At 45.3% G+C, this 57,671-nt stretch carries 44 protein-coding genes and 1 pseudogene (1 of these 45 running past the window's edge); 19 read left to right on the top strand and 26 right to left on the bottom strand.

What is annotated here, in order from left to right; genetic code table 11:
- The 11 genes from eboC to ACE1CM_RS37315 form a co-directional block, all read right to left on the bottom strand.
- Window positions 1–712 carry the 5' portion of a UbiA-like protein EboC gene (eboC, locus tag ACE1CM_RS37365; protein ID WP_374884003.1) on the bottom strand. Its footprint begins 206 nt before the window's first position, so only the first 712 of its 918 coding nucleotides appear in the window; the start codon lies at window positions 710–712; its stop codon lies off the left edge, out of view.
- A 167-nt stretch (window positions 713–879) separates the two neighbouring features.
- Window positions 880–1,803 carry a TatD family hydrolase gene (locus ACE1CM_RS37360; protein ID WP_374884002.1) on the bottom strand — a complete coding sequence of 308 codons (924 nt, stop codon included), beginning with the start codon at window positions 1,801–1,803 and terminating at the stop codon, window positions 880–882.
- A 2-nt stretch (window positions 1,804–1,805) separates the two neighbouring features.
- Window positions 1,806–2,543: an EboA family metabolite traffic protein gene (locus ACE1CM_RS37355; RefSeq protein WP_374884001.1), complete on the bottom strand. Its 738-nt coding sequence runs from the start codon at window positions 2,541–2,543 to the stop codon at window positions 1,806–1,808.
- 117 nt (window positions 2,544–2,660) lie between these two features.
- On the bottom strand, window positions 2,661–3,716 hold the full coding sequence (locus ACE1CM_RS37350; RefSeq protein ID WP_374884000.1) for a hypothetical protein: 1,056 nt from the start codon (window positions 3,714–3,716) through the stop codon (window positions 2,661–2,663).
- 267 nt (window positions 3,717–3,983) lie between these two features.
- On the bottom strand, window positions 3,984–5,144 hold the full coding sequence (gene scyF / locus ACE1CM_RS37345) for a scytonemin biosynthesis PEP-CTERM protein ScyF (protein ID WP_374883999.1): 1,161 nt from the start codon (window positions 5,142–5,144) through the stop codon (window positions 3,984–3,986).
- An 88-nt stretch (window positions 5,145–5,232) separates the two neighbouring features.
- On the bottom strand, window positions 5,233–6,573 hold the full coding sequence (locus ACE1CM_RS37340; RefSeq protein ID WP_374883998.1) for a ScyD/ScyE family protein: 1,341 nt from the start codon (window positions 6,571–6,573) through the stop codon (window positions 5,233–5,235).
- A 201-nt stretch (window positions 6,574–6,774) separates the two neighbouring features.
- Window positions 6,775–8,025, bottom strand: coding sequence for a ScyD/ScyE family protein (locus ACE1CM_RS37335; protein WP_374883997.1), 1,251 nt, complete (start codon window positions 8,023–8,025; stop codon window positions 6,775–6,777).
- A gap of 298 nt (window positions 8,026–8,323) precedes the next feature.
- Window positions 8,324–9,304 (bottom strand): scytonemin biosynthesis cyclase/decarboxylase ScyC, encoded by a 981-nt coding sequence (gene scyC / locus ACE1CM_RS37330; protein ID WP_374883996.1) that lies wholly within the window; start codon window positions 9,302–9,304, stop codon window positions 8,324–8,326.
- A 10-nt stretch (window positions 9,305–9,314) separates the two neighbouring features.
- Window positions 9,315–10,376: a tryptophan dehydrogenase ScyB gene (gene scyB / locus ACE1CM_RS37325; RefSeq protein WP_374883995.1), complete on the bottom strand. Its 1,062-nt coding sequence runs from the start codon at window positions 10,374–10,376 to the stop codon at window positions 9,315–9,317.
- A 95-nt stretch (window positions 10,377–10,471) separates the two neighbouring features.
- A complete protein-coding gene (scyA, locus tag ACE1CM_RS37320) occupies window positions 10,472–12,280 on the bottom strand; it encodes a scytonemin biosynthesis protein ScyA (RefSeq protein ID WP_374883994.1) in 1,809 nt (602 codons plus the stop codon).
- A 663-nt stretch (window positions 12,281–12,943) separates the two neighbouring features.
- Window positions 12,944–13,828, bottom strand: coding sequence for a response regulator (locus ACE1CM_RS37315; protein ID WP_374883993.1), 885 nt, complete (start codon window positions 13,826–13,828; stop codon window positions 12,944–12,946).
- A 753-nt stretch (window positions 13,829–14,581) separates the two neighbouring features.
- On the opposite strand from ACE1CM_RS37315, the gene ACE1CM_RS37310 reads away from it, so the two are divergent.
- From ACE1CM_RS37310 to ACE1CM_RS37255, 12 genes are all read left to right on the top strand, one after another.
- Entirely contained in the window at window positions 14,582–16,849 is a 2,268-nt protein-coding gene (locus ACE1CM_RS37310; protein ID WP_374883992.1) for an anthranilate synthase, read from the top strand.
- Window positions 16,812–17,648, top strand: a complete 837-nt coding sequence (gene trpC, locus ACE1CM_RS37305) for an indole-3-glycerol phosphate synthase TrpC (RefSeq protein ID WP_374883991.1) — start codon at window positions 16,812–16,814, stop codon at window positions 17,646–17,648. The genes ACE1CM_RS37310 and trpC overlap by 38 nt, the downstream gene beginning before the upstream one ends.
- Window positions 17,645–18,601, top strand: a complete 957-nt coding sequence (locus tag ACE1CM_RS37300) for a zinc-dependent alcohol dehydrogenase family protein (RefSeq protein WP_374883990.1) — start codon at window positions 17,645–17,647, stop codon at window positions 18,599–18,601. Before trpC ends, ACE1CM_RS37300 begins: the two co-directional genes overlap by 4 nt.
- Window positions 18,602–18,878: 277 nt before the next feature.
- Window positions 18,879–19,706, top strand: a complete 828-nt coding sequence (gene trpA, locus ACE1CM_RS37295; protein ID WP_374884094.1) for a tryptophan synthase subunit alpha — start codon at window positions 18,879–18,881, stop codon at window positions 19,704–19,706.
- 296 nt (window positions 19,707–20,002) lie between these two features.
- Window positions 20,003–21,247, top strand: coding sequence for a tryptophan synthase subunit beta (gene trpB / locus ACE1CM_RS37290; RefSeq protein WP_374883989.1), 1,245 nt, complete (start codon window positions 20,003–20,005; stop codon window positions 21,245–21,247).
- 67 nt (window positions 21,248–21,314) lie between these two features.
- Complete coding sequence (gene trpD / locus ACE1CM_RS37285; RefSeq protein WP_374883988.1) at window positions 21,315–22,394, top strand: anthranilate phosphoribosyltransferase; 1,080 nt, start codon at window positions 21,315–21,317, stop codon at window positions 22,392–22,394.
- A gap of 97 nt (window positions 22,395–22,491) precedes the next feature.
- The gene (gene aroF, locus ACE1CM_RS37280; protein WP_374883987.1) at window positions 22,492–23,553 is read left to right on the top strand and encodes a 3-deoxy-7-phosphoheptulonate synthase; all 1,062 of its coding nucleotides are present in this window, start codon (window positions 22,492–22,494) and stop codon (window positions 23,551–23,553) included.
- 143 nt (window positions 23,554–23,696) lie between these two features.
- Window positions 23,697–24,335, top strand: a complete 639-nt coding sequence (locus ACE1CM_RS37275; protein ID WP_374883986.1) for a sugar transferase — start codon at window positions 23,697–23,699, stop codon at window positions 24,333–24,335.
- Between the two features lie 9 nt (window positions 24,336–24,344).
- On the top strand, window positions 24,345–25,292 hold the full coding sequence (locus ACE1CM_RS37270) for a glycosyltransferase family 2 protein (protein ID WP_374883985.1): 948 nt from the start codon (window positions 24,345–24,347) through the stop codon (window positions 25,290–25,292).
- Between the two features lie 37 nt (window positions 25,293–25,329).
- A complete protein-coding gene (locus ACE1CM_RS37265; protein ID WP_374883984.1) occupies window positions 25,330–26,763 on the top strand; it encodes an alkaline phosphatase family protein in 1,434 nt (477 codons plus the stop codon).
- Window positions 26,732–27,202, top strand: coding sequence for a chemotaxis protein CheW (locus tag ACE1CM_RS37260; RefSeq protein ID WP_374883983.1), 471 nt, complete (start codon window positions 26,732–26,734; stop codon window positions 27,200–27,202). Before ACE1CM_RS37265 ends, ACE1CM_RS37260 begins: the two co-directional genes overlap by 32 nt.
- 52 nt (window positions 27,203–27,254) lie before the next feature.
- The gene (locus tag ACE1CM_RS37255; protein WP_374883982.1) at window positions 27,255–27,989 is read left to right on the top strand and encodes an FkbM family methyltransferase; all 735 of its coding nucleotides are present in this window, start codon (window positions 27,255–27,257) and stop codon (window positions 27,987–27,989) included.
- Window positions 27,990–28,022: 33 nt separating this feature from the next.
- On the opposite strand, the gene ACE1CM_RS37250 is transcribed toward ACE1CM_RS37255, so the two are convergent.
- The 6 genes from ACE1CM_RS37250 to ACE1CM_RS37225 form a co-directional block, all read right to left on the bottom strand.
- The gene (locus tag ACE1CM_RS37250) at window positions 28,023–29,318 is read right to left on the bottom strand and encodes a glycosyltransferase family 4 protein (protein WP_374883981.1); all 1,296 of its coding nucleotides are present in this window, start codon (window positions 29,316–29,318) and stop codon (window positions 28,023–28,025) included.
- Window positions 29,319–29,452: 134 nt separating this feature from the next.
- Window positions 29,453–30,376, bottom strand: a complete 924-nt coding sequence (locus ACE1CM_RS37245) for a class I SAM-dependent methyltransferase (RefSeq protein ID WP_374883980.1) — start codon at window positions 30,374–30,376, stop codon at window positions 29,453–29,455.
- 167 nt (window positions 30,377–30,543) lie between these two features.
- Entirely contained in the window at window positions 30,544–30,897 is a 354-nt protein-coding gene (locus ACE1CM_RS37240) for a DUF5615 family PIN-like protein (RefSeq protein ID WP_374883979.1), read from the bottom strand.
- The gene (locus tag ACE1CM_RS37235; RefSeq protein ID WP_374883978.1) at window positions 30,894–31,091 is read right to left on the bottom strand and encodes a DUF433 domain-containing protein; all 198 of its coding nucleotides are present in this window, start codon (window positions 31,089–31,091) and stop codon (window positions 30,894–30,896) included. Before ACE1CM_RS37235 ends, ACE1CM_RS37240 begins: the two co-directional genes overlap by 4 nt.
- A 40-nt stretch (window positions 31,092–31,131) precedes the next feature.
- Entirely contained in the window at window positions 31,132–33,468 is a 2,337-nt protein-coding gene (locus tag ACE1CM_RS37230) for a protein kinase (RefSeq protein WP_374883977.1), read from the bottom strand.
- A 42-nt stretch (window positions 33,469–33,510) separates the two neighbouring features.
- Window positions 33,511–33,780, bottom strand: coding sequence for a hypothetical protein (locus ACE1CM_RS37225; protein WP_374883976.1), 270 nt, complete (start codon window positions 33,778–33,780; stop codon window positions 33,511–33,513).
- Between ACE1CM_RS37225 and ACE1CM_RS37220 the strand changes: the two genes are divergently transcribed.
- Together ACE1CM_RS37220 and ACE1CM_RS37215 are read left to right on the top strand one after the other, a co-directional pair.
- Window positions 33,774–34,355: a thioredoxin family protein gene (locus ACE1CM_RS37220; RefSeq protein WP_374883975.1), complete on the top strand. Its 582-nt coding sequence runs from the start codon at window positions 33,774–33,776 to the stop codon at window positions 34,353–34,355. The genes ACE1CM_RS37225 and ACE1CM_RS37220 overlap by 7 nt on opposite strands.
- A gap of 127 nt (window positions 34,356–34,482) precedes the next feature.
- Window positions 34,483–35,265: a hypothetical protein gene (locus ACE1CM_RS37215; RefSeq protein WP_374883974.1), complete on the top strand. Its 783-nt coding sequence runs from the start codon at window positions 34,483–34,485 to the stop codon at window positions 35,263–35,265.
- 27 nt (window positions 35,266–35,292) lie between these two features.
- Here ACE1CM_RS37215 and ACE1CM_RS37210 read toward each other — a convergent pair whose 3' ends face one another.
- Window positions 35,293–35,685, bottom strand: coding sequence for a hypothetical protein (locus ACE1CM_RS37210; protein ID WP_374883973.1), 393 nt, complete (start codon window positions 35,683–35,685; stop codon window positions 35,293–35,295).
- Between the two features lie 458 nt (window positions 35,686–36,143).
- Here ACE1CM_RS37210 and ACE1CM_RS37205 point away from each other — a divergent pair, with 458 nt between their 5' ends.
- The gene (locus tag ACE1CM_RS37205; protein ID WP_374883972.1) at window positions 36,144–37,571 is read left to right on the top strand and encodes an amino acid permease; all 1,428 of its coding nucleotides are present in this window, start codon (window positions 36,144–36,146) and stop codon (window positions 37,569–37,571) included.
- Window positions 37,572–37,747: 176 nt separating this feature from the next.
- Here ACE1CM_RS37205 and ACE1CM_RS37200 read toward each other — a convergent pair whose 3' ends face one another.
- The 3 genes from ACE1CM_RS37200 to ACE1CM_RS37190 form a co-directional block, all read right to left on the bottom strand.
- Entirely contained in the window at window positions 37,748–38,743 is a 996-nt protein-coding gene (locus tag ACE1CM_RS37200; RefSeq protein WP_374883971.1) for a cyanophycin synthetase, read from the bottom strand.
- A gap of 196 nt (window positions 38,744–38,939) precedes the next feature.
- The gene (locus ACE1CM_RS37195) at window positions 38,940–42,398 is read right to left on the bottom strand and encodes a GAF domain-containing protein (RefSeq protein ID WP_374883970.1); all 3,459 of its coding nucleotides are present in this window, start codon (window positions 42,396–42,398) and stop codon (window positions 38,940–38,942) included.
- A gap of 67 nt (window positions 42,399–42,465) precedes the next feature.
- A complete protein-coding gene (locus tag ACE1CM_RS37190) occupies window positions 42,466–44,325 on the bottom strand; it encodes an AAA-like domain-containing protein (protein WP_374883969.1) in 1,860 nt (619 codons plus the stop codon).
- Window positions 44,326–44,806: 481 nt separating this feature from the next.
- Between ACE1CM_RS37190 and ACE1CM_RS37185 the strand changes: the two genes are divergently transcribed.
- Entirely contained in the window at window positions 44,807–45,637 is an 831-nt protein-coding gene (locus ACE1CM_RS37185) for an Npun_R2479 family HD domain-containing metalloprotein (RefSeq protein ID WP_374883968.1), read from the top strand.
- Between the two features lie 167 nt (window positions 45,638–45,804).
- Here ACE1CM_RS37185 and recR read toward each other — a convergent pair whose 3' ends face one another.
- Window positions 45,805–46,470 (bottom strand): recombination mediator RecR, encoded by a 666-nt coding sequence (gene recR / locus ACE1CM_RS37180; protein ID WP_374883967.1) that lies wholly within the window; start codon window positions 46,468–46,470, stop codon window positions 45,805–45,807.
- 369 nt (window positions 46,471–46,839) lie between these two features.
- Here recR and ACE1CM_RS37175 point away from each other — a divergent pair, with 369 nt between their 5' ends.
- A complete protein-coding gene (locus tag ACE1CM_RS37175; protein ID WP_374883966.1) occupies window positions 46,840–47,352 on the top strand; it encodes a hypothetical protein in 513 nt (170 codons plus the stop codon).
- A gap of 68 nt (window positions 47,353–47,420) precedes the next feature.
- On the opposite strand, the gene ACE1CM_RS37170 is transcribed toward ACE1CM_RS37175, so the two are convergent.
- Complete coding sequence (locus ACE1CM_RS37170; protein ID WP_374883965.1) at window positions 47,421–48,935, bottom strand: MBOAT family O-acyltransferase; 1,515 nt, start codon at window positions 48,933–48,935, stop codon at window positions 47,421–47,423.
- A gap of 99 nt (window positions 48,936–49,034) precedes the next feature.
- The gene (locus tag ACE1CM_RS37165) at window positions 49,035–52,112 is read right to left on the bottom strand and encodes a DUF1574 domain-containing protein (protein WP_374883964.1); all 3,078 of its coding nucleotides are present in this window, start codon (window positions 52,110–52,112) and stop codon (window positions 49,035–49,037) included.
- A 315-nt stretch (window positions 52,113–52,427) separates the two neighbouring features.
- On the opposite strand from ACE1CM_RS37165, the gene ACE1CM_RS37160 reads away from it, so the two are divergent.
- Window positions 52,428–52,655, top strand: a complete 228-nt coding sequence (locus ACE1CM_RS37160) for a hypothetical protein (RefSeq protein WP_226574960.1) — start codon at window positions 52,428–52,430, stop codon at window positions 52,653–52,655.
- Window positions 52,656–52,859: 204 nt separating this feature from the next.
- The gene (ppc, locus tag ACE1CM_RS37155; protein WP_374883963.1) at window positions 52,860–55,961 is read left to right on the top strand and encodes a phosphoenolpyruvate carboxylase; all 3,102 of its coding nucleotides are present in this window, start codon (window positions 52,860–52,862) and stop codon (window positions 55,959–55,961) included.
- 165 nt (window positions 55,962–56,126) lie between these two features.
- On the opposite strand, the gene ACE1CM_RS37150 is transcribed toward ppc, so the two are convergent.
- Together ACE1CM_RS37150 and ACE1CM_RS37145 are read right to left on the bottom strand one after the other, a co-directional pair.
- Entirely contained in the window at window positions 56,127–56,510 is a 384-nt protein-coding gene (locus tag ACE1CM_RS37150) for a hypothetical protein (RefSeq protein ID WP_374883962.1), read from the bottom strand.
- Between the two features lie 418 nt (window positions 56,511–56,928).
- A pseudogene (locus ACE1CM_RS37145) lies at window positions 56,929–57,671 on the bottom strand (hypothetical protein); the annotation flags it as partial.

Raw genomic sequence — 57,671 nt, 5'->3', positions numbered from 1 at the left:
CAAATAAAATAACGAACGGCAAAGCCACAATAATTTCATATTTTTCTAGCATCCCCAGCGCCAAAATTCCGCCTATGACTGCGCCAATCAGCAGCAGCGATAGCACTCCCGTACTTGTTTTTCCTCCATGTACTTCTCCCCTACTAATCGCAGTAATAGCAGCAATGTAGGCAATAGGAATTAAAGCCAGAAACCAACGTTCCTGTACCATTACAGGTACGGCACTAACGCCGATTAATAAGTTACCACCGCGACAAATGCCCATGTTAATCGGGCCAAAAATTGGATGGTGCTTGCACAAGGAATCGTATAACAAAGCAGCCAAAGCAACGCTAGCAGCTAAAATGCCGCTTAACAACGAAACTTGCAAAGCTGCTACTACACCAATAACTAACAGCAAACTTCCAAGCTTGATGGCATTTTGGCGAGATGCTCGACCGCTGGGAATGGGTCTTTCCGGTCGCTCTTTTGCATCGAGTTCGGCATCAAATACATCGTTAAAAACAACGCCGCCTCCGTAAAGACCCGTGGTCGCTAATAATAACCAAGCAAGTGTCGCTAAATTGGCAGAATTTGCCTGTCCTTCTACCACTTGATTCAGGGAAACGACCGCCCCCGAAGCTGCAAAGCCAATTAAAATATCTGCCCAAGCAGTAACGATATTGGCTGGTCGCATTAGCTGTAGATAAGGCCACAAACGGTTGAGATTCATTGTAAGTCTCCTTTTTTGCTAATTGCTAATTGCTTGCTAATTGCTTGCTAATTGCTCTTAAATTTAGGGTGTGTTAGATGAGAGTACGGCACCAACAAGGGTAGCTGATTGCTAATTTTTCTTTGCCATTAGCCATTAGCTATTAGCAATTAGCCATTAGCCATTAGCTATTCAATCAATGCAAAATCGCGGGTAGATTCTACCAGTGGCGACTGTCCTCGTAACACAGAATTTCCGTTATAAAGCTGGCGCTGGTCAACAGGATTTATTTCTAACCAGTCGGATTCTTTCATTTGACCGCTTTGGCTATATGCTGTTAGAGCATTTTCGTAACAAACGGCTTGCACCTGTGCTTTTGGAATGCCCATTTCTAACATCAACTGGGCGGTTTTAGGCACGGCTAGAGGGTCGCTGATTCCCCAATCTGCACTGCTGTCAACGATAATGCGCTCGCACCCATATTGCCGTACAATCTCCACCATCCTGGCATTCCCCATTTTTGTCTGAGGATAAATCGTAAAAGCCGCCCAAAAACCTCGATTTAATACCTCTTCAACTGTTTCCTCATTGTTATGGTCGATAATAACGCGCGACGGATCTAAACCATGTTCGATACACACATCCATGCTGCGCGATGTCCCCGCCTTTTTGTTGCGATGTGGGGTATGAATTAACACCAAAGTATCTAATTCTTTGGCTAATTCAAGCTGTAAGCGGAAATATTTATCCTCGATTGGTGTCATATCGTCGTAGCCAATTTCACCAATCGCCACCACCCCTTCTTTACAAGCATAAAGCGGCAGTAATTCCATCACTTCTTCTGCCAATGCCTCATTATTGGCTTCTTTGGGATTTAACCCAATCGTGCAATAGTGTTGGATGCCAAATTGACTGGATCGAAACCTTTCCCACCCGACAATGCTGCTAAAGTAATCTTTGAAACTTCCAGCATTTGTGCGAAGTTGCCCTAACCAAAAAGATGGCTCAATCACCGCAACAATGCCATACTCTCTCATGACCAAGTAATCGTAAGTCGTGCGAGAGGTCATGTGAATGTGAGGATCGATAAATTTCATGTTGTTGCTAAACATGGTTAATTCCTGATTTCTAAGAAGTCGGGGATCTCGGTTAATATTTCGGCATCCGCAAGTTGCTCCACAGCCTGCCAAAGTTCGGGAGAAACTGAGCGTTTCGCCGCCAAACGTTCGCGGACATAATCGATTAGCATTCGCGCTAATTCTGGATTGGCACGGCGATCAAAACCTTGAATTAAATACAGAGGACTGCCAACAAACAAAGCTTTTAGTATCATTTGATTCCAAGCAATGTTGTCAAAATAATCGGCAGGATAAGGGTTGTGCAATGCCACAGCATTGAAAACGCTGGTCATATTGCTTCGCACGCCTTCCGCTGCTCTTTTGCGCAGCTGTTCTGGATAGGGTAATAAGGGTAAACTTTGATACAGAGCGACCAACTCGCCTACGTCAGCATGGGAGAAGATTTGATCGAGCGATCGCAAATATTTCTGCATATCCTCCTGTGGCAAAGCAAGTACCAGCAAAGTGCGAGCCGCTTGATCGACGCTCCAATCACCGGGATACCAATCCCTTCGCATTCTATCTGCTGCTTGCAAATCCGAGTGTGTTAGTTCAAGCTTTTCTTTGCCCGTATAACGAGGTACTGCACTAAAAGCCGCAAAGAAAACACGCACATTGGCATCAGCAGAAATTTGCTTTTGTTTCTCACTCAGCCAAGCGAAACCTTCCTGAGTTACTTGCTGGGAAAGCCAGCTATTTAGAAGTTCGGAAATTCCATGAATTGAAGTAAGCATATTGGTAATTGCTAATTGCTAATTGCTAATTGCTAATTGCTAATGGCAGGCAAGCTTGTTTGTTAACTGCGCTGTGGTCAGAAAACTTTTTTACTATTAGCCATTAGCCATTAGCCATTAGCTATTACCCATTACCAACCTTTTTTTGCATCTCGACCACAGCAAAGAACCAAGTCCTAAAACCACCAGCGATACTGCTGACGTAGGTTCTGGGATATCCTTGGGTTCCGATCCAGGTGGATAGCTGCCTTTATTAGCAGAGTCTTTGGAAAGGATGAGTCGGTTATAAGTCTGCATCTGCTCTGGGCTAAAATTACCCGTCAAAGCAACAAAATCTTTACCCATTTCCCCCATAACAGAGTCAACCAAGTTATGAATATTATTCACGATTTTGGGCGCAAAAATCTCTGGACTGCTGTTGATTATATCCTCAGCAGTGATAATTGGATTGTTAGCACCAAGTACCCAGTTGCCATTGCCAAAAACTGAGTTGTTGTCGGTGAATATCCAGTTGCCATTCCCAATCACTTGGTTGTTCTTACCAAAGTGCCAATTACCATTGCCAATGGTGGCATTGTTAGTTCCGAGAAGCCAATTACCATTACCGATGGTGGCATTATTAGTGCTGAGATCCTGGTTGTCTTTACCGATAGTTGCGTTGTTAGCATTTAAAGAGTTACTACCGCCGCCAGTCAAAGGATTCCCACCACTATTTCCCGATGTATTTCCGCCACCAGTAAAGGGATTTCCCCCAGTATTTCCGGAAGTATTTCCGCCACCTGCAAAGGGATTTCCGCCGCTATTTCCGGAAGTATTCCCACTACCAGAAGGGTTAGTTGGATTAACGCCACCTGCAAAAATATTCCAGAAATTGTCACCGGCGAAAGGATTGCCACCATATGGCGAATCGCCACCGCCACCCATCATGGGGGAGCCACCACCGCCACCGAAGGGATTGCTACCACCTGATGAAGAACCCAGGTTACCAAAAATATCTTCTGGGCCATCAACTCCAGGAAGATCGAACAAACGACCAAAAGGCGATTGACGCAGCTGGCTAGTTAAATCGTTACTGTTATTACCACTGCCCCCGCCCATACCAGCAACAGAATTACCGCCGCTGTTGTTACTCTCGGTAACCACGTTGTTAGCACTAGATTCATTAGTTGCCATCAGTAAATAGCCTCCTATTTTGAGTACAAAAATTCAACACAAACTTAAGTTTGCAACCGTCGTGTTTTTCTTTGGTTTTTTAATCCTTTGCTGTGGAAACCGGAGGCAGAGCCTCCCTAACTGGTTCCCAGGCTCAGCCTGGGAACTAGATTGTCGAGGCTCTGCCTCGCTTAATCTTGGAAACAAGAGGCAGCAGCCCACCTTACTGGTTCCCAGGCTCAGCCTGGGAACTAGATTGTCGAGGCTCTGCCTCGCTTAACAAAGGTGTTATTTGACAAGCTGCTGATGTTTCTTTTTCAACTTGCCAGCAGTCACGCCAATTCCTAACAGCATTAACCCGAATACTGAAGCAGGTTCAGGTACTGAAGCTCTGTCTACTTTTAATACCTGAACCCGACCTTGAAAGAAATCGCCCACGTAAATCTTATCCTTGTCGTAATGCAACCCAGCCGTCCAATTAAACTTGCCAGGAGTGAGATCCATTGGACTGCCATAAGGAGTGGTTCCACCCAAAGAAATAGGCACAGGAGGTGGAACAATTTCGCCAGCCGAATTACGGGTAGGTTCGCCAAAAATAGTCAGGAGTTTACCGTCTTTATCGAATACTTGGACGCGGCTGTTTTGAGAGTCTGCTACATAGATATTCTCAAACTCATCCACATCGATACCGATGGGTTCTTTAAACTGTCCGGGAGCGTTGCCAGTCGTGCCAAAAGCAAACAGTGGGTTCGCTTGTGCATCTAATACCTGAACGCGACCATTGTACTGGTCGTTGATATAAATTCTGCCCGTATTTTCCGAGATAATCAAACCCCCTGGGCCAGAAAATTGTCCCAGAGCGTTGCCAGGACTGCCAATTGTTCTGATTTGTTCGCCGTCGGGGTTGAATACTCTGACAAAATCGCCGCTAAAATCAGTCACATACAAATTGCCAGCCGCATCAAAATCCATTCCCCCTGGCCCGAAGAATGGACGACCTTCAAGCTGCCCATTAAAACGACCAAAGGATTTAATATAGTTGCCGTTAGGCTCAAACACATTAATGCGGCTGTTGAACACATCCCCCACATACAAATTGCCATTAATGGGGTTGAATCTGAGGTCGGCTGGCTCGTCAAATTGTCCAGGCCCTTGTCCAGTGCTGCCAATTGCTCTCAGATAATTACCTTCGCTATCGAAAACATCAACCCGGTCAATTCGGCGACCATTACTGATAAAAATATGCCCGGTTGAATCTTGGACGCCGATGCCTTGAGGAACCGCCAATGTTCCGGGAACGCCGGGAAAATCGCCGTTTTGAAAAGTAGCTGGTCTACCAATATCGCGTTCGTATTCCAAAGTTAAAGCAAAGGCTGGAAGGGTGGTTGTAGTTACAGCCACAGCTCCGGCAATGGCAACAATAGCTGACCAATTCTTTAGTAAATCCACGAGCTTCACTCCTATAGTTAATGGGTAATGGGTAATCGGTAATCGGTAATGGGAAAGCATTAACCAATGACCGATTACCGATTAGCAATTAGCAATTAGCTAACTCTTTGCGCTTGCTTTTCAGCTTGGAGGCTACACCTAAAGCACCGAGCGCGAACAAACCAAATATAGAAGCTGGTTCGGGTACTTTAGTTCTCTCAAGTTTGACGACTTCTCCTAATGTTCCAACGCCGCGTTTTGTGATGAATATTTGATTGTCAGGACTGACAGCAATGCCTGTAGAGGATTCGAGTCCTTGACCAGCAGCAACTAAAGTTGTCCGAGTTCCATCAGGAGCAAGTTGGATTAAAGAACCTGGTAGAAAACGTAAATCTTCACCCTTCCACTCTGACTGATCGGTGAATTGTAAGACCAACAAATTGCCGCTTTGATCAAAGGTTAGATCGGTGATGCCGGTAAACCCTTGCGCGAAAACTTCTGGCTCGTCATTTGGCCCCAATTTGAATACACGTGCTGCACCTTCTGGATAGGGAAAACCTGTATATTCGCCAAAATATATATTGCCATCAGGGCCAAGAGTTATGCCCGTCGGTACTGATTGAAGCAGTATCTCTGCTGGAGGAATTTCTGGTACTACTCCAGGGGGCAATCCTGGTGCGGGAGGTGGGAATATTGGGTTTTTTACGAGTTGCTTGGGTACTGGAATTGCTTTGACATCACTGCCATCAAGTTTGACACCGTAGATGCTGTTTCCACCGCCATCAGCGACATAGGCGGTATCACCTTTAATTGCGATCGCATAAGGATTGGTAATCACATCTCCGCCATCAGGGTTGTTGAGGAGTTCGTATTTACCAAAGTCAAAAATAGTTGAAAGTGCCCCGGTATTCAAATCGGCTTTATACAGTTTTGCCAAGTCAGGAGTATTTAATACTTTATCGGGTGCAACTGGAGGCGCAATAATATATTGCTCTGGTGGTAATGGAACACCAAGAGAAAGGGCATTTAATTCTGTATCCCGGTTGCCTGGAAAACCAGCATATCCAACTAAAAGATAAGCATTGCCTTGGGAATCAAAACTTACTGCTTGGGGGCCTGCTCCCTGTTGCTGAGAAGGTTGTAATGCCAGGGATTGGAAACCATCAAATATACGATTTGTGGTTCCGTCTGGTTTAATTACGGTGACCGAACCTGTATTACCAGCACAGATTGGCTGACCTGCTGTAGAAGGCGATGGCTGACAATTTCCATTTCCTCCTAAACCTGTTTCTCCAACATAAATATTACCATCAGGCCCAAAAGTGATACCTCGTGCATTATTAAGTCCTTCGGCAATTTTGGTTAATGTTACAGCTTCTGCTGCTTGGTTTCCAGAAACAACGGCAATAGAAAATGCGAACATTGTCAAAGCAAAGGATTTGAGTTTCATAGCTTTCGATATCGATCGTTGATAAGAATGAGAACACTTTATAAGTAGGTTGGGTTTCACCCCCGTAAGCCCAACATACAATCTGGAATTAATTGGCCTTTTCGCAAGCGATTACAGCGGATTGCTTTTCGAGTGAAGTAAAGCCTTTTGGCTTCGTTTGTATAGCGGCAGCATTAATGCTGCCGCTATACAAACGAAGGTCTACCTCATGGGCCTGCAATCCGCTATAACGCCCAAAATGCCCAGGGTTAATATGCTTAGAACTGAGGTAGGTTCGGGGACGGATTTGGGATTTTCTATTCTGAGGATTTGTCCTTGTCCTGGGCGATCGCTTCGATTGGTCACGTAGATTGCACCATCGGGGCCAATTGTCAAGCTGCTGGGGGATTCTAGTCCGTTCCCACTAAGAACGGTGGTGCGAGTCCCATTGGGCGCTATTTTGATGACGGAACCATCAAAATTTCCTTTCCAAGCTGAGCGATCTGCGTACTGCAATGCATACAAATTGCCTTGCGGATCGAAGGTTAAATTTGTCAGTTGGGTAAAGCCATCTGCGTAAATTGTTGGTCGATCATCTGCGCCAACTCGATAGATTTTTGCCCCACCTTCTGGAAAGGGAAAGCCCGTAAATACGCTGACATAATAAGCACCATCGGGGCCTTTTGCTACACCTGTAGGTGTTGCTTGAACGGGAAAGCCAGAGGGTGGCGCATTGCCAAAATTACCGGGTGATGGAACTTGCGTGGGATCGAAAGGTTGGGCGTTAGAAGGCGGGAAAATGGGATTGGTTAATATTTGTTGGGGCAGGACTGCGATCGCTTGCAAATCGCTCCCATCCGTACCGACGCCCAGCAAGTCGTTTGCACCCGCATCGACTGCGATCGCTCGCTTTCCATCGATTAAAAAAGCCAAGGGATTGCTACCTATATCCCCTCGATCGGGATTGTTCGCCAGTTCGTAATTCGCTAAATCGGCAATACTTGTCCAGGAATTTGTCTCAAAGTCGGGAGCGATAATTTTTCCCAATTCAGCGTTACCGAATGCGGCATCTCGTAAGGCTGGATTCGCTCCATACCCAATCAAAACATAAGGTTTACCATTGGCATCAAATTTTATATCATTAGGACCAGCAGCTCCTGTTCCATCGGCTAATGCTAAGGAAGGAAGTCCGGTAAGAATGCGCTTGGTTTTACCATTTTCTATTTTTGTCACTGCACCCGTTGTGCCGTAACATAAATTGCCTTGATTGGTGGGTGATGGAATGCAATTTCCTTGTCCGCCCAATCCTGCTTCTGTAATGTAAAGATTACCGTTAGAATCAAAGGTTAAACCTCGTGCATTATTTAGGTTATCGGCAAGTATTTGGAGCGATGCCGCAATGGCTGCTTTTGAGTTGAGAACGGTGGCAATCAAAAAAGTTAGAAATGTCAGAGTAAATAGCTTGAGTTTCATGGGATATAGTGGCAGGCGGGACGCCTACCCCACAAGAGTTTTTTTGCTTTGTGGGGTGGGCATTTTGCCCGCCCCCGAATTTACTCCCTTCTCGCCAGAAGAATTTGTATTGAATGAACCGCGAAGACGCGAAGAACACGAAGGAAGAGGAAAGAAGAAGTGAAGATAATTTTCTGGTGGAGTAGGAGTAATACCGAGTTGCAATCTAAGGTGAAAGGGAACGAACCGCAGAGGCGCAGAGGACACGGAGGTAAGAGAAGGAGGAGGTTAGAGTTTTGAATGCAACTTGGTATTATGGTTATTTGCCGTTAGCAACTGCTACTAATTCTTGAGTTTGTTGGGGCATATAACTCATGCCACGGGCGAAGGTTTCTGTATTGCCTGCTTTGGCTTCAACTAAACGCTTGACGTTCATGCTTTCGGCTCCAAAGTCTTCCATTTGAAGTTTGCCGTGGCGGTAAGCTTTGCCTACTTTCCAGAAGGTAATTCGATGTTGGATAAATCCCCTGGCTGATGGATCGCCAAAGGCATATGAACAGGGAATTAGAATGGCAGGACAGCGCTGATAAAATTTGTATTCGGGGTAAAAGTAATCTTGTTCGAGCAGATAGTAATTGTTCAGGTTATGCAGCCGGAAAGTTACTTTTACCTTTTGGTTGTATTCGTCGCGAAATTCACCATACTGGGATGAAATCTCGCCATCTGGACGTAAAAGGTGCGCCCATTCATCGATGTTTTGCAGGTTGCTGATATATTCGACGCCTAATTCCAGCGGGGCGTCGATGTACATGGTGTCAGTTGCGATCGCATAACGTCCTTCTGCTGCTCTAGTCCGCCCTGCTTGCCGTTCCAATATCGCTTTTAGCGAACGACATTCGGAAGTATGCACGGTATGAATTCCCTGCATAATCATGGGCGTCCGTCGCTTTGGATCGACAAAACTCAGCCAGTGGAAATAAACGCCCTCTTCTTCGCTTCCCGGTTCTATATAACTGGGAGGAAACAACAGCACCGGGTAAACTTGAAAGTATTTTTTGTACTCAAAACCGCAGTGCCATTCTATCCCATAAAACAGCGGGTTTTCAATCTTTCTCACGTGATAGTAAAGATTTCTTTGATAACCCGATGCCGTGCCAATCCAGGTATTTTCGTCTACCTGTTCTATCATGCGACTGAACAGCGTCCAATCATCTAAGTTTTTCAAACTGCACAGGTAATCAAAGGCTTTCTCAGGCGAAGTAGCGATATAAGCCGATGTGGCAAATGTATTGTCTTCCATTGTTAGTTCCTCACGCAGTTTTAGCCAACATTTTTTGATTTTTTGCTTTCATAATGCGTTCTTCAGCTAATCGTTTAGAAGCATCATGAGTGGTGATGTGTTCCCGCTTCGCTTTGAAAAAAATCTCAAACAGCGTATCGTAAATTCTACTGACGCGATTGATGATTTCTTCGTCATTTGCTCCAATCATTTCGCCGTAAACATTGATTAAACCGCCAGCGTTGATGACATAATCTGGGCAATAAAGGATTTCCTTTGATTCCATAATTGTGGTGTGTAACACCTCGTCTTCTAGCTGGTTATTGGCACAACCTGCGATAATTGGAGCTTTGAGCAACATCAGGGTTGTGCAGTTAATTACGCCTCCTAAAGCACAGGGCGCAAAAACATCTACGTCTAGGGAGTAAATTTCTTCAGGTTGTACAATTGTTGCTCCATAAAGTTCTTTAATTTCCTCTGTTCTTTCCCGGCTTAAGTCGGTGACGAAAATTTCTGCCCCGGCTTGATGCAAAAGTTGACAAAGGTTTTTTCCGACGTTTCCAGCGCCTTGAACTGCTACTCTAATTTGGTTCAATTCTTTGTGGGGTAAGCGAAACCCTACGGCGGCTTTGATGCCGAGAAAAACTCCTAAAGCGGTGGTAACGGCTGGACCTCCAGCTTGTTCGGATACGCCGACAACGTGACGGGTTACCCGGCGAATTGTGCGGACGTCTTCGGGGCAAAGATTTACATCTTGTCCGGTGATGAAACGTCCGTTGAGGCTATCGACAAAACGCCCGTAAGCTTCTAGCATTTCGTCGGTTTTATGTTCGGGTTTGGCGATAATGACTGCTTTTCCGCCACCCACGGGAATGCCCGCACAAGCTGCTTTGTAAGTCATGCCGCGACTGAGGCGCAGGGCGTCTTTTAAAGCTTCTTCTTCGCTGGCATAAGGCCATAAGCGCGTTGCACCCATTGCCGAGCCTAATCCGGCGTCGTGAATGGCAATTATTGCCTTGAGATTTGTCTTGTTGTCATGGCAAAAAAGTACTTGCTCATGACCCATTTTTTCAGTTGATTCAAACAGGTTCACGTAACACTCCGTTTTGGTAATTTCAGATTGAAGATTTTAGATTTCAGATTTAAAATCAAATCTAAAATCTCAAATCTCAAATCTAAAATCCTCAATTACCCTTCTACTAATGGGAATGAAATTTGTTTGGCTGGATTGGATTTGACGCCTTGTGCAACTAGCAGACTCTTGTTGCGTCCTTGGGAGGGGGCGGGACAATTGGGGTCGATGATCACATCGATGACGAAGGGATTAGTAGATGCGATCGCTCTCTCCAATGCCGCTTCGATCTCGGATTCGCTTTGCACTCGGATGCCGTCTGCACCCATCCCCCGCGCGATCGCGACAAAATCTGTCGGCGGTAGCAAGGCATCTGCACCTGTCATCCCTAACATTGCCATGCCTTGGTGACACATATTATACCTAGCGTCGTTCAGTACAACCCAAACCGCAGCCACTCGGTATTTCACCGCCGTGCTGATTTCGTTGTTCATCAGCATCGACCCATCGCCGACAATGGCGACGGCTTTGCCTTCGCGAGCAATTGCCGCGCCTACTACACCCGTGACGGTATGACCCATCGACCCGACGCCGGTACTAACGCGATAACGATTGGGTTGTGTAAACCGCAACATGTGCGTTGACCAAGTAAATGAATTCCCCGACTCGGCTAAGACTAAGGCATCGCTTCCTTCAACGATTATTCGTTGAATCGCATCCATCAGCACCGCAGGACGCACTAACTTGCTGACTGTATCTTTTGCGACTACCTCTATGTCTGGATTCGGTAGAGATACGGTTATCGCCGGACGTTTTGGAAATTGCTTGAGCAGCGCTTTCAAGAACGCTTTCACATCCGATTGCACGGGGAAGGTTTCGGCATGAGGGAAGGCGACTCCCGGCACTTCTGGGTCGATATCCACATGCACGAAACCGCGCGGGGGAACCATTGCTTCACTCCAAAACGAAGTTGGTTCGCCCAGTCGCGTCCCCAACACCAAGGTGCGTACCGGAGGCTGTTCGCGCAGGTACTGCATCACCGAACCATGTCCGCCGAGTCCGGTGACGCCGACGAATTGGGGGTGATTTTCGGGGAAAATGCCCTTGCCGCGGGGGGAACACATGACAGCCGCGCCCGTTCTCTCTGCCAGTTGGCGGATCTCGTCCGCAGCACCCCGCGCGCCGAAACCTACCCAAATTGCAAATCGCCCTTCAGAAAGCAACTGCACGCATTTGGCGATGGTTTCTTCGTTGGGAGTTGAACAAGTTTCGGCAACGCTTACCTCTGGTAAGGAGGTATTGAGCTTAGTTGTTTGAATTCCAGTAGGAATGCTCAAATGGGCGATAAAACCACCGGGTTGCGACAAACCAAGCGCGAGTTTGCGCGAAATTTGCGGTAATTGGTCGGCGCTTTCGACGATGGCGGCAAAATTAAACAGCGTTCCCGAGGTAAAAATTCCCGAACTGGGTAGGGTAAAGGCGCTGGTTTCTTGAATCGCCCATCTACCGCGCTGGGATGCCGACGTGCAAGCCGAGAGCAGAATAATTTTCGCCCCTTCACCCCGCGCCGCAAACAATCCCGTGAGGGAATTGGTGATGCCTGGGCCTGCGGTGGTAAAAACTGCTACCGGGCTACCACCGGCGAAGTACGCCTCGGTGGCGGCAAACGCGGCTCCTCCTTCGTGGCGAAAGTGAATTACTGCTAAGTCGCTGTTGGACATCGCACCCCACAGCGACGCCATCGCACCCCCAGGGACACCAAAGGCGTAGGCGATGCCCAAATTTTCTAACATTTTGGCGATCGCACCAGCAACCGATTCCTGTTTCTCTTCGTCAGGACTTTGGTACTCGAAGGTAGTTAAATCTAATGCCTGACGCGAGTCGGTGGTAATCGAAGCCGTTTTTTGAGTAGAGTTTTGAGTCATTGCCTTAAATACTTGTAGGTTTTTATTTCAAATTTCAGATTTCAAATTGCAGATTGAAGCGGGTAGAGCTAATTCTGAAATCTGAAATGAATCAAGCGTGCTTCGGCAACCGACGCGCGGCGTGCGCCAACAAATTTAGGACTTACGCAAAGAAACTAAGGTGATACAAAAAATCGTTGGTTTGGCAACCAGAGATCGACGGTCGAAACCGGGTTTCTGGCCTCGTCCTGCGTAAGTCCTGAAATTGTATAGATCCGTAGCACCCTGTTGCTCGAAAGTAACCATTGCTTCAACTCCTTGGTTTGGGTCAACTCACAACTTGCCGCAGATTTTTCACCCGCAAGAAAGTTGATTTCCGGGTGTTAGTGCCAAAGTGCAAGATTGAAGCAAAAATCTTAGCTTCTAGAACAATTACTCCCTTCCCGCTATAAGCTTACCTATCTTCTTCTTCTCTTCTCCTTCGCGCTCTAAAACGCTATCGCGTTTCGCTCTTGCGCATCCGCGCCGCTGCGCGAACGCTATCGCGTCTTCGCGGTTCATTAAATAGGTATTCTTCAGATAGGAAAGTAGTAAAATCCCCAGTCAGCTATGGGAAAATCGAAAGCTTGTAAAGCTAGGATTTTTAAGCTTTCCAAGTATCGACTTTCCACTTTTTAGAGTCTACTAACAGGTCAAAGGCGTTGGCAATGAATAATCTTGCGATCTCCTTGTCAATTCTTTCGCTCTTGGTTGACTTTCTCCAGGGCGATGGGTATTTCTCCAAGCTTGGGGACTTGTGCCGTGAACTTGGCGAAAATGGCGGCTGAAATGGCAGGCATCCTTATAGCCAATCGCTGTAGCAATTTGATTGATTGCCATATCAGTTTTTCGCAGCAAAGAAAGCGCCTCCGCCATGCGACGTTCGACAATCCAGCGATATAAACTGTGTCCCGTTTGCTGTCGCACCAGGTTCGTCAAGTAAGAGGGAGAATAACCAACAGCTTCGGCTACGTCGCACAGGTTAATCGATCGATGATAATTGGCTTCAATAAACTGAAAAACCTCAGCCAGTTGGGGGCAATTGGGTAAAATTGACTCGACATTATTATCTGATTCAATTGAACCTGCGGGGGCAATATCCGCCGCTGATTGGTTTTGGGTAGCTTGGTTTAAACGAGTTGCGATCGCAGCTTGCAAAGCTACATGTTTTTCCAACTGGGTAGTGACCGAAGCGATTAATTCCTCAGGCGTAAATGGCTTGGTAAGATAGTCATCTGCTCCCAAAACCATCCCTTTACGAAGGTCACTCCGGGTTACTTTGGCAGTGACAAAAATAAACGGAATAATCGCCGTATCCGGGTTTTGGCGCAGCGTAATCAGAACGCTGTAACCATCAAGATCCGGCATTAAAATATCGCAAATTACTAAATCCGGTAACTGTTCTTTTGCGAGTCTAATGCCATCAAAGCCGTTTTCAGCGGCGATAGTATAGAAACCTTTAGATTCAAGCTGTTTTAGAATCTGGTTTCTGAATGGCTTACTATCCTCTATCACCAAAATTTTTTTCACCGTCTCTCCTCTCGCTGAGTATGGTAGACAACAGGTAAGATGACTGGTATTAGTAAAAACAAGGATGCTTCACCAGTCCTCGCGCACCCGCAACCGATAGTTTTGGGTTGTTTGATTTCCTCACAATTCACAAGCCCTCACCCAAATAGGGTATTCATATTTACAAGCTAGGTACGCTCTGGTAACAGAAAGCTTGGGAATCTGCTTCATTTGCTGTCATCGCAGGGATCAACGGTGTTGTGGGTTTAATATCGCTTCCGCAATTGTAGTCATAGTTTGGATTGACCCGCAGGACGAGCCAGAAATTTTACTAAACTACTTAAACGGAATTGATATTAATAGTATTTTGTCCTCTTGCCGAGCATAAATAACCACTAAGTCAGATTAATCTTAATGTCTTAACTACACTTCTATCTCAAGACTGATTTCCTTTTTGTAATGCCGGTTACTCTGGTTATAATAACATAAATTTTTGGCGGAATATAAAATTATATGTTAAGCATAAAACTCAATAAATGCCGCTCCCAAATAAAAATAGATTCAAAAGAATTGACAAGCAGATCAAAAGATAATTCATTGCTATTGGACTTTTGGGTTTTGTAAACTCCTATGAAAGGTGCAGCGTTTCTCAAGCTAACGTCACCTTACCGATCCGCTTGATATTTTTCATCGGCTGGGTAATAAAAACTTAGTGCCGCTGACATCTCGCTTAGGTCAGATTTTTAAAGGTAAGCAGTTAGGAAGAATATTCCCATGATTTTTGAGTCCCACTCTTACATAACTTCTGGTGGTGTTCGGGTAACGCGCTCGATTGTAGAGATTTTGATGGACACTGCAATTGAAGATATTTTGTCATGCCTGAACTGGCAGCGCGGCGGGTTGCTGAAAAGCAGCTATGAATACCCAGGACGATACAAAAGATGGGCGATGGGGTTTGTTAATCCACCGCTGGAACTTTCGACGCGGGAGAATGCTTTTACCCTAACGGCACATAACGATCGCGGTAAGGTGCTTTTGCCTTATTTAGTCGAACGTTTAAGCGAGCAAGCTCAACTTCAAGACCTGAATGTGACCCAAAATGCGATCGCAGGCTATATCAAACCGACAGAGCGATCGTTTACAGAAGAAGAGCGCAGCAAGCAACCTTCTGTTTTTACGGTGATTCGTGATATTCTACATTCGTTTTACAGCATCGATGACGAACACTTAGGTTTGTACGGTGCTTTTGGCTACGACTTGGTATTTCAGTTTGAGTCAATACCTAAACAACGCGAACGCGCCGCCGATCAGCGAGATTTAGTATTGTATCTCCCCGATGAATTGGTGATAGTGGACTACTATCAACAACGAGCTTTTCGCTATCAATATGAATTTGAAACTGATTACGGTAGCACCAGCGGTTTAGACCGTGCGGGCGATTTCATTAATTACAAAGGCGAGAACTTATCCCCCACCCAGAAATCCGACCATACTCCAGGCGAGTATGCCAGCAAAGTTTTAACAGCACTAGAATACTTCAAGCGCGGCGATTTATTTGAAGTCGTTCCCAGTCAAAACTTTTTTGAAGCTTGCGAAGAAGCACCAGCGAAACTATTTCAAACGCTACAGCAAATTAACCACAGTCCCTACGGATTCATCTTTAATTTAGGTGGGGAATTTCTCATAGGCGCATCGCCAGAAATGTTTGTGCGCGTTGAAGGGAGGCGCGTAGAAACTTGCCCGATCAGCGGCACAATTGCGCGCGGACAAGATGCAATGGACGATGCGGATCGGATTCGTGAATTGCTCAATTCGCGCAAAGATGAATGCGAATTAACCATGTGTACCGATGTGGATCGCAACGATAAATCTCGGATCTGCGAACCCGGATCGGTACAAGTAATTGGGCGACGTCAAATAGAATTATACAGTCACTTAATTCATACAGTAGACCACGTTGAGGGCGTATTAAGACCGGAATTTGATGCTTTAGATGCATTTCTCAGCCATACTTGGGCAGTGACAGTAACAGGCGCACCAAAACGGGCGGCGATGCAGTTTATCGAACAGCACGAAAATAGTCCGCGGCGCTGGTATGGGGGCGCAGTAGGAAGGCTAACATTTAACGGCGATTTGAATACCGGATTAATTTTGCGGACGATACGATTAAAAGATGCGATCGCAGAAGTTAGAGTCGGCGCTACCGTGCTTTACGACTCAATTCCAGAAGCAGAAGAACGGGAAACTTTAACCAAAGCTGCCGCCCTGTTTGAAACCATTCACCGCGCCCAACAAGCAAGCTTCGCCACTTCTCCCATCGCGGTACATGAAAAGATCAAAGCTACCCCAGGACGCAACAAGCGCGTCTTATTAATTGACTATGAAGACTCGTTTGTTCATACCTTAGCTAACTATATTCGCCAGACAGGTGCGATTGTTACAACGCTGCGACACGGCTTTCCCGAATCCGTTTTCGATGAGGAAAGTCCCGACTTAGTTGTCTTATCTCCCGGTCCCGGCAGACCCAGCGATTTTCGCGTTCCAGAAACAGTGCGCGCCTGCATAAATCGCCAAATTCCTATTTTTGGAGTTTGCTTAGGTTTGCAAGGAACTGTAGAAGCATTTGGAGGTAAATTAGGCGTTCTGAGTTACCCGCAACACGGTAAATCATCGCGCGTTTTCGTCAAAGCTCCAGAGTCAGCGATGTTTGCAGGTTTACCGCCATCTTTTGAAGTTGGCAGATACCATTCATTATATGCCCTGCCCGAACATCTACCCGAAGAATTAAAAGTAACGGCAATTTCCCACGATGATGTAATTATGGGCATCGAGCATAAAACCCTGCCAATTGTTGCCGTTCAATTTCACCCCGAATCAATCATGACCTTAGCAGGAGAAGTGGGGTTGGCGATTATTAACAACGTCATCCGCACCTACGCCAAATCTGCTAATTTCCTGCCAGAAGATCGAAGCACTTTTGCATATATAAACTCAAACGGTGACTATGCTGTACTCTCGCCCAAAACCGCACCACATTCTTGAAGAAATTGTGCTGCATAAAGAAGAAGAAATCGCGGAAATGCAAACCTTATTGCCAGCTTCAGAACTGCAATTTCAAGTAGCCGATCCGCCTTTACCGCGCAACTTCTTAACCGCTTTGCAGCAAAGTCCAAGCAACCCTAGCATAATAGCAGAAGTCAAAAAAGCGTCGCCTAGTAAAGGGGTGATTCGAGCCGACTTTGACCCCGTTGCGATCGCGCAATCCTACGAGCGAGGTGGTGCTGCTTGTATCTCCGTCCTGACGGATCGAAAGTTCTTCCAAGGCAGTTTTCAAAATCTGCGGGCAATTCGTCAAAAAGTATCCGTTCCACTGCTGTGCAAAGAATTTATTATCGACCCTTACCAAATTTATTTAGCACGAGCAGCGGGCGCAGATGCGGTGTTACTAATTGCGGGTATCCTCTCCTATGGAGAACTGTTAGAATTTTCCCAAATTATCCGCGAATTGGGCATGACTGCATTAGTAGAAGTGCATACCTTGGATGAATTCGACCGAGTTTTGACCCTGCCCAACTTGCAATTAGTGGGAATTAATAACCGCAATCTGGTCAATTTCACGATGGATTTAAAAACCACCCAAAGACTGATGCAAGCGAGGCGATCGCAATGCCAAGACTTGGGGATTACAGTTGTCAGCGAATCTGGTTTGTATACACCTGCTGACCTAGCTTTGGTAGCAGAATGGGGCGCAAGGGCTGTTCTAATTGGCGAGTCCTTAGTCAAACAAACAAACCTAGAACAAGCTGTAACCAATTTATTAAATACCCAGGTCTTTGCATGAAAGCGATGGTCATTACAGCCTTCGGAGGCCCAGAAGTTTTTGCAGAACGCGAGGTCGATAAACCAATACCCGCTAAAAACGAAATTTTAGTCAAGGTTTATGCCACCTCAATTAACCCCGCCGATTGTGGGGTGCGTCAAGGAATATTTGGGCCAAGAGTCAAGTTGCCTGCTATTCTCGGCTATGACGTTTCCGGAGTTATTGAGGCCATCGGTGAAAGCGTAAAAGACTTTAAAGTAGGGGATGAAGTTTACTATGCCATACCCCTTTTGGAAGGCAACGGTGGCAACGCTGAATATCACGCAGCCCACGAATCAATTGTTGCTAAAAAACCAACAAACTTATCCCATCAAGAAGCAGCTAGCGTACCCGTAGCAGGCGGTACGGCTTGGGCTGCACTCATCGACCGAGCCAATATTAAAGTTGGCGAAACCGTGCTAATTCACGGGAGTGCAGGTGGGGTTGGTTCCTTCGCAATTCAAATAGCAAAAGCAGCAGGAACTTATGTTTATACAACCTGCGGCGGCTATGACATCGACCTAGTAAAATCCATCGGTGCAGACAGAGCAATTGACTACCGAAACGAAAACTTTGTTGACATCATTCTGAATGAAACAAATGGTGAAGGCGTTGACGTTTGTTTGACTACCGTTGGCGGTGAAATTTTAGCCAAAAGCTTGATGGTAGTGAAACAGAACGGTCAAGCCGTCACCGTAACCGGGATAGCAGGAGATTTGAATTTAGCCATTCGCAAAAATATCACGGTTCATTTTGTCCATTTAGACCGCACCCGCCCTAAACTTGATGCTTTGAGAATCCTCATAGAACGCGGTCAAATTAAACCAGTTATCGGCATGAGTTTTCCACTGAATCAAATTGCAGAAGCTCATAAAAAATTAGAGCAGGGCGGCGAAGGCGTGCGGGGCAAGATTGTTGTATTTTGTGGTAGCTAATCCTTTGGCTTGGTGTCAATATCTATATTATTGAACCGCCATAGACGCGGTAGCGAAGCGATTCGCGATAGCGAATTAGGACGCTAAGGAAGAAGAAAGAGAGAAGAGAAACTCTTTCTTCACCAAGAAGACCAAATCCGCTGCGATTACCCCTTTTATGGCTAACGACTAAAGTCGCGCCTACACAACCAAAGACCGCCTACGCGGTCTAAGCGATCGAGTGGGTATTAAACCCGGATTTGGTATTACCCATTACCCATTACCGATTACCAACAAGATGAATAGTATCTCTAAGTGCTTTGAATCTTTACGCGCTAAACGTCAGTGTGCCTTAATTCCTTTCATTACCGCTGGCGATCCTGACTTGTATACAACAGCAGAAGCTTTACGCATTTTAGACGCGAATGGTGCCGATATAATTGAATTGGGCGTTCCCTATTCAGATCCGCTTGCAGATGGCCCAGTAATTCAAGCAGCAGCAACAAAAGCTTTGCAACGAGGAACTAAATTAGAACAGGTTTTAGACCTGGTTCAAACCGTTAGCCCAAGCTTGAAAGCTCCTCTAATTTTATTCACTTATTACAACCCGATTTTGAACCAAGGCATCAAGCAATTTTTAGCCAGAATTGCCATTGCCGGAGTTAAGGGTTTAGTAGTACCTGACTTACCCGTAGAAGAAGCAGGAGAACTGTTAAAAAACGCTGCCGATTTGGGAATTGAAGTCATATTACTCGTAGCACCTACCAGTTCAAAAGAACGCATTCAAGCGATCGCTCACCTATCCTCTGGCTTTATCTACCTAGTCAGCGTCACCGGAGTAACCGGAATGCGATCGCAACTTCAAACAAGAGTAAAAGACATCCTGCAAGAAATGCGACAAATCACCAACAAACCCATTGGCGTCGGTTTTGGCATCTCTCAACCCCAACACGCGCGTCAAGTAAAAGACTGGGGTGCAGATGCAGTCATTGTCGGCAGTGCCTTCGTCAAACAATTATCACAAAATACCCCCCAACAAGGACTACAAGAAATAGAGAAACTTTGCCGCGAATTAAAAAATGCGATCGCACCCCAACAACTACTCTCACCCCTACTCACCTCTTAAAACTTATACCCTTTTCCCATCAATAGGAAACACCTCGCCGGGGCGGGTTTAATTAAATTGTTTGTTTCTATCAAAGATTATTGGTAAAACCCGCCCCTACGATATCTACATATTGATGCGTAGCGCCTTCCCACCAGAAGATTATCTTCTTCCTCTCTCTTCCTTCGCGTTCTTCGCGTCTTCGCGGTTCATTCTAGACAAATTCTCCCCGCGAGAAGAGAGTAACTAAACCTCTTTCTTCTCTTCCTCTGCGTCCTCTGCGTCTCTGCGGTTCAAAAAAAAGGAGATCTTCACCCGTGGTCAACCAAAAACAATTATTCACCCTATCCTCATCCAGCATCCCAGTCCGACCAGACAACTTAGGACGATTTGGAAAATTCGGCGGTAAATACGTTCCCGAAACATTAATGCCCGCATTAACCGAACTAGAAACCGCCTTTTACCAATATCGCAACAACCCAATATTCCAACATGAATTGCAAAACTTAATGCGAGATTATGTAGGAAGACCCAGCCCTTTATACTTCGCCGAACGCTTAACAGAACGCTATGCCAAACCCGACGGTACCGGGCCACAAATTTACCTCAAACGCGAAGACTTAAACCATACAGGCGCGCATAAAATCAACAACGCCTTAGCCCAAGTCCTACTAGCAAAACGCATGGGCAAACAGCGAATTATTGCCGAAACCGGAGCCGGACAACACGGCGTAGCGACAGCTACAGTATGCGCTCGATTTGGTTTGGAATGCGTAATTTATATGGGCGTCCACGACATGGAAAGACAAGCGCTCAATGTATTTCGGATGAAATTAATGGGAGCAAAAGTTTGTCCCGTAGAAGCAGGAACCGGAACGTTAAAAGATGCCACTTCCGAAGCAATTCGTGACTGGGTAACGAATGTAGAAACCACTCACTATATTCTAGGTTCGGTTGCGGGGCCGCATCCTTATCCGATGATGGTACGCGATTTTCACGCGGTAATTGGACAAGAAACTCGCGCGCAATGTCAGGAAAAATGGGGCGGTTTACCAGATATTTTGCTCGCTTGTGTGGGTGGTGGTTCTAATGCAATCGGACTGTTTCACGAGTTTGTTGATGAACCATCTGTGCTATTAATTGGAATTGAAGCAGCTGGAGAAGGAATTGACTCGGAAAAGCACGCAGCAACGCTAACGCGGGGACGAATTGGCGTGTTGCACGGTGCGATGAGTTACTTATTGCAAGATGAGGATGGTCAGGTAATCGAAGCGCATTCAATTAGCGCTGGATTAGATTATCCTGGTGTTGGCCCTGAGCATAGTTATTTAAAAGAAACCGAGCGTGCCGAATATTACAGCGTAACCGATCGGCAAGCTTTAGCAGCATTTCAACTGCTTTCGAGGTTAGAAGGGATAATTCCGGCACTCGAAACTGCTCATGCGATCGCATACCTAGAAACCCTTTCTCCCCAACTCACAAACAGTCCCCGAATTGTCATCAATTGTTCCGGACGCGGTGACAAAGACGTGCAAACCGTTGCCAAATTTTTGAGTTATTAGTCATTGCTAATGGCTAATTGCTAATTGCTAATTGTTGTTTGTTTTTACCCATTACTCATTACCCAGGATGATAGCTTTAACTCAAGCTGTTAATGGCCTAAAGTTAGCAGAAGATTCCGCAAATTGGCCCGATTTATTGCAACAACTGCTCGATAAGCAATCGCTTTCAGTCGCTCAATCTGCCGAGTTGATGCAAGGTTGGCTAAACGAAGCAATTCCCCCGGTTTTATCCGGCGCAATTTTAGCAGCAATTCAAGCTAAAGGAGTGTCCGCAGACGAATTAATCGGTATGGTGCAAGTATTGCGATCGCAATCTTTAATTCCATCACCAATTACCAATTCCCCATTCCCAATTCCCCTAATTGACACTTGCGGAACTGGCGGCGATTGCGCTTCAACCTTTAATATTTCCACAGCAGTTGCGTTTGTAGCCGCAGCAGCAGGAGTAAAAGTTGCGAAACACGGCAATCGTTCGGCATCTGGTAAAGCTGGATCGGCAGATGTGTTAGAAGCAGTGGGAATTAATCTTAATGCCAACCCGGAAAAGATTCAAGCAGCGGTTGATGAAGTTGGCATTACATTTCTATTTGCACCCGGTTGGCATCCAGCGTTTAAAGTGGTAGCATCTTTGCGAAAAACTCTCAAAATTCGCACCATTTTTAACATTTTAGGGCCGCTGCTCAATCCCATGCAACCAACAGGGCAAATAATCGGTGTATGCGACCCCAATCTAATCCAACCAATCGCTCAATCTTTATGTCAATTGGGTACAAGAAAAGGGATTGTATTGCACGGACGCGAGAAGTTAGACGAGGCGGGATTAGCCGATTTAACCGATTTGGCTGTCGTGGAAAATCGACAGGTTCGCTTGATGGCAATTAATCCCGAAGAACTCGGTTTGAAGGCTGCACCCACGGGGGAATTGCGGGGTGGAGATGTGGGGGAAAATGCCGCAATTCTCAAAGCAGTTTTACAAGGAAAAGGCACGCGATCGCAGCAAGATGTAGTGGCTTTAAACGCAGCTTTAGCATTGTACGTCGGCGAAGCGATTGCAGAATTGACTCAAGGGGTTTCAATTGCTAAAGACATCCTGCAAAGCGGAGTAGCTTGGAACAAATTGGCACAATTAGCGCAATTTATTAATTAGTTAATTGCTAATTGCTAATAGGTCATTGAACTGCCAATTAGCAATTAGCAATTAGCAATTAGCAATTACCCATTCACAACACGCGAGGAACGTAACCATGATTGTAGTGATTAAGAACAGCACGCCGGAACAGGAAATTAATCGCATTCGGCAAGAGTTACACGAGAATTGGCAAGTTATAACAGAAAAAAGCGTTGGACGGCATAAAATTGTCATTGGTTTGATTGGCGAGACTGCGACTCTCGATCCGTTGCAAATTCAAAATATTAGCCCTTGGATCGAGCAAGTATTAAGAGTAGAACAACCTTTCAAACGAGTTAGTCGCGAATTTCGTCACGGACAACCGAGCGAAGTTGCTGTCTCTACACCATCTGGAACTGTATACTTTGGCGAAGAACATCCATTAGTAGTAATTGCTGGCCCTTGCTCGGTGGAAAATGAAGAAATGATTGTAGAAACAGCGCGGCGAGTTAAAGCAGCAGGCGCAAAATTTCTCCGCGGTGGTGCTTATAAACCTCGCACATCTCCTTATGCGTTTCAAGGATATGGGGAAAGTGCTTTAGGGTTGTTAGAAGCAGCGAGAAAAGCGACGGGATTGGGCATTATTACAGAAGTAATGGACACGGCGGATCTGAGTAAAGTAGCCGAGGTTGCTGATATAATCCAAATCGGCGCTCGCAATATGCAAAACTTCCCTTTACTTAAAAAAGTTGGCGCGCAAGATAAGCCAATTTTTTTGAAGCGGGGAATGTCTGCAACGATTGAAGAATGGTTGATGGCGGCTGAGTATATTTTGGATGCTGGTAACCAAAATGTGATTCTTTGCGAGCGGGGAATTCGTAGTTTTGACCAGCGCTATACTCGCAATACTTTAGATTTATCAGTTGTGCCGGTTTTGCGAAATTTGACTCACTTACCAATTGCAATTGACCCCAGTCACGGCACGGGTAAAGCAGAGTATGTTCCTGCAATGGCATTTGCAGCGATCGCAGCTGGTGCAGATTCTCTCATGATCGAGGTTCATCCCAATCCGGCAAAAGCTTTATCAGATGGTCCTCAATCTTTAACTCCAGAACGATTTGACCGTCTCATGCACGAAATGGCTGTTATTGGTAAACTCAGAAATCGTTGGTCTCAACCAGAAGCTGTGCTTGTCTAATTTTGTCATCAGTTATTAGTGTTGCGGTGCGTTACGCCCTTCGCTAACGCACCCTACATTTAGATCTTTTGCGTAATTTCTGTAGTTATTTGTTTTGTCTAATGACCAATTACCAATTACCTATTACCTATTACCCATTACCTATGACCACTTTATCTATCAGGGTTGGCTCTGCTCATCCTTCAGTTAATTCAGTTTCTAAGCGTCTACTCGATATTGCAGGCAGTTTAGTCGGATTAACGATCCTGGGAGTTGTTTTCCTACCGATAGCAATTGTTATTTATTTAGATAATCCCGGCCCTATCTTGTACGCGCAAAAACGTTGCGGACTTTATGGACGCCCGTTTAAAATTCGCAAATTTCGCACAATGATAGTCAACGCCGAACAGTTACAATCCCTGGTACAAAATGAAGCAAACGGGCCGATTTTCAAGAATCGTAATGACCCCCGCGTCACGCGGGTGGGGCGTTTTTTACGCCGCACCAGTTTGGATGAACTGCCGCAATTTTGGAATGTACTGATGGGAGAAATGAGTTTAGTAGGAACTCGCCCACCCACTTTAGATGAAGTCGAACAATATAGCAACCATCATTGGCGACGCTTAGATGTTAAACCCGGAATAACTGGAGAATGGCAAGTTAGAGGTCGTTCTACGGTGAAAGATTTTGAAAAAGTAGTCGAGTTAGACTTGCGCTATCAGCGTCGGTGGAGTTTTTGGTACGACTTGGCAATTATTTGTCAAACTATATACGTGGTGATTCGAGAAGTTGGTGCTTGTTAAACGATTATCATGATCTCAATTTACATTTTGACCCACAACGAAGAACTAGATATTGCCTATACAATTGAATCGGCAATGCTATCGGATGATGTCATTGTAGTCGATTCATACAGTAGCGATCGCACTGTCGAAATCGCCCGTCGCTACCCCGTGCGAATTGTACAGCACAAGTTTGAAAGTCACGGACAGCAACGCACTTGGATGTTACAAAATGTCCCCACTAAATACTCATGGTTTTACATTTTAGAAGCCGACGAACGGATGACACAAGAGCTATTTGCTGAATGCCTCGAAGCCATCAAAACATCCAAATACGTTGGTTATTACGTTGCCGAACAAGTCTTATTTATGGGGACTTGGATTCGCCACAGCACCCAATATCCCCGTTACCAAATGCGGCTATTTTGTAAAGACAAAGTTTGGTTTACCGATTACGGTCACGCCGAACGAGAAGTTTGTTTGGGGCCTACCGGATTTCTCAAAGAAACTTATCCCCATTATACCTGTAGCAAAGGGTTTAGTCGCTGGATTGAAAAGCACAACCGCTACTCAACCGATGAAGCAATTGAAACCCTCAGTCAGTTAGAATCGGGAACAATTAATTGGCGAGACTTGTTTTTTGGTCGTTCGGAATTAGAAAGACGCCGCGCCCTCAAAAATCTGTCGCTGCGCGTTCCTTTTAGACCGTTAGTTCGCTTCTTTTATATGTATTTTTTCCTCAAAGGTTGTTTGGATGGTTCGGCTGGTTTTACTTGGTGTACTTTGCAGGCGTTTTACGAATATCTCATCGTCCTCAAGGTAAAAGAACTGAAACAAAAATACCGTGGGAAGACTACCAATCCAACCCCAAACAGAAAGACCTCTCCCCCAACCCCTCTCCTGCAAGGAGAGGGGAGAAAGACTCCCCCCTTCCCTTGCAGGGAAGGGGGGCAAGGGGGGTTAGGTCAGTATTTCTGATGCCAAAACTGAAATTAAATTAATCGGGTTTTAAACCATGAAAAATAGCGCGCTTAAATCCGACTGGCATAAAACAGTTGTTCTCAATGTTGTAGGACTAACACCCAGCCTTTTAGGGGAACATATGCCATTTTTATCCCGTTGGGCGTCTCAAGGTAAAGTTAGTTCAATTAAGCCGGTTTTACCTGCCGTAACTTGTTCTGTGCAAGCAACTTACTTGACGGGAGAATGGCCCAATCGACATGGAATTGTCGGCAATGGTTGGTATTTCCAAGACGAATGTGAAGTGAAGTTTTGGCGACAGTCTAATAAACTCGTTCAGGCTCCTAAAATTTGGGAAACTGCCAAATTAATCAATCCAAACTTTACCTGTGCTAACCTTTTTTGGTGGTACAATATGTATTCAACTGCGGATATTTCGGTGACGCCAAGACCGATGTATCCTGCCGACGGTCGCAAAATTCCCGATATTTATACTCAACCCGCCAACTTGCGATCGCAACTACAAAACCGTTTGGGTACTTTTCCTTTATTCGAGTTTTGGGGGCCAAAAACTTCCATCCGTTCAAGTGCCTGGATTGCTCAATCTGCAAAAATTGTCGAAGAACTGCATAACCCAACTTTGACGTTAATTTATATCCCCCATTTAGATTACTGCTTGCAGCGCGTCGGGACAGATCAAAAAGCAAATGCAACCGATCTAAAACAAGTCGATGAAATTTGCCAAGACTTAATTCAATTTTATTGCGCTCGCGGCGCGCAAGTCATAGTCCTTTCTGAATATGGCATCACACCCGTTAGTCGCCCAGTTTCATTAAACCGAGTATTGCGAGAATATGGATATCTAACCGTGCGAGAAGAATTAGGGCGAGAATTACTCGATGCAGGAGCAAGTATTGCTTTCGCCGTCGCCGACCATCAAATTGCTCACATTTACGTCAACGACAAAGACAAAATTTCCCTCGTGCGCCAACTGCTGGAAAACGTACCCGGTGTAGAATTAGTCCTCGGTGAAAAAGAGAAAGCAGCATACCATTTAAATCATGCTCGTGCTGGGGATTTAATAGCAGTTGCCGCATCAGATGCTTGGTTTACCTATTATTACTGGCTGGACGACAAAAAAGCACCCGACTTTGCTCGCACTGTAGATATTCATCGCAAACCAGGTTACGATCCAGCCGAGTTGTTTATCGATCCGGCTATTCGATTTCCTGCATTAAAAGTCGCTAGTTTATTACTTAAAAAACAGTTTGGATTTCGCACCTTGCTAGATATTATTCCTTTAGATGCTTCCTTAGTAAAAGGGTCGCACGGTCGGATTCCCAGTTCTCCAGATGTTAGTCCCCTACTCATTACTCATCAAACCAATTTGCTGCCAAGTTCCACTTTACAAGCAACTGATATTCGCGATATGATTTTATCCCACCTATGTTCCTACCATGCAGTTCCTCAGCTTCTCCCTAATAGATGAAAATCAATTCATGCTACCTGGGTCAAACTTGGCTGAAGTGCTAAGTTTAGACCCCAGTCAGATCGCCCCCATTCCCGATATGCACCCCAGTGTCATGGGGGTTTGTAACTGGCGAGGGCAGGTTTTATGGGTAGTATATTTAGCTCATATACTAGGGTTCGGTGGTTTATTTTCCCAAGGTTTGTCTTATCCAAAACATAGCATTATAGTCATTCGCAGTCAGGGTAAATTTTTAGGTCTAGCAGTTCATCAAATGGGATCTTCTCTCCGTTATGAAGCGTTGGAACTTCAGCCACCACCAACCATTCTAAACCCACAGATGCAGGTGCTAAGTTTGTGTTTAAAAGGCCAAATTGCCAGTCCTCAAGCTAAAAAAATGCCGGTTTTGGATGCAGATGCCATCGTCAATTTTTTAGCACAGCGAGCGCAACATTACTAGAAACCTGGTATGATGTAGAAATCGGGTTTATATCTATCCCCAGATAGATGCAATGTTCCAACGCAAAAGATTAAAACAAACCTTAAAACGCTGGCGTCGCCGCTTGTTTGAATTTTGGGGAAGCGATCGCTACTCCAAACCCGCTAAATCTAACCTGGAAAAACAGTTAGAAAAATATCTCCCCACTCAGGGATTTTTTATTGAAGTCGGCGCTAATGATGGCTTTTCCGAAAGCAATACTTATTACCTAGAACGCTTGAGAAATTGGACGGGAATTTTAATCGAACCCATTCCCGAACTTTATCGAGAATGCCTCCTAGAACGTCCCAATTCCAAGGTGTTTAACTGCGCTTTAGTATCTGCCGATTATCCACAAACTCACGTTAAAATGAGTTACGGACATCTGATGTCTTTAGTTAAAGGTTCTTTTCAATATCCCTATGTAGAAGCAGGGCATTTAACAAAGGCACAAGAGTTTTTTGGCGTTACTCCCTACGAAGTTGAAGTGCCTGCTAGAACCCTGACCTCTATTTTAGATGAATTAAAGGTAACGGAAATCGACTTTTTCTCTTTAGATGTAGAAGGTTACGAACTCAATGTTTTAAAAGGTTTAGACTTTAACAAGTACAAACCAAAATATTTATTGCTCGAGTTCTTAAATGACAAACTTAGAGAAGAGATAGAAGCTTATATACAAAATTATTATGTTTTTGTTAAGCAATTAGGCAAGTACGATTATCTCTATAAATCAAGAAACCCGGTTTGTTTAATCAACCGGGTTTCTTAACAAAATATTTGACTATACCAGGCTATCTATTTTCTATTCAAAGCTATTTCTCTCAATGTTTTCATGATAGATTTCTACAATTCTTCTTGCCTTTTTTTCCCACGTGAATTCTTTGGCTCTTTCGATAGCTTTTGCTGACATGCTTTCCCGCAACTGTTCATTTTCCAGCATGATTTCTATTTTATTCGTTAATTCCTGTGTCAGATATTCTCTCGAAAGCGGCTCTATTTTAAAACCTGTTTCTTCGGTCACGTATTCACTCAGTCCCCCATTATTTGCAACGATACATGGGAGTCCGTAAGCCATAGCTTCCAATGCGACTGCTCCACCGGATTCTCTCACAGAAGGGAAGCAAAAAATATCGGCTTGGTTATAATAATTAATGGTTTCTGCTTGACGCACCCACCCAATAAATTTCACAATATTGCCCAGATCGAGATCCTGCACTCTTTTTTCCAGTTTACTTCTTTCGGGGCCGTCACCTACTATTGTCAGGATGACTTTACTTTTAATGGCTGGTTTCAACCTACTCACGGCTTCAATCAAAATCTCAGTACATTTGAAAGCTACTAATCTGCCCACAAATAGCAAATTAAAATTACCATTTTTTGCTGTGATTTTCTTCCCTTCATTCACAAAAATTTCCGAAATCCCATTTTCGGCTAATAGCTCAAATTTATCCGCTGGAATTTGCAGGATATTTTTTAACTTATTTAAAGTAAATGTTGAACCAACTAAAATTTTGGTTGCTTGCTGATAAGTCTCTTTATAACCAGGCGTGACTAATCTAACAAAATCTATCAAAAAGCTGATATCTAAATATTTTTTGATGGCTACTTCTTCAAACCATTCCGGGAAGGGAACGCCTCCATTTACTGGTCCCAGGATAAAAGGAGTATGCTTACAGGCTTTGAATATTTTAATGGGATACCTGGTATGCACGGGGGTTATTACGTGTACTATATCGTAATCTCCTGCCTCGATTTGCCCTCTAAACTTGTCGTATACCTGGCGAATAAACTCTGCAAATATCGGGTAATTTATAGCAACATACAGAGGCCGCCTTAGTGTTTCTTTTGGGATTTTTGATGAAATGCTTGCTATCAGCTGGAAATATTTTTTATTCCAATTAGATTCTGATATATAAATAATCTTTTCACGATCTTTTGTTTTTTCCAAAGCTTCTCTATTTCTTTCATGAGTAACGAGTGTTGCATCAACCAATTGCCTAATTGCTTTAAAAAAGTTATAACCTATTAACGGCGTAGATGCCCATTCTGGATTGCATTGATCTACAATTAGCAATACTTTTAGACGTTTGCTACTCATTTTTCAGCCCTCCTTAATCTAAGAACCTTACCTTTGCATCAACAAGTGGTCTGGCTATCGCACATAATTAAACTGCCGTCTATTTTTCCAAAGCGATCGCTCATTCCCTTTCCCATTTTTAAACTTCTGACTTGCTAATCTTTTTTCAAATAAAAGCGCTGCATATCCCGCAGGTTTATTTCTAGCCTAACTTTATTTAAATGCAGCTTTTTGGATATCGATTCCAGCGATCGCTTCACAATCTGACTCTTGCTGATCACCCCCAAATTATAGAATAACCTATTTACTGTAAGCGAGCGCCCAACATAATCGACTTTTTCCACTGTAAACCCTGCCTTACTTGCCATTGTTTTTAGCGTGTCGGTGGTAAAAAAGTAGATATGTCCCTCGCAACTTAAACTTCTTTCCCTTTTTCCCAACAATTTGAACATCAACGTATCGTAACGCGGCGTTTCTAAAACGAAGGTTCCACCGGGTTTCAAGATGCGATACACTCCTTGCAGCGTCTCCAAAGGATTGGGTACGTGTTCGATTACGTGCATCATTAAAACCGTGTCTGCTGACTCATCGGGAAGTCCAGCTTTTTCTAAAATTGTTGGGATAGTTTTTAAACCCAATTCTCTTTCGGCATATTTGCACATACCTACATTGGGTTCAACTCCCAGCACATCCCACCCATCTTGTTTAAAAAAGTTTAATAAATAACCCAAACCGCTGCCAATCTCTACTAAGAGACCTTTTTGAGGATAATGTTGGCTGAGATAAGCTTTTGTTGTTTCGTAATCTCTAACCTGGAGTTCTTCTTTTTCTGTCCTCTGGAGCAATATCTTCCGGAGGTTAGAGAAGACAAAGTCTGGATCGTACTGTTCTATTATTAAGCAATCTGGATCCTGCGCTCTGGGGTTAGCATACATCAAACCGCAGCAGTTACATTTGACTATTTGATTAATTTGGGCAACCCCAGACTCAAACAAAACTGTATAATCATCGCTGCCGCAAAGATTGCACTTAACATATCTGCTAGGCGTCTCTTCGGGCTGTGCTAAATTGCTCGTCATATCCAATCCCCAGTTTTTATTGGTTTTATGGGAAAACGGTCTCAGCTAGGCACTGTGCTTCAGCGGCTTTTAAATGATGAAATTATATCTGGCTTATTTTAAAAAATCTCAAATTTAAAGAAAATTTAATAATATGGGAAAAAGCAAGTTTCTACTTCTGGGAGTCGTCAACACCCTTGATTAATTTTCCAGAGGTTGTATTGGCAGTCGGCGCAACCGATATAATCTTGACTGCATTCTGCTAAAACTTGAAGCAGTCTTGCCGAAACAAAATTCGTTGTTGTATTCTGCACTCGAAAAATAATTACGCTAGGCAAGGCATCGCCGCTAGCAGCTAATAACTCTCCAAAGTCCAAATCGAAGGTTAAAACAATTCGCCCCTCAAGTCTTGCTTTCTCTAAAATCAGAGAATCTTCTAGACGTTCCCATCCTTCTTCGATTAGGTGAACTGCCTCGTATCCATTCTGACGCAGGACTTCAACTGTTTGGGGAGAAACACCCATATAAGCTTGAAATTTCATGCTTGAATTGAGGCAAAGGGGCGAACTTCGTCGTTAGCTAAAAAAGCAGCGTACTGCAAACTAGCTTTAATATCTTCTGGTTCTAAGTAGGGATAAGCTTTTAAAATTTCCTCCACAGTCATGCCATTTGCAACTAAACTGACCACTAGAGAAACGGTGATTCGCATTCCTCGAATACAAGCTCGTCCTCCCATAATTATGTCCGAGAGCGAGAGCGAGTTCCCTTTCCCATTTTTATTGCTTCGGCGCAGGTTCAGTGGTGCCAGGTGTAGGCGAGGAAGAGTCCGGTGGTACATCTTTAGTTGGTGTTTCATCAGTTGCTGGTGTTTCGTCAGTTGGTGGTGAGGTAGGTGGTGCAGTTGGAGATGGGGTAGTTGGTTCAGTTGGTGGTGAGGTAGGTGGTTCAGTTGGTGGTGAGATAGGTGATTCGTCAACGCTAGGCGAGGGAATTGGTTCAGGTTTTGGCGGGGAAGGTGGTTGAGGTTTTGGAGGAGGTGCGGGATTTTCTGCCGTAAGATTGAGTCGATAATTAATTGGTTTAGATGCTTTAGAAACAATGACAAATTCATAAAAACCTTTTTGGGACAAATCTCCCGACCAAGAGCGTTTAGTAGAATCTTCTAAAAGCGCTTTTTGATTGCTAGTAGGGGGATAGACGGAAAATAAAGCAGTGCGGTCAGCATCTAAATTTACCCGCATTTGTTGACCGGCTGCAAGACCGGCGATGTAAGCAATGCCTTTTCCAGGTTCAAGGGTACCGCTGACTTGTTTTCCAGTTGCACCTCGGTCGAATACAATTCGTTTGAGGGCGGTTTGGGATTTGATCGCGTTAACTTTATCGTCGGCGATCGCACTCCAAACTTGACCGATCGGTTTAGCGAGGAAATCTTTCCCTTGCTGTTCTGGAAACCGATAAAAGAATTCCCCATCAACTATATCGTTGAGGGCGCGACTGGAGAGGTACAACTCGTTTACATCTGTTTTAAAGCGATCGCGGTCTGCTTGTCCGTAAGATCCCAAACGCTGACGCGCCGAGTCACTCAAAAATCTTAGTTTATCGAGTAATAAAGACGCGATCGCATCCCATCTTTCCCGCAAAGCTTCGTCCTTTGGTTCATCGCTGAGGGTGCGTCCGCGTAAATTCGGATTTCTGTCCCAAAATGCTTCATTTACCAACGAAACATAAAAGTTATAATCAATCCCCAGCTGACGGCGGATCTCGCGCAACCGTTCTTTGCGTGCTTGTTCTGCAGGCGAAAACTGCGGATCTGGTGCGGGTTCTGGATCTGGGGTTTTAGTAGGAACTGGTTTTACAGTAGGTTGGGGGCGAGATGCTATATTGCGAACGAGGCCATTTACAACCCAACCAATACCGGCAACACCAACAACTGCGATCGCGATAACAAAGATATTAGTTAATAGCAAAGATGACCAACCCCTCCCCGAATTGTTCGAGGGAGTAACAGACGGCGTTTGAATCACGGGGGGATGATTTGGTATCGATTTGTGTCCCGCTGCTACAGGTAGCGTCACACCAGTTGGTTGTTGTTGAGGCGGCGGCGTGGGGGGTAAAGCAGGTTGGGTGGGAGGTAAAGCAGCGACGGGAGGGATAGTTCCGCCTAATGCTTGCATGACTTCGCGAACGGATGGAAAGCGATCGCCCGGTCGATAACTCAGCATTTTATCCAATACGGCACTTAAATTCGGACTCAGGTTAATTTCCCGCCGCCAATTCCAACTCATCGAATTTTGGTCGATCAACTGCTGGGGTTCTTTCCCCGTCAGCAACACCAACGCCGTTGCAGCTAAAGCATATAAGTCGCTGTGGGGAGAAACCAACCCCATTTGCATTTGCTCGTTTGGCGCATAGCCAACTTTACCCAACCTCGTGGCAAAAGAGGGAACATTGTCGGGTGCAGCTTGAGTAAACTGAGATTCTGCCTCGGCGGCGACTTGCTTGACGCCACCAAAGTCGATCAATATCGGCATCGAGTCAGAATTCCGCAAAATTAGATTATCCGGCGAGATATCCCGGTGAATCACACCCATCGAGTGGATGTAATCCAAAACTGGCAGAATTTGCACCAGTAGCTGTTGTACCTCTCCTTCATTAAACCGCTGTGCTTGCCGTTTCCGCGTCTCTAACAACCCTCGATAAGTTTGCCCATCTACATAGTCTTGTACCAGGAATAAATGCCCTTCTTCTTGGAGCTTAAAGCGGAATAATTCGCGAAAACGGGGAATTTGCGGGTGTTGCAGCTTATAGAGCGTACCTGCCTCGCGCTCAAACAATTGTTCGGCTTTTTGCAGCGCGTAGGTACCCCGAACTTGGGGAGCAAATTCCTTTAATACGCAGGGTTCAGAAAATCGGTTAATATCTTCAGCTAGATAGGTGCGTCCAAAACCACCTTGCCCCAGCAGGCGCACGATGCGATAGCGATCGCCCAACAGCATCCCCGGATAAATCCCCTTGCCAGCAGGTTGGTGTTGACTCAACTTCTCACCGCACCATTGACAATAGAGATTATCGGGAGCGTTTTCGTGTCCTTTGCTGCAATAAACGCGCGTCATCGGCTTTGGCTCAATCAAACAGAAGGTATAGCCGATCTTAGATTAGCCCAAGCTGATATTAATCGGTTGGCTATCCTTGCCAGTTTTGCAACTGGAGGTGAGGGGGAAGAAGACGTGGAGACGGGGAGACGTGGAGACGCGGAGAGAGGAAGAGAAGAAAGTAGAAGTAATTACTTCCCCATCTTCATCATCTTCATCACCTTCCCCACCTTCCCCATCTTCCCCACCTTCATCATTATTCCCCGCGTCGCCGCGTCGCCGCGTCGCCGCGTCCTCTTCCCCGTCGATTAAAAGGAAAAATCCCAATGGCATTAACTGCTTCTACTATGTTGGAATTGAATACTAAAGCACCCGAATTCCAGCTACCCGATGTTGTTTCGGGCAAAACTATTTCCTTAGATACCTTTGCTGGTAAAAAAGCATTGCTGGTAATGTTCATCTGCCGCCATTGTCCGTTTGTGAAACACATCCAAACCGACCTCGCACAATTGGGGAAAGACTACAAAGAAAAAAACATCGGCATCGTCGCCATTAGCGCCAATAACGTCGAGCAATATCCAGAAGATGCACCAGAGAAACTCAAACAAATGGCAGAAGAATTAGGGTTTACCTTTCCCTTCTGCTACGACGAAACCCAAGAAACTGCTAAAGCTTACACCGCCGCTTGTACTCCCGATTTCTTCCTATTTAATGCCTCACGCAAGTTAGTCTATCGCGGGCAATTAGATGACAGTCGTCCCAGTAACGGCATACCCGTGACTGGTAAACACTTGCGCTTGGCAATAGAGACAATTTTAGTCGATAAACCGATTACCCAAGAACAGAAACCCAGCATTGGCTGCAATATTAAATGGAAACCCGGTAACGAACCAAGCTATTCTCGCTAGGGAATTGTAGATTTAAGATTTTAGATTTCAGATTGAACAATTAATCTGAAATTTTAAGTTTTTACTTCCCTAGCTCCTAGTCCCTAGCTCCTAGCTCCTAGCTTTTATGAAACCCGCACAAATTCTGATGGTTATAATGATTGTACTTGGGGCGGTGACTGGCTCAACCCTGGCAACAGTTGCTTATCTCAACCGCAGACAATCTGGAGTCATCAATCCAAATCCATTAGAGTTATTCAAGCGTGTAAGTGGAACGCAAAAGTATAGCTTGGAACAACCAATAACGCTGCAAAAGAACCAAAAAAATCGGGAATTTACCCAGTTTCGCCAGCGTTTTTTAGAGTCGGTAAAACGCCGCGACGCTAATTTTATTCGCGCCATTTCCACTCCCCAAACTCAATGGAGTCGCAGCGGTATAATTGATATAGAAACTTATAAAATTGACGATTCTCAATCTAATTTATGGCAAGCAATGGAAAAAGCCGTTGGTGCAGGTTGTACCATAGAACGCAACGCCAACGTCGCTGAAAAAGACGCAGATTCCGATGTTTGGGTATGTCCAGATATGGCGCTTAACCCCATCAGTAACGCCGCAGGACAAGCGCAAGTGGGAATTTTAGGAGAAAACGTCAACGTACGATCGCAACCCAATACCCGCAGCGATATCCTCGTCGTCCTTTCCAAAGAACTGGTACAATTTGATACCGATAACTTTACGAATTTACCCGTAAGACAGCAAGAGTCAATCAACGACATAGAAGGTTGGACGCCGGTGATTCTCAACGATGGCAAGCGGGGTTGGGTGCAAAACAGGTTTGTATATTATGAAAACAGAGATTACCGAGTCAGTTTTGTGCGCTCGCGCGGACAGTGGCGGTTGCGTTATTTCTGGCGAGGTGGGGGTAATTAAAGATACCAGATTCAACGCGATCGCATTCTATTCCTCCCCTTCAACTCGACTGAAAAGACGCTGCACCACCTCTAGAGTTTGGTAAGCTAATTTGGGGTCAATTTTCAATTTTTCTTGCTTAAACATCATGCGATCGCGCAAATCAATCGCCGTCACCAATATTTCGTAATCTTCCTGGTTATAGAAATTATAAGCGAAGAAAGTTTGAGCTAAAGTTTTCGGATTTTGAGTCTCAAAATCAATCCCATGTTGTTCTGCTAGCATTCGCATCACCGCAAGAGCAATAAATACAGCCGAACAGATAGCAGCCTCAAACGCCTGCATTTCAATAATTTCTAACAATCTTGCCAAATAAACCCGAATATCGTATAAATCTCGACGCGGGTAATCATATAGTTCAGGTATTTGATCGAGATTCACTGCTTTTTCACCCCGTAGTTAGATCGAGATAGGCGCGATCGCAAGCTACGAACAGCACATACAGATTGTATGACGCATATGCGATCGCGCGGACAGTGGCGGCTGCGCTATTTCTGGCGCGGTAGGGGTAATTAAAGATACTAAGCTATCGCTCTCTCTACTCCCTCTCTGCGCCCTCTGCGTCTACCCTACGGGAAGCCGCTGCGCGTCTATGGCGGTTCAAATCTTCTTACTCGCCTCAATTATAGACAGCGATATGCCTCGCTTCGCTGTGCGTGAAGCGTACCGAGATTAGCGGCACCCGTTCCCCGCAGGGGTTCCCGAAGGGTAGGGTAGCTATCGCTCCAAGAAACGCACTACAAATTTTACTTGTGGTGAACAAATTTTATTTTAACTTGAATTTATATATAAATATGTGCTAAATTTTACCCGAATACCTGCATTAAGATTTTGACAAAATGACGACAGGATTGTTCAGCAAAAAATCAGTAGACGAATTATTGCAAGCAAACGATTTAGACAGCGATAAAGAACTGGATAAATCTCTTGGGTTAGTCGCGCTCATCGCTCTTGGTATTGGTGGTATAATTGGTGCCGGTATTTTTGTCCTCAGCGGACAAGCAGCGGCGAACTATGCAGGGCCGTCTATTACTATATCATTTATTTTAGCGGCGATCGGCTGCGGTTTGTGCGGACTTTGTTATGCCGAATTTGCCTCGTTGATACCGATCGCTGGCAGTGCCTACACTTATGCTTATGCTACTTTGGGAGAATTGGTAGCTTGGATAATCGGTTGGGATTTAATTTTAGAATATATCTTTTGCGGTGCTACTGTTGCCGTTGGTTGGTCGGGATATATGGTTAGTTTATTACAAGATGTAGGAATTGTCATTCCTGCGGAATTAGCCAATCCGCCGTTTAACTTACCAGCAATGTTTATTATTGCTTTGATGACGATATTGCAAGTTATCGGTTTGCGGCGATCGATGGCAGTTAATAATATTATCGTAGTCGTAAAAACCCTAGTAATTTTACTATTTATATTTGGCGGATTGGGTTACATAAACCAACAAAACTGGCTGCCGTTTATTCCCGAAAATGCTGGAAAATTTGGCATTTATGGGTGGAGTGGAGTTTTGCGGGGTGCGGGAGTAGTGTTCTTTACTTACATCGGTTTCGATGCCATTTCTTGTGCGGCGCAAGAAGCACGCAACCCCCAGCGAGATATGCCGATTGCGATTATGGGTTCTTTACTAATTGCCACCATACTTTATATTGCCGTCGTGTTAGTTTTGACAGGAATTGTACCTTATACAGAATTAAATGTTCCCGACCCAATTGCGGTAGGAGTAAATGCAGTGGGAGAAGGATTGCGCTGGCTGAAACCGATAATTAAAATCGGTGCGATCGCGGGAATGAGTTCGGTAATAGTAGTATTTATTCTAGGGCAATCCAGAGTATTTTATGCAATGGCAAAAGATGGATTGCTTCCCCCTCAATTTGCTGCCATTCATCCTCAATTCCGCACACCTTATATTTCCACCATTGTATCGGGAGTTGTCGCCATGTTGCTAGGAGGATTATTGCCGATATCAATATTAGGAGAATTAGTTTCAATCGGCACTTTACTGGCATTTTTAATAGTTTGCATTGCCGTTGTAGTATTGCGTCGCACCAGACCAGATTTACCCAGACCTTTCAAAACACCGCTAGTGCCATTAGTGCCAATTTTAGGTGCATTAATATCTGGCTTGCAAATGGTTTCACTCCCTGGGGATACATGGTTGCGATTGATAATTTGGTTGGCAGTTGGTTTGCTGATCTACTTCACTTATGGTCGCCAACATAGTACGCTACAACAAAAAAGACTACAGCAAACTGATTAACTTTACAGGGCTTACGCACGACAAGTTTTGCCAATCTACACCGACACCCTGAAGGGTGCGGCTATAAAAACAAAGCCCGCCTTCGCGGGCTAAAAGTTTTAAAGCCTGCTACGCCTTGCTTTGTCTGTGTAGCGACACCATGCGCGGGTGTCGGCTACTAGAGGCAGTTGATGATATTAGTTCCCCATTTCAATCGCTTTGAGAATTTTCAGATACAATTCTTCTACAACTTTCATTTGTTGTTCCCCAATCGAAGCGTAGTGTTCTAAACCAGGAGCGCCATTGATTTCAAGAATGATATAATCCTGCATAGGCTGCGTGATGTCACTGGTAATAATATCCACACCGCCTAACCTCAAACCCATATCTTTGGTGACGCTTATTGCTAGCTTTTGAAAATCCGGATGCATTTCTTTTGTTACATCTATTGCTTCACCTCCGGTTGATAAATTAGCATTATCTAATAGTTTTATTCTGGTATTTTCCGGAATGACGCTATTAAGGGTTAGTCCCTGTCTTTGCAATTTAGCTGCTATTCTAAAATCATCCAAATCTATAGTAATATCTCTGTTCTCTTGTAAAAATATTGTCTGTTTTTGAGCGAGAATCTCAAGAATACTAGATTTGCCATCCCCGATTACCGATAGTGGCATTCTCTGATAGGCGGAGACGATATCGCCATCTAAAACCACAACTCTGTAGTCGTTACCAGGGTAAAATTTTTGAATCAGTAGTACTGAAGTCTTTAAAAATATTTGTTGTGCTGTTTGATAATATTCCTCTTTGTTATAAACTTTAGCGACCATAATTCCTTTACTTAGATCGTTGGGTTTTACAATTGCAGGAAAGCCAAGATTTTTGGCGAAATCGTAACCGTCATCAATATTTCTCTTTTTAATCAGCTTGCTGCACAGTTTATCGCTGAAAAATGTTTGTTCTTCAGGCACCTTGTATCCCAATTCTTTAAGAAAGAAACTAGCGTAACCTTTATCTTGTACGATGGCTACCGAAGCATGATTGTTAATCTCGAATCTGGTGTTACGAAAAAAGGTTCGCTTGCCATTTTTAAAAGTAATATGTCCCACAAAACCATATTCTGGTTCAATTAAAACCGTAGCTCCTATCTGAGGAGTTAACTTTTTAATTACTTCTGTTACAAATGGTAATTTCACGCTTGACCTCAACTCACACAAAATCACAAATAAATATTTTACTTCAAGTTACTTCAATTAGCAAATTATAAATTATACGCAAAAAAACAAAGGGCGATCCGAAAAATCGTGGGGTTAGAGTCACGAGATTGACGCAGTGGGTTTTTGGTCCCGCGTGGGTTTGAGCGATCCAAAATCCCAAATTCAAAATCTAAAATTAACTCAGATGAGTTCGCAGCAATCGCTCCTGTCGCTTCAGCGCTGCCAACAGTTCGGCATTCTGAAGAATTATACCAGCTTGATTATTAAAAATTTGCATAGATTTTTGGTCGCTTTCATCAAAACTAACCTGGAAATAATCTGGTACATCCTCCTCCCCATCGGGATAATAGTCGGAAAAATACCCTGGTTTTCGCTTGTTAATTAATTGAGTCACCCCAATCAAATCTCCATCCGGACTCAAGACTGGCATACACAGTAAACTGCAAGTGCGATAACCCGTTTTTTTATCCGTTTTCTTCGCTGTTTCTGAATTGGGATGATCGTACAAATCAAACGGAATATTCAAAGTTTTGCCTGTTGCTGCTACCGTACCAGCATAACCTTGCCCTATTGGCACTCGTATTTCTTGGAGCGAACCATCTTCAAAAGCAATTTTCGTCCACAATTCCCGCGCCTGATAATCTAATAACCACAAGGTACTGCGATCGGCATTCATTAATTTTTTCGCTGCTTCCATCACCCGTTGGAGAATTTCTTCTAATTCCAAACTACTTTGACTGACAGATCTCGTCGCCGCCATTAGCGCCGCCGCTACTCGTTGTCCCCTGGCAGTTTTATGATAAGAGCGAAAACTTTCTAAAATCATTTGAATCATGGGCGCGCTTTCGGCAAATTTTTCTTCATCCGCTTTGGTAAAACCCTGGGAATCGATTCTTTCCGATAAAGCAGCAGTGCGGTTATTACGTGGCTTCAACTTGTTGAGTAACTGCACAACGGCAACTAAATTTCCCTGCTCGTTTAACAGCGGTAAGGCTAACATAGTGTAAGTGCGGTAGCCATTTTTTTTGTCTTGTTCTTGAGCCATTTTTGATCGCGGATCGGCATAAAAATCGCAGGGTATATTAATCACTTGTTTGGAAGTTGCCACCTCGCCGACAATGCCTTGATTAGCAGGAATCCGAATTTCTAGACCACCATCGCCGTCTGTTTCCGCAACTATTGACCAAAATTCGTTTTTCTCTTCATCTAATAAGAAAATGCTGGTACGGTCTGCATTGAGGGATTTCCCCATTTTGATAGTAATAGAGCGTAAGGTGGTATCGAGAATATCATCAAACCCTTGATTATCCATGACGCTATTGAGCATTGCTAGGGTTTTTCTCACCACATTATTTTTATCCTGGATTTCTGCATCTTGCTTGACGCTGGCAAACATTCTAGCATTTTGCAGCGCTACACCCGCTTGAGAATTAAAGATCTGCATGTATTTTTGACTTTGATCGTCAAAGCTAGCTTTAAAACATTCGGGTGCTTGGGGCCAATCTTCTGGATTATATGGGGGAAATTCTCCCAGTCTTTTTTTGTTAACTAATTGAGTCACACCCAGCAACTCGCCATCGGGACTAAACACTGGCATACAAAGTAAGCTACAAGTGCGATAACCTGTTTTTTGATCTGTTTGTTTTGCTGTCTCTGAATCTGCGCGATCGTAGAGGTCAAACGGAATATTTAAAGCTTCTCCTGTTTGAGCAACTTTGCCAGCGTAACCTTGGCCTATTTTGACGCGCAATTCTCTGACGGAACCGTCTTCAAATGGTATTTTTGTCCAGAGTTCTTGTTTGTCTTTATCTATCAGCCATAAGGTGCTGCGATCCGCATTCATCAGTTTCTTCGCTGCATCCATTACTCTAGCAAGGACTTCTTCCGGATCGAGAGTGCTTAGCGCAACCGTTCGCGTCGCTTCTGTCAGCGCTTCCGAAGCTTGTAATCTTTGGGTTAATTTATAACAATACTGGCATCTTTGCAGAATTCTGCGAATATCCGGGGCATAGTCGGCAAACTGTTTTTGATCCGATTCCGTGAAACCCTGTTTGTCAATTTTTTCTGATAAAGGTGCTTGAGGATTACTGGAAAATTTTAGTTTATTCACTAATTGAACGATCGCGACTAACTCTCCCTTCTCGTTTAATAACGGTAACACTAACTCGTTGTAAGTCCGATATAAATTTTCTTTTTCTGCATCTTCTACTACTAACAATTGATCCCCTTCGTCGCAGAACGTGAACGGCTGATTGAGAAATGTTTTAAAAGAGGCGAGGCGAGCCTTTGTCTGTTTTTGAGAAATAATGTCAATCTTTGGGTCACTACTACCTCCATCCCTAGTACTAATCGACCACAATTCAAACTTTTCTTCATCAAGAAAGATGATTTTAGTTTGGTCTACCCGCATTAATTCCGCCAGTTTGAGGGTAATAGACCCAAAAATTTCATGCAGAATATAATCGAAACCCTTGCTCTCCATCACAATCAGCATGGATAGGAGTTTTTGTTCTTGGGTGACAATAACTTGCATAAAATCTGCCTGCAAGTCTGCTAATGCTTTGTTCACCCAAGTGCGGTTAAATACAGCAGCATAAATGCGGTTACAAACCTTTAACTTTCCCTGCTGCTTAACGACTAATCCCGATAACTGCAATTCCATTTGTTCTCGACTGTCGTCCGCCGCCACTTCACCTAGCAGCAAAATTTGCTGATAAAGATCGAGCAACAATTTTTTATGTTGCCCAACTCTGAGAATGCGATTGCGGATGGTTTTCAGATGCGGCGGTTCGTCAGAAGCTTCCCAGTTTTCGATCAGGCGCGATCGCACTAATTTTTCTATTTGCGCGCTCGCATCTCCAGGCATATCCGCTTCTTGGAGGATGAGGTTACATAACTTTTGCGTTAAAAAAGGTTGTCCGCCTGTCCAGTCTAAAATTGCTTTTAAAACCGCTTGCGAATCGCTCACTTTTCCCTTCAAACCTTGAGCAAGCGGTTGAGCTTCCTGTAATTGAAAGCCGTGTAATTCAACGGCACGACCAATATTAAACGGCGTGCGGTTTTTATCTTGAATTAAATCGGAAGGAGTTGCTACTCCCAACAGAGCAAACGTTAACCTACCGTATTCATTACAACCGCGAATAAAGCCAAAAAAATCATCGGTGTTAAAACTTAAGCTGAGAACGCTATCAATTTCATCGATAAAAATTACGATATTTTCACTAATTGACTCTAGCAAAACTTGTTCCATAAACTCACTTAAGCGCGACACGGGGGGGAGATACGCGCGATCGCTCAACCAACTCTGTAAGTTAATCTTTGAGGATAGTTGGAAACTCGTCACCAGCCGTCGCATCATCCCAGCGTACCACTGATCTGGAGTGATATCCTGGCAACCAATTTTGGTTAAATCAATCGCAGCACAGGCAAAACCTTCTGCTTGCAATTTGTGCATTGTCCGCACGCGCAAGCTGGTTTTTCCCATCTGTCGCGCATTTAAGACGTAACAAAACTCCCCTGCTTTTAATCCTTCATAAAGTTCTCTATCTGCTTGTCGCACTACATAGGTGGGAGCATCTAAAGGTAAATGTCCCCCGACTTTGTAAGTGTAAGTTACGCTTTGTGTTTCAATCATATAATGCGCCTGATTTTTTGGTAATTGGTAATTGGTGAAGTGTAATTGGTAATTGGTAATTGGGCAGCTAGGAAGTTGACAAGCGATCGCGAAAATAAATCCTGTACAAATCAAACCGAGGAATCACCTGATTGCCCTCAAACTTAACCAACCCCATACTGTGTAATTTAAACGCTTGCAACGATTCTAACTCCACAGGTGCATTCGCTCTCACTACTTTAGCAAAAGCATCTGCCAAATCCGGGTACTGTTTTAACGTCCACAAATGTCTTCGCAAATGGTCATCGTAAAGCCCCGCCTCGGCGACAGCAGTTTGCAATAGTTTCTCCAAAGTTATTTGCTGCTGTGCGATGTGATACAGCCCCAACCGCACCAAATACGGATGTCCCCCTACTAAAGCCATTAATTGTTCAATCTGAGTCGCGTTCCAATTTAACCTGTGCCGCTCTGTTAAATCAAGCACCTGCTCTAAACTAAACTCCGGCAATTCAATTGGCAATCCAACATTAAACGGCGACTGATTTACATTCATCGGCACGTAAACTTCCGTCGAATGCACGACTACCAATCGCAGTTTTTCCCACAGATTGCTGTCTTTATCTCCATATCCAGCTTCCTCATACCAAGCTCGCAGCAACCCAAAAAAATCATCGGCAATTTTGGGGTATTGAAAAACCCGATCGACTTCATCTAAACCTAATAGCAACGGCTGCTCTGAACTTGACAGCAAGCAATCTTCAAAATAAGCCGTGCAGTTATCTTTGCTGCCATAAGTATCGCTCCAATAATCGTCTACTTGATGCGCCAGCCGCAACTTGCGAGAAATTTTGCCACAAAACCACCGCAAAAGTTGATTTAAATTCGTAAAAACTGCTGTATCTGCATGTTGAAAACTCAACGGCACCGTGCGATAGCCTTGTTCTTCTTTGGCATGGTAAAGAATTCTCGCCATCAGGGAAGTTTTGCCCATTTGTCTCGGCGCTTTAATCCGAATTAGCGCCCCCGGTTGTAAAATTTCCCTGTAACATTGCGCCTCATAAGGAACTCGCTCTACGTAAAATGCCGAAGCCAGTCGCACTTGTCCGCTCGGTAACTCTGGTTCTGCCACTGGTAAGGGCAGTGAGGGCGCAAACGGGTGAGGTGATGAGGCGCTAAAATTATCCTCATCTTCCCATTTTTTGCTCTCATTTCCTGTCAATATATTCAGGAATTCTTGCATCAAAATTGGCGTGTCAGCAGGCGATTTCCACTCTCGTTGCCCAATTCCATCCAGGTAGCAGCGCAAATCGTGATTTAATGGCACGCTTTGAGGACAATTGACGCGGATAGGCAGCACCACGGGCTTATTGTCGGCGGTGTGCAACTCTTTAATCCACCGTAACATCTCGATTGCCATTTCACTCACCGCAACTTCGGGAGACAAAAACAGCAAAAAGTAGTCGCATTGCTTCAATTCAGCATCAATGCGAGTCAGCCAGTCTCCACCTTGGTTTTCGGGTCCTTCAAAGGCTGCTGGTGGCACTGCGGTTGGAGTGTTAAAATCCAAGGTAACGATAAAAGCCCTCGCTCCTGCATCCTCGATCCCTTGGTAAAATTTTAACGCTAGACTCCGGTCTGGTTCCTGGTTACGATAGCAGATAAACACTTTCTTTTTCATCTCCTCTGTCCTCTTGGCTTTAAGGGATCGCTCGATAGCCCCCCGAAAATTTTTTTTACCCACCTTCTCTCCCAAAGCCTTTGACAACTTCTTCCACAAGTTGAAACCGACATCCTTTTCAATATACTCAGGATTCAATGGGTAAATTTTCCTATAACTCAGTCCTTCCCAAGACCCCACAAATACTTGTCTTTCCAGATCGTTTAGGTGCCTTCCTGTCTGGGAATAGATTAATTCATCTGCAAATTCTAATCCTTCTTCAACGTCCATAAACCAGCTATAATTTTTCTTATGTTCTTAATTTAAGTATTATACTTATTCCCCGTTCATATCTAGCAATCTCACCCTGGAATGAATTTTATAAACTTTAAGTCTAATTATTTTAATCAAAGATAATATTTTGGCAGCTCAACTGAGTTTTACTGAGATTTTATGAGCTTTTTGAAAATCGATAATTTGCAACGTTTCTAAATCCCTGAGATTTTCTGGTTGTTTTTAATTAAAATATCTGGCAAACTAATAAGATCTACCTGGGATGGAATCTGGTAATGGCTCATGGGTCATGGCTAACTGCTAATGGCTCATGGCTCATGGCTAATAGCTAATATCTAATAGCTAATATCTAATGGATATTTATCAAGAGTACCCTGCCTGTTAATCCAATTAGCAATTAGCAATTAGCAATTAGCAATTACCAATTACCAATTACCAATTACCACCGCAATGTTAATCGTTTATTTAGGGTAAATACATGTTTAATCCCACAGCAGTAACGATTGATAGCTTTGTTCAAACCTTACAGGCTGGTTACCGTCGCAATTACGGGGGTTTGAAGCCAAATTACGCCGATATCATCGGTTGGACTGGAAATATGGCTTTAGAAAACATTGCCAACAGCGATGCGCTTTATCACAATGTCGAACATACGATCTACGTTACCTTAGTAGGACAGGAAATTCTTTGGGGTAAGCACATCCGCGAGGGTGGGGTGACTTGCGAAGACTGGCTGCATTTCATTATTTCTCTGTTGTGCCACGATATTGGATACGTTAAAGGAGTTTGCCAGCAAGACCAGCCAGCCGAAAGACTCTATGCTACTGGTTTAGAAAATACGATGGTTTGTCTACCTTTGGGCTGCACAGATGCCAGTCTTACCCCTTATCATGTAGACCGGGGCGAACTATTTATTGACGAGCGTTTTGGCAGTAACAAATTGATTGATGCCGCAACAATTAAGCGCAACATAGAATTGACTCGATTTCCCGTCCCGGCAGATGAAGATCATCAAGATACAGTTAACTATCCCGGTCTAGTTCGCGCCGCCGATTTAATCGGTCAACTCAGCGACCCGCGCTACCTGCAAAAAATTGCTGCTCTATTTTACGAGTTTGAAGAAACAGGAGTCAATAAAGATTTGGGTTACAAAAATCCCGGACATTTGCGGCAGAATTACCCTAATTTTTACTGGAATATTGTTTATCCTTACATCGAACCAGCATTGAAATACTTAGATCTAACAATGGCAGGAAGGCAAATAGTGGCTAATCTGTATGCGAATGTATTTCGAGTAGAACACCAATAAGTGGGAATTGCTAATTGGTAATTGCTAATTGGTTGCCCCTACAAATCCTTCAAATATACCCAACCACCGCGAACGAACATGATATCACTAGACAATTAGCCATTAGCCATTACCTATCTATTTTAAGAAACCCGGTTTTTTAGAAAAACCGGGTTTCTTTCATGCGCTTAATCCAACTCCCTCCTACCCTCCAACGCACGTGCCAAAGTCACTTCATCGGCATATTCCAAATCTCCACCCACCGGCAAACCAAATGCAATTCGCGTCACTTTTGTAAAAGGCTTTAATAACTGACCGACATAAAGCGTTGTCGTCTCTCCTTCTACACTCGGACTAATTGCCAAAATCACTTCTTTCGGTCTTTGTTGACTTACCCGCCGCACCAACGGTGAAATATTAAGCTGTTCCGGCCCAATGCCATCCATCGGTGAAATTACACCACCCAAAACGTGATATTTGCCGCTATACTCGCGGGTTTTTTCTAAAGCAATGACATCTTTAGAATCAGCTACCACGCAAATAGTTGTATCGTCCCGATTTCTGTTGCGACAAATTTCGCAAACTGGCTCAGCCGATAAGTGAAAACACACCGAACAAAGCCCGATTTTTTGTTTTGCTTCGACTAAAGCATGTGCTAAGGCTTGTACCTCTGCATCGGGTCGCTTTAGGATATGAAGAGCCAAGCGCTGTGCGGTTTTAGGGCCAACTCCCGGCAAGCGCTGCAATTCCTCAATTAAACGAGCCAAAGGGCGTGTGTAAACCGTGGGACTGCCTCCAATTTGTGTGATTTTTCCTACTCTATTATACTTATAATATATTGCCAAATCGTTCATTTTTTAGCTGCGTTTCGCTTACGCGATAGCTAAGCGCATCCGCGCAGCTTCGCTTCCGCTTCACGCGCAGCGTGCCCCAGGCATATCGCTCCTAAACCCGTACAGAAACGCTCTCAAATTGCTGCTGCAATCATCTTTAGTAATATTTACATGTTTTTCTTCATCCATAATTATTAATTTTTCTAAAAAATTAGGGGAATTGGCAATTTGGCGTGGCAGACAACAAGATCGCGACTTGCGGTTCAATCGTAGTGGGTTGGGTTGCAAGGTAAAAAACCCAACCGCCAATGTTGGAATTTCTACCTCGACGCAAGCGTCCTCAACAGTGATAAGATTGACCTGAACACTTGCGACCTAGAAAGAGAAAAGATGAATAACAATCTTCGCAACATTCTCGTAGGGGCTGGTATCGCTGCTGTTGGTGCAATTGGCACTAAATTAGCAGTAGATTATTTTCAAAATCGAGGCAAAGAAGAAGTCATAGATGAAAGCCAAGGCGATGCTGAAGTAACCTCGGCTGAAGAAGTTGCATACGCCACCGTTGAAGAGAGTTCGGTGCAAAGTTTCCTCGATGCTAGTTTTGGCGATCCGGGGCGTTACGTCCCCAATCGTCCCCCGAAAGTTTTCGATTATCAGGGACAACAATACATGGTGATTTGGGCTTACGACAACGAAAAAGCCAAAAATCAAATGATGGCTTTCAAGTATACAGATGAAGGTCGTAAAATGATCGCCAGCGTTGGATATACCGGCGATCAAACCGATTACAATATTAACATGAGCGATACACCTTTTGCCGTCGAAGTAAACGGCGAAAAGATTGCATCCGGTCAAAGCCAAACAGCAGGCGCAAGTGATGTTGATTTCGTTCTAGCTGCTTAAAATCGAAACTTAAGAAACCCGGTTTTTCCAAAAAACCGGGTTTCTGTTAAGAACTAAACCCTCCCCTACTAGAAATCGAAATAAATATAAGGTAATACTTCTTGAGGCGCTAACAGCCACACTGCATACAGACAGACTGGCACTAATAGAAGTTTAACTGGCCAGTTAAGCTGTAAATTTAACCCTCTTTGAAATGCGAAGATAAGCCCCATCGCGGCTACTAAAATTCCTAGCAATAAAGCGATTTGTAATCCGTCTAAACCCATTGCTTCTACGTAAACTTTCTGTGCAAACTGCACGTCACCTTGATGTCCCCACAAATGCTGAATTGCCCATCCAGCTTCTTTTAAATTGGGTAAGCGGAAAAAGATCCAACAGGTGAAAACCATTCCTTGGGTCAGCACCCATGCAAAAATAATCCCAGGTACGCTTACCCACCAAGTTTTTAGCAAGGAAATGCGACTAGATATTGCTTCGGTAATGCGGTGAACTACTAAGGCGAAACCGTGCAACCCACCCCAAATAATAAATCCCCAAGCTGCACCGTGCCAAATCCCCGCAATTAGCATCACAATTAATAGATTGATGCAGGTACGTGGCAGTCCTCGCCGCGAACCTCCTAAAGGAAAATAAAGGTAATTTCGCAGCCAATCTCCCAGGGTAATGTGCCACCGCCGCCAAAAATCGGCAATGCTAGTAGTTAGATAGGGAAAGTCAAAATTTTGGGGTAAATTTAATCCCAAAAGCAAGGCACTTCCACGGGCAATATCCACATAAGCGCTAAAATCTAGATACAGTTGCAATCCATAGGCAAAGGTAGCCAACCATATATCGCCGCTGCCTGCCCGTTCTAAATTATCAAAGCTTAAACTAACTAATATTCCCAATCTATCTGCAATCAAGGATTTTTTAACCGCACCGCAGGCAATTAACCACAATCCTTCGACAATCTGTTCGGTATTGGGAAACCGCAATAGGTTCAACTGCGCTGCTAGATGATGATAGCGAGTAATCGGCCCGGAAATTAGTTTGGGAAAAAACAGTTTGTAGGCGGCAAATTTATCAAACTGCTGGGTGGGAGGCGCACCGCGATATACGTCAATTAGGTAGGCGATGCACTCAAAGCAGAAGAAGGAAATTCCTAAAGGTGCGATTATGTTAGTGCCGATGGAGTTGGCTTGCTGTTGGAGAATTGGCAAGTTTAGTACCTGCCCGATGGAATTTAATATAAAGGGGACGTATTTGAAGCCCAACAGTAAAAAAACGTTGATCGCGATGCCTAAAGATAACAGCTTTTGGCGGCGATTTCCATCTGTTTCTATGAAAGGCCAATCTTGGTTATAATTCTGCCAGTTGACATCAGAACGCTTCTGGGATTTATTTTTGCCAATTGCCTGTCCCAAGCGAAAGTTAATCAGGATGAGGACAAATAGCAGGGGTATGTACTGCCACTGCAACGAAGCGTAGAAGACTACGCTGGCAATTAGAATTATCCACAACCTTAACCGCTGGTGTCGCACTAACCAGTAGAGGGCGATGGCGCACAGCAAGAAGAATCCGTAGGAAAGCGAGATGAAGGTCATTATTGCTAATTGCTAATTGCTAATTGTTAATTGCTAATTGCTAATTGCTAATGGGTAATTTCGATCTGCAATCTAAAATTACCCATTACTCATTACCCATTACTGTTTCGGTTTGGGCCAGGGGATTAGGGGGTCTTGTGCTAGTCTCTCGGCGACGGCGGCGGCGCCGTAGCGGTTGAGGTGGCTGGGGTCGGAGAAGTATTCGTTTTTACTAGGCCACAGGGTACTCCAGTCCCGGAAGGTAAATTCCCGACTCAAGGAGAGGCGCAGCATGTTCAGCGTGAATTCTTGTTCGTACTTACGCCGCGCTGTGTCTAAGTATTCTTCGGTTAGGGGTAGGTTGATGAAAACTAGAGGAATCTCCCGCGCTTGGGTGAACTGGACTAGGGATTCTAGGGCGATCGCTTGGTCACCCCCCAGTTGAAAACTTTGATAGTCTTTGTCGTATTCGCCGGTGACTTTGGCGTGTTGTTCGTAGTAGGTTTCCGGATCGAACTGGATCGACACTGGATAAAACCCATCCCAGTCACCCATGACTCGGTTTACTCGATCGGGGGACTCAACTGTTTGGGATGCTGAGTTATCATTCAGCGTTGTGGCGATGCGGTCTTGCAATAGAGTTTGCAGGCGATCGCGCATCGGATAGGTCGCCGATAGGTTTGCCAACGATTGATTTAACCAGGAATCGATCTGTTTGGAATTGACTGCCAAAATATTACCAGACGCTCCCGATGCCTTTGACGTAGCGGCGAACGGTTGATTGGATTTGTCGGGTGGGTCTTCCACTGCACCGGGTCTGGGAAGGCTACCGGATGCTAACAATCTATACCCAGCCGACTCGGCGATCGCGCGGTATGTTGCATCACTTCTACCGCTGTTAAATGCCCTTGCACCATCGGCCCAAATAATCAATTTCGGTAATTGTTCTGGTGTTAAAATTTGGCGGATCGTTAAATCTACTACTTGGGCGGTCGCGCCGTTGACGCCAAAGTTAAATACTTGGATTTTCCCATATCCCTGGGCCGCTAGGGCTTGTTCCAACGCACCTGGTTCTATGCCCCGCAGCGCTCTGGAACTACCTACAATTAAAACGTCTGGCGGACCATTTTTGGCTACGTGCTGCTGGTAAAATGCCAGTTTTTCGTCTAACTGCGGGTTGTTGAAGCTGGGGTAATACGATTTGTTGGTGGTAATCTTGGCGTTTTGACCCGTCTCGTCCAGACTAACGCTGACGTTGCCCGGTTCAGTAAAGCCGGTAGTATCGAATACATCTTTGTTCCGGCGCGATTCCCGGCGCGACTGCTTCGCTTTTGGCGAAAGTTCGATTTCCCCCAGCGCGTCGTTGGTGGTCTGGGGTGAGTTTGTGCGTACTAGCGACGATGAACTTGCTCGATTGACTGGCGATTGCAAGATTTGACCGATGACTATATCTACTCCTGCCGTCAGCATCAGTCCTACCGTGCCCCAAACCACGGCTACTTTTGAGCCTTCGTAACCGATTTGACTCGGTACTGATGCCAAATTTTGCCCTTCTTCGCTGCCGACGAACAGTTGCGAACCCACCAGATGATTGGCGATTCCTTCAGTCAAGTGCTGCCAGCCATTTTTGACATCGGTTTGCCAGCCCGCTTCCTTTTCTTCCCCTTCCTGGGTGAGCAGCCCGTCTGCGTAAGCATCGGTTTTGGGAAACTCCACCGCCCCTCCCGGCGCGGGCTGCTTGCGGGGGACAAAATCTACGCTGTAATTCCACAGGGGTTGCTTTTGACCCGCCCTTCTTCCGTATATTTTTACACCTAATAAATCGGTAATTTCCAGGGCGCGGACGAAGTTGGCGGTGAGGGTGGCGACGCGCTGTTGGGTGGGACAAACGGGGGCGTCGGTCATGACGTGCAACAGATCGTCTTTAAACCGGACTTGAATGCGAATACCGCCAGTTTCCAGACGGGTGTCGAGATCGGGGTTGAGCAATTGACCGAGTAAAAATGCGATCGCTCCCTCATGTCCTGCTTGGGCTAAGGCGAGGGCAGACATTGCTAGTGCGGGGTTTTTCGCCGCTGGTAAATCGAGCCAATCGACCCATACCGGCGGTGCATCAAACGCTTCGTGACCGTAGATCGTGGCGGCGAAGATACTGCGGGGGGCGAGGGATTCTAAAATTGGCGCGATCGCTTTGATGCACTGTTGTTTGTTTGGATGGGTGGGGAGGGTAGTGTGATGGCAAGAAATATGCAGCGTCGATTCTTTGAGAACGGCGGTGACGGCGATGCCCATTTGGGCCAACGCGCCGGATAGAAGGCGAGCGATCGATTCCCCATCGCCCCAACTTGCCCACAGCGAGAGCATTTCTTCTGGGGGTGTCAGATCCACCCGCAGCATCCACTCTGGGGTTGATTCCCCCGTCACCTGGGATAGAATTACTCCATCCCGGAACCCTTCGAGGCGCAGCGAGCGCAACTTTTGGATTACCGGAGTTGCTAGCAGCGACGGATCGGGGCTGTAGGCAGATTCGCAGAACACCCAAAGGCGGCGTTCTTTGGCTCGATGAACCACACTAGACGACGACCCGATTTGGGCAGAAGATTCGATGGGATCCCCATCTTCAAAAGCGCCCTCAAAAGGGCTTTCCTCCTTTTTAGGCAGAGGTCTAGCAACAACCTTGACCTTGACACCCAAAGACTTGAGGCTGGAACCTAAATAGCGAGCGATCGCCAAGGTATCCCCAGCGCGCGCCTGCTCCTGCAAAAATAAATCAGCACTAGAGCTGAGTGACTGCTGTGAAGTGGATTTTACCAACCCAGACCGTGGCGAGGCTGCTAATGGCTTCTGGCTCTGGCTGAGGCTCGCTCCTGTCCCCTTTGGCAATAGTAGTTCGGGATCGATCTGTTCTGTCCAGTCAGGGCGCTTTTGACCCAACACCCGACCGTAAAGAAACACTTGGTGAATGCGAGCTTGATTAGCAGGAAGCAGCGTATCCATCTGGGTCGCCTTGAGTGCCACAAGCAGCCGCTGCAATGCTATTTTTCTGTCGGGACAGCTTTGACCTTCGCAGAGAATATGCAGCTTGTTTTCTCGCAACCGGACTTTAACTTGTATCCCGCTAAGTCCAATCGCCCGTTTGGCCCATTGCGCCAAGCGTGAGGGGTTATCCGCAAGTGTGCGCTCGTTGACTTTCAGCATCAGGGCAATACTACCGGAAATCTCAACAAATCGTTATCGTGACCGCTACCAACCCTTAGAGATATCACACCCTGGAGGATTTGGACACAGTGTTTTACTTCTTGCTGCCGTTGTTATCAGATTCTAAAGCCAACACCAGCAGCGTTTAGCACCCCTCGATAATAGTAAAAAACTCCCCAATAATGGAAGACAAGCGAGATGATGGAGAGCAAAAGCCAAAGCTTGTCAAGCACCAAGCTTTCCCAACCGATCAAGTCAATGCCAAATCTTTGACATTCATTTCTGGCAACATTTATTAAAGTTTAAAAGGACCCTATGCCATCAGAGATTACAGAACTGCAAGAAAGTCGGTCGTTGAACACCCCTCGCGTTACAATTCCCACAGAGATTCTACTGAGTCTGGCGACGGGGCCATTGCTAGTGGGCATTTTAGCCGCTAAAGCATCCCTGGAGTTCCTGCAAGCAGTTGGGTCGGCGAGCGAGGAGGTATTTCGGGGCGCAAGCTTGCCAATCCTAGACTTCCCCGATCGCCAACCCAAGTAAAGACACCGCACTCGGTGCGGTCATGCACCAGTTGGTGTAAATGGGACAAGCAAGACTTTTCCTCCCTCCCAACTACTGATGACCGCACCCTGTGGCACGCTCAAACCGATAAAAAACATCGGCGCTCTCACTTGGTCAACTCCAACACCAAACAAAAAAATATCATCCGCTACAATTTGTCCGCTATCTCCCTAAATAGAATCTATGAGTCCCATACTCCAGTCGGATCATCAGACAGTCGATCTCGTAACGCCTTCAAATTTGTTTCTGCGCCATCGCCTTAAAGTAGTGGAGGACTTGTGGGAATCGGTTCTCCGCTCTGAGTGCGGTCAGGAGTTGGTAGATTTGCTCAAGCAACTGCGATCGCTCTGTTCCCCAGAAGGTCAAGCAACGAACGACACCAGCGCCGAAGTATCCAGAATCATCGCCAGTCTGGATATCAACGCCGCAATTCGCGCCGCCAGAGCTTTTGCCCTATACTTCCAACTGATCAATATTGTCGAACAGCACTACGAGCAGCGCCTGCAACTGCAATCATTACGCATGGGAACCGGACATGCGGCAGATCCGGCGCTACAAGCCTTTGCTAAACTCGATGCAGAATCTATTGGCAGCGAACCCAAAACCGAGGCGCTACAAAAAAGTTGGACTGAAGCAACCTGGACGCGACGGGAACGCAGCACGTTTGGATGGTTATTTAACCAGCTGCGACAGCTGAACGTACCGCCTCGCCAAATCCAGCAAATGATCGACAATCTGGATATCCGGTTAGTGTTTACGGCGCATCCAACGGAAATCGTCCGCCATACCATCCGCGATAAGCAGCGGAGCATCGCTAAGATTCTACAACAGCTAGACAAACTAGAAGAAGAATCGCCCATATCCTGGGAAGAAACCGCGCCAAAAACCTTTGGGGAATCATCCTGGGAATTGCAAGCACTGCGCGAGCAATTAACCGAAGAAATTCGCCTGTGGTGGCGCACCGATGAATTGCACCAATTTAAGCCAACGGTGTTGGATGAAGTAGACTATACCCTCCACTACTTCCAAGAAGCGCTGTTTGATGCCATGCCCCAACTGTATCAGCGGTTTGCCCGCAGTCTTCAAAGTGCGTTTGGCAATCTCACCGCCCCCAGCTACAATTTCTGCAAGTTTGGCTCTTGGGTAGGCTCGGATCGCGATGGCAATCCTTCGGTAACGCCGAAGGTGACTTGGCAAACTGCTTGCTACCAGCGCCATTTGGTGTTGGAAAAGTATATCAAGTCGGTCGAGCGCTTGATTAATCGCTTGAGTCTATCTTTGCATTGGAGCGATGTGCTGCCAGAATTGCTCGAATCTTTAGAACAAGACCGGCAGCAAATGCCAGAAGTGTACGACCAATATGCAATTCGCTATCGCCAAGAACCCTATCGCTTAAAGTTGTCCTACGTCAAAAAGCGATTGGAAAATACGCGCGATCGCAATTGGCAACTCTACCAAAGTACCGACTGGCAAAACGATCAGTATAAACCCACTAACAATACTGGCCTATATCCCTCTGGCGTAGAATTCCTCGCCGAGTTGCGCCTGATTCAGCACAACTTGGCTGAAAGCGGCATCAACTGTCGCGAACTAGAAAATTTGATCTGCCAAGTAGAAATCTACGGCTTTAAGTTAGCTCACCTCGATATCCGCCAAGAAAGTACTCGCCACTCGGACACGATCAACGAAATTGTTGAATACCTGCAAATCTTACCTTGTTCCTATAACGAACTGCCAGAAGCAGAAAAAACCCAATGGTTAGTAGCGGAATTGCAAACCCGACGCCCCTTAATTCCCCCAGAACTGCCGTTTAGCGCCCAAACTAAGGAAACTATCGAAACCTTCCGCGTCGTGCGTCTGCTTCAGCAAGAATTTGGCCCCCAAATCTGCTACACCTACATCATCAGCATGAGCCACGATGTCAGCGACTTGCTGGAAGTGTTGCTACTAGCTAAAGAAGCAGGATTGTACGACGTGGCAACTGGCACCGGCACGCTGCACGTAGTACCCTTGTTTGAAACCGTAGAAGACCTCAAACGCGCCCCCACGGTGATGCAAACCCTGTTTGAATTGCCCTTCTACCGCTCAATGCTAGCCAGCGGCAACGAAAAATTAAGCATGGCGCACGGCGCACGCACCCAGGCGCAGCAGACAAAATCTAACGCCGATCTCACACCCCAACCTTTGCAAGAAGTCATGTTGGGCTACTCTGATAGCAACAAAGATTCGGGGTTCTTAAGCAGTAACTGGGAAATTCATAAAGCACAAAAAGCTTTGCAAGCAATGGCAGAACAGCACGGCATCGCCCTCCGCATCTTCCACGGACGCGGCGGCAGTGTCGGACGCGGTGGTGGCCCTTCTTACGAAGCTATCCTGGCACAACCGGGTCGCAGTATCGACGGGCGAATTAAAATTACCGAACAAGGTGAAGTGCTGGCATCTAAGTATTCTTGGCCCGAATTGGCAATTTACAATCTGGAAACCGTCACCACCGCCGTCATCCAAGCAAGTTTGTTGCGGACTGGATTTGACGATATCCAACCGTGGAACGAAATTATGGAAGAGTTGTCAACTCGGTCAAGAGAACACTACCGCGCCTTGATCTACGAACAACCCGATTTCATCGATTTCTACCACCATGTAACCCCCATCGATGAAATTAGCCAACTGCAAATTAGTTCTCGTCCCGCCCGTCGCAAGAGTGGTAAAAAAGATTTAAGTACCCTGCGCGCTATACCCTGGGTGTTTAGTTGGACGCAAAGCCGATTTTTAGTACCCGCTTGGTACGGAGTTGGGACGGCGTTGCAAGAATTTTTGCAGGAAGAACCGCAAGAAAATCTGAAGTTAATGCGCTACTTTTATTACAAGTGGCCTTTCTTCAAAATGGTGATTTCTAAAGTAGAAATGACCTTAGCTAAAGTTGACCTGCAACTTGCCCATCACTACCTGAGCGAGTTATCAAAACCAGAAGACCGCGAGCGCTTTGAACGTTTGTTCGATCAAATCGCCCAAGAATACTATCTTACCCGCGACCTGGTGCTAAACATCACCGACCACAAACGGCTGTTGGATGGCGATCCAGACTTGCAGCGCTCCGTACAGTTACGCAACGGTAACATCGTACCCCTGGGTTTCCTTCAAGTGTCTCTGTTGAAACGCCTGCGTCAAAGCAAGACTCACAGCACCTCCGGCGTGATCGACTCTCGTCACAGTCGCGGCGAATTGTTGCGCGGCGCCTTGTTGACCATCAACGGTATCGCCGCCGGAATGAGAAATACGGGTTGATGGGTAATAGATAATTGGTAATGGGTAATAGGTAATGGGGACAGGACTTACGCACGCGGGGCAAAAAACAAAGGTGATGGGTTAATTTACCTTGTCTCAACCCAAGATTTTTCAGAGAAACCGGGTTTTGAATTAATCTGCTCATTACCAATTACCAATTACCAATTACCAATTACCCAATGTGGGAACTTGACAAGTTTTTAAATCTTTCCAAGCATTGGTTTTAGTATCGAAACACCGCCAAGATCCCAGTGGTTCTTCAAAGTAGCAGATCAGGACTCGCTTGCTGGCGCGCGATCGCCGACTGAAACGCTGCACGAAATCTTGCAGTGGATAAGTCTTGCGACTCAAACGCTTTGCTACAGCCTGATTTGGGCATTCGATTAACAGCGCCGCTTGTCGATCGGTATAAGTAAGTGAAAAAATACACATCCGCAAGATGGCTCGCAGCCAGCTTTCGGACTCGCTAAAATAGCGGTCTACCAAATTATTAGTTAGAGCTTTTTCCAGGGAACGGTCGTACCAATCGGGGGTGTGGGGGTCAGACATGACGATCCAGCTCGAGACACAACTGAGTTGAGATTAATCTAAAGCCAGTCCACTTACAAGCGCGATCATACCTACTTGTCAAGTGCCTGAAGCGTAATTTGCATAGGGTACTTTACTCATGGGACAGCGACAATCGTTACATCAAAGCCAGCGTTTGTGTACGGAGTTGGTATATGCGATCGCTTTTGGCATCACAATTGGCGCTAGTAGGTTTTAACAGTTTAACTAGCTTAACTTTTGGCTAAGTTGCAATAAATTATCATAAGTTTATTACAGCGGATTGCAAATGAGTTAGGTAAAGCTACTATGCTTCGTTTGTGTAGCAAAGCCCCTTACGTCATAGGGCTGCAATCCGCTGTAACAGGTGTTGCCCCCCTGCTCCTGGAGCTCCTGGAGCTCCAGGAGCTCCTCTGTTTTTTCACTTACCTGGGTCGATAAACTGGGATCTTAATTCCTCCAATTCTTGATCGATTGGGCTTTTAGACTTGGTGTTAGGTGAAGACAAAGGTTTTTGGGAATTTGCTGCTTCCTGATGGTTTTTAGCAGGGTTAGCGCCTATAAACTGAGAAGACACATCGGCTAATTCTTGGTCGATAATTCCTTTAGCAGCAGGCGGTGGGGCGACAACGGGCGACGATTTGATTGCAGGAGGCGATGGAGGTTTTGGAGTAGCTGAGGTTGGGGTTTGTGGATTTAAATCTCTCAACACTTCAGTAGCGGATTGATAGCGCCGATTGAGCGCAGATTCGATCATTTTGTCTAAAATTTTACCCAAAGCATCGCTCACCGGACGCTTCAAGAATTGCCGCCAAACCCATCGATCTTGTTGAATATCGTACAAGTTAAACGGAGATAACCCTGTCAATAAATGGATGCAAGTGACGCCTAAACTATAAATATCGCTGGCAAATACCGCCCAACCTCTTGCTTGTTCGGGGGCAACGTATTCGGGACTACCAATCGTCGTTCCCGTTTGTTGTAAAGCAGCAAGGGTTGCAACTTTAGACGCGCCAAAATCTACCAGGACGATCCCCCCCTCGCCCCCCCTTGCCAAGGGGGGGTCAGGGGGGGATTGCTCCCCCCTTGCCAAGGGGGGGTCAGGGGGGGATTGCTCCCCCCTTGCCAAGGGGGGGTCAGGGGGGGATTGCTCCCCCCTTGCCA

The sequence above is a fragment of the Microseira sp. BLCC-F43 genome (assembly GCF_041929235.1).
GTDB lineage: Bacteria > Cyanobacteriota > Cyanobacteriia > Cyanobacteriales > Aerosakkonemataceae > Microseira.
The sequence above is the reverse complement of the archived record's forward strand: the minus strand, read 5'-3'. Positions and strand labels throughout refer to the sequence as shown.

Excerpts from the sequence above, each read along its gene's own strand:
- ACE1CM_RS37255 (WP_374883982.1), top strand. The coding sequence starts at position 27,255 with ATGTTCCAACGCAAAAGATTAAAACAAACCTTAAAACGCTGGCGTCGC.
- ACE1CM_RS37265 (WP_374883984.1), top strand. The coding sequence starts at position 25,330 with ATGAAAAATAGCGCGCTTAAATCCGACTGGCATAAAACAGTTGTTCTC.
- ACE1CM_RS37165 (WP_374883964.1), bottom strand. The coding sequence starts at position 52,112 with ATGCTGAAAGTCAACGAGCGCACACTTGCGGATAACCCCTCACGCTTG.
- ACE1CM_RS37160 (WP_226574960.1), top strand. The coding sequence starts at position 52,428 with ATGCCATCAGAGATTACAGAACTGCAAGAAAGTCGGTCGTTGAACACC.
- ACE1CM_RS37150 (WP_374883962.1), bottom strand. The coding sequence starts at position 56,510 with ATGTCTGACCCCCACACCCCCGATTGGTACGACCGTTCCCTGGAAAAA.
- ACE1CM_RS37215 (WP_374883974.1), top strand. The coding sequence starts at position 34,483 with ATGGTTATAATGATTGTACTTGGGGCGGTGACTGGCTCAACCCTGGCA.
- ACE1CM_RS37340 (WP_374883998.1), bottom strand. The coding sequence starts at position 6,573 with ATGAAACTCAAATCCTTTGCTTTGACAATGTTCGCATTTTCTATTGCC.
- ACE1CM_RS37300 (WP_374883990.1), top strand. The coding sequence starts at position 17,645 with ATGAAAGCGATGGTCATTACAGCCTTCGGAGGCCCAGAAGTTTTTGCA.
- ACE1CM_RS37350 (WP_374884000.1), bottom strand. The coding sequence starts at position 3,716 with ATGGCAACTAATGAATCTAGTGCTAACAACGTGGTTACCGAGAGTAAC.
- ACE1CM_RS37310 (WP_374883992.1), top strand. The coding sequence starts at position 14,582 with ATGATTTTTGAGTCCCACTCTTACATAACTTCTGGTGGTGTTCGGGTA.
- ppc (WP_374883963.1), top strand. The coding sequence starts at position 52,860 with ATGAGTCCCATACTCCAGTCGGATCATCAGACAGTCGATCTCGTAACG.
- ACE1CM_RS37195 (WP_374883970.1), bottom strand. The coding sequence starts at position 42,398 with ATGATTGAAACACAAAGCGTAACTTACACTTACAAAGTCGGGGGACAT.
- ACE1CM_RS37355 (WP_374884001.1), bottom strand. The coding sequence starts at position 2,543 with ATGCTTACTTCAATTCATGGAATTTCCGAACTTCTAAATAGCTGGCTT.
- ACE1CM_RS37185 (WP_374883968.1), top strand. The coding sequence starts at position 44,807 with ATGTTTAATCCCACAGCAGTAACGATTGATAGCTTTGTTCAAACCTTA.
- ACE1CM_RS37220 (WP_374883975.1), top strand. The coding sequence starts at position 33,774 with ATGGCATTAACTGCTTCTACTATGTTGGAATTGAATACTAAAGCACCC.
- ACE1CM_RS37175 (WP_374883966.1), top strand. The coding sequence starts at position 46,840 with ATGAATAACAATCTTCGCAACATTCTCGTAGGGGCTGGTATCGCTGCT.
- ACE1CM_RS37205 (WP_374883972.1), top strand. The coding sequence starts at position 36,144 with ATGACGACAGGATTGTTCAGCAAAAAATCAGTAGACGAATTATTGCAA.
- ACE1CM_RS37190 (WP_374883969.1), bottom strand. The coding sequence starts at position 44,325 with ATGGACGTTGAAGAAGGATTAGAATTTGCAGATGAATTAATCTATTCC.
- trpC (WP_374883991.1), top strand. The coding sequence starts at position 16,812 with ATGCTGTACTCTCGCCCAAAACCGCACCACATTCTTGAAGAAATTGTG.
- ACE1CM_RS37235 (WP_374883978.1), bottom strand. The coding sequence starts at position 31,091 with ATGGGAGGACGAGCTTGTATTCGAGGAATGCGAATCACCGTTTCTCTA.
- ACE1CM_RS37230 (WP_374883977.1), bottom strand. The coding sequence starts at position 33,468 with ATGACGCGCGTTTATTGCAGCAAAGGACACGAAAACGCTCCCGATAAT.
- recR (WP_374883967.1), bottom strand. The coding sequence starts at position 46,470 with ATGAACGATTTGGCAATATATTATAAGTATAATAGAGTAGGAAAAATC.
- ACE1CM_RS37250 (WP_374883981.1), bottom strand. The coding sequence starts at position 29,318 with ATGAGTAGCAAACGTCTAAAAGTATTGCTAATTGTAGATCAATGCAAT.
- ACE1CM_RS37335 (WP_374883997.1), bottom strand. The coding sequence starts at position 8,025 with ATGAAACTCAAGCTATTTACTCTGACATTTCTAACTTTTTTGATTGCC.
- ACE1CM_RS37245 (WP_374883980.1), bottom strand. The coding sequence starts at position 30,376 with ATGACGAGCAATTTAGCACAGCCCGAAGAGACGCCTAGCAGATATGTT.
- ACE1CM_RS37225 (WP_374883976.1), bottom strand. The coding sequence starts at position 33,780 with ATGCCATTGGGATTTTTCCTTTTAATCGACGGGGAAGAGGACGCGGCG.
- ACE1CM_RS37275 (WP_374883986.1), top strand. The coding sequence starts at position 23,697 with ATGACCACTTTATCTATCAGGGTTGGCTCTGCTCATCCTTCAGTTAAT.
- aroF (WP_374883987.1), top strand. The coding sequence starts at position 22,492 with ATGATTGTAGTGATTAAGAACAGCACGCCGGAACAGGAAATTAATCGC.
- trpD (WP_374883988.1), top strand. The coding sequence starts at position 21,315 with ATGATAGCTTTAACTCAAGCTGTTAATGGCCTAAAGTTAGCAGAAGAT.
- scyA (WP_374883994.1), bottom strand. The coding sequence starts at position 12,280 with ATGACTCAAAACTCTACTCAAAAAACGGCTTCGATTACCACCGACTCG.
- scyC (WP_374883996.1), bottom strand. The coding sequence starts at position 9,304 with ATGGAAGACAATACATTTGCCACATCGGCTTATATCGCTACTTCGCCT.
- ACE1CM_RS37260 (WP_374883983.1), top strand. The coding sequence starts at position 26,732 with ATGCAGTTCCTCAGCTTCTCCCTAATAGATGAAAATCAATTCATGCTA.
- ACE1CM_RS37170 (WP_374883965.1), bottom strand. The coding sequence starts at position 48,935 with ATGACCTTCATCTCGCTTTCCTACGGATTCTTCTTGCTGTGCGCCATC.
- ACE1CM_RS37240 (WP_374883979.1), bottom strand. The coding sequence starts at position 30,897 with ATGAAATTTCAAGCTTATATGGGTGTTTCTCCCCAAACAGTTGAAGTC.
- ACE1CM_RS37270 (WP_374883985.1), top strand. The coding sequence starts at position 24,345 with ATGATCTCAATTTACATTTTGACCCACAACGAAGAACTAGATATTGCC.
- trpA (WP_374884094.1), top strand. The coding sequence starts at position 18,879 with ATGAATAGTATCTCTAAGTGCTTTGAATCTTTACGCGCTAAACGTCAG.
- ACE1CM_RS37360 (WP_374884002.1), bottom strand. The coding sequence starts at position 1,803 with ATGTTTAGCAACAACATGAAATTTATCGATCCTCACATTCACATGACC.